The following is a 57671-nucleotide window of genomic DNA, read 5'->3' on the forward strand; positions in this document are numbered from 1 at the left end:
AGCGGTAGTTCAGTCGGTTAGAATACCGGCCTGTCACGCCGGGGGTCGCGGGTTCGAGTCCCGTCCGCTGCGCCATCTTCGCCTCAAGGCCCCTTGAACGCCTTGAAGCAACGAGAAAGCGACCTTCGGGTCGCTTTTTTCGTTTCTGGGCCATGGCGGCGACCAGATTTACACGATCCTGACAGACTCTTCACCGATCAACGGTTTCAGTGCTTGCCTGCAGTGATGCACAATAGGCCTCTTTTGACTTACCCGGAATTCGCAATGACCAGATCATCCGTCTTTGGTGCGCTCGGGCTGGCCCTGGTGCTGGCGGGCGTGACCGGTTGCTCTTCGAAGAAAGCCGCCATCTACGAGCACGAGAACTTCGACGACTCGGGGACTTACTCGCGCAGCTTCCCGGTGACCGATGCCGGTTCCTGCGAAGCGGCGCGCCGTGCGTTGCTCAGCCAGGGCTACATCATCACCAGCAGTGGCGCCAACCAGGTGATGGGCAACAAGAGCTTCCAGCAGAACAGCGAAAACCACCTGCAGATCAGCTTCAATGTGACCTGTGCGCCGGACGTCAACGACGACAAGCGTTCGACCATGTTCGCCAACGCCCTGCAGGACCGTTACAGCCTGAAGAAGTCCAACAGCTCGGCCAGCCTGGGGGTTGGCGTGCTCGGCTCGGTATCCATGCCGATCGGCTCCAGCGACGACTCGATGGTCAAGGTCGCCAGCGAGACGGTGACGGCGGCGCAGTTCTACGATCGCTACTTCGCCCTGGTGGAGAGTTTCCTGCCCAAGCCGAAGAAGGTCGCCAAGGCCAAGGTCGAAGCGCCTGTGGCCAAGCCCGAAAAGCCAGCGCCTGACCTGGGCTTGCCGGAGCAGGCCTCGGTAGCAGCGCCGGCCGTCGCAGCGCCAGCGGCTGCACCCTTGGTTGATGCCACTCCCGCACCTGCGGCGGCTGCGCCCGCCAGCGAGGCTGTGGCCAAACCGGTGGTCGATGACAGCCAGGGCTCGCAACCGGTAGCACCGCCAGCGGAAGCCGCACCGATTCAGGTGCAGCAGGACGCGCAGCCTGCACCGGCGTCGCTTTAATTCGCTGTTACAGACGAGCGGCGATAAGTTCCTGAACACCTGCTACGTTTACTTCTCATGAGCTTGTCATCATTCCTTCACCCGGCCCGTTTAGGTTGAAGGCATGACCAAAGAAGACAGATGAGAAGAGGACGTAGGGCGATGGATGACTATCAGGAAGAGCTGCTCGAGTTTCAGGCTTACGAACTGGATCCGCCAGAACCGGCAGACGACGCCACAGAGCTTTAACCTGCCCGCCGCTGGCTGCGGCGAAACTCCCCCGGCGTAACGCCCGTCCAGCGCTTGAATGCGCGCTGGAAGGCCTCTGCCGATGCAAACCCCAACAGATAGGCGATCTCGCCAAAAGCCAGCTCCGTATCGCGGATATAGGCTTCGGCGAGGTCGCGTCGTGTGTCGTTGAGCAAGTCGCGAAAGCGTGTGCCTTCTTCGGCCAGTTTGCGCCGCAGCGTCCAGGTGGGCAGTTGCAGGTGCAATGCCACTTCTTCCAGGTCAGGCTCACGGCCGCCATTGAGCAGCGGGCCGAGCAGGTGGGTGATGCGCTCGCCCAGGCTGCGCACCCGGGTGCGTTGGAGCATTTGTGCTTCACACAACTGCAGAAGGTGGCTGAAGGTGCTCGGGCAGTGCTGTGGGTTGGTGTGCTCGAGCGTGCTGCGGCTCAGCCGCACGCGGTTGGCGCTGGCGCCGAACTGCACCGCTGCGCTGCAAAGGGGCTGGTACCTGGCGGCGTAGCCGGGTGCATCGAATTCGACTTCCAGGCGCTCGGCCTGCACAGGGGTGCCAGCCAGGGCGGCCAGCTGCGCCAGCCAACCGGCCAGCAGCGAATCGACCACAAAGCGGTTGTAGTCGTTGTAGGGGCTGATCGAGTAGAACGTCAGCCACGCGCCCTGGGCGTCTTCGTGAAAGCTGGAATGGCCGCGGTAATTGGCGGCGTACAGTGGCTCGAAGCGCAACAGCGTACGTGCCGCCTCGCCCAGGGTAGGGGCCTGGGCTGCCGTGACGCCGGCCAGCCCGGCCTGGGCCAGGCGGCTGAGGCGGCCCATGCGCAGGCCCAGCGCTGGCTCGCCACACAGTGCGATGGCCGCATGCCCAAGGTGCATGTAGCGCGGGATCGACAGGCGTGCGCCAGCTTCGGCCAGGCGTGCGGCATCGAGCCCGTATTGCTGCAACAGCGAAGCCGGATCATGACCTTGTTCGCGCAGGGCCTCTGCCAGGGGCTGGACGAAACCGACCGAAAGGTCGCCCAGGCGCACGCGGGGGCGGCTCATGTGCCTACAGCCACAGGTTCAGCAGGCGCGCGCCATGGCTCGGTGGGCCTGACAGCAACTCACCTGCCTGATGGGCAAAGCCCTGGCCATCGCTGCCTTGTTCCCAGAATTGCCCGCGCATGAACACGCTCATGCTGCTGACGCTGCCACTTGCGGCCTGGGTGAGGCGTTGCCAGGCGTCCTGTTCGCTGACCTCGCCGCGTTGCAGGGGCAGTTCGGCAGCGGCGTCCTGGTGGCGATTGCCGCGCCAGGGGGTATCCCAACTGTCTTTGCCGCTGAGAAATACCGGGTTGGCAATCAATTGCACCTGTTGCTGCTGCAACTGACGCTGGTTCTCGGGGTACCAGCTGTCGCTGCCGATCAGCACGCCAAGGCGCCCGGCGGGGGTCTGCAACACTTGCAGCGGGAAATGCCGGCCGTGGTGGATGTAGCGCCGTGTTTCGCTGTCGGGGTATTGCTGGTGTTGCGGTTGGCCAAGCGGTGAGCCGTCTGCGGCGAATACCAGGCTGCTGTTGAACAGTGGCCCGTGCCCAATGCGCAGTACACCTTGTTCAACATAAGGGGCGGGCAGCACGATCGAGCCTGCCACCAGGGTCACGCCGAACTCCTTGGCCAGGCCGCCGAACAGTTGCTGGTAATCGCTGGCCATCTGCCGGGCTTTCATGCGCAGGTGGGCATCGGCGCGCCGATCATCGCCATTGGCGCTCAACACAGCCAGGCCATAGCGCAGTGGGTTGCTCAGCTCCAGCCACTGCTCGGCGTCGCGGTTGCGGGTCGCCTGGTACAGTTCGTTCTTCTCGCCACGTGCCCATAGCCAGGTGCCGATGTGTTCCGGCAGGACCACGACCGTGCGCGGGCCGATCAGGCCTTGGGCACGTGCCTGTTCCAGGTAGGCTGAAAGCTTGCGGTGCAGGCGTTGCAGGTTCTGGTAGTCACTGGGGAATAGCAGCGGCTCGATACCAAGCAGGTTGCCATGTTCGCCAGGCACGCCATGATTGAGCGCCAGCTCGATGCGCAGGTCGGACAGGTAATGGCCTTCCGGGCGCTGCTGGGTCCAGAAACCGTAGCCACAGAGTGCGGCGGCCATCACCAGCGCCAGGGTGCTTGCCAGGAGTTTTCGCATCAAACTTCAGCTTTCACCTAAAAATGAGCCCGCCATGCAGAAATCAAGGAGGTAGTGCGCCCTGATTCATCAGCTTTGGCGTCGTTGTTGCGGATCATAGCAAAGCTGTTGGACACTTAGGCGCATTCTCTGCTGCTCAAGCGGGCAGGTGTCACGGTCGGCACATCAGGCGCTGGCGCTCGTAGTTGACCGCCTTGTCCCGTTCCGGCAAGTCGTAGGTGGCTGCGCACTGGTGCTCGCCCCACTTGATGCTCAGGCTGCCCTGGTCCTGCTCCAGCAGCACCAAGGCTTTACCGCTCGGGTCGGAAATCGCCAGCTGGCGGCCTTCGGCGTTCTCCACCGATGCTCCGAACGGTATCAACTGGCCGCGCTCGTCGAACAGCTCGAACTGTACCCGACGCCCGCTCTTGGCGGTGTAGCGGGCAAGCACCACGGCGCCTCGGCGAGGCACCAGCTGCTGGGTGGCGTTGTCGATCTCGATGTCGCCGCCCAGGTCGCGCGTGTCCAGGCTGATCCAGTTGACCCGATAGGGTTGGGCACTGGGGATCACCGCATAGCCGTTGCGCCCGGTTTCCACGCCGCTGTAGTTGCTGATCTTCGCCCCTTTTACACCTGGTACTTCGGCCAGGGCGAAGGTTTCGCCGAGCGTCTGGCCAAGGTTGATACCGCCCGGGTGGGCCACCACTGCGCCTGCCACGTTGAGGTTCTGCGAATCGTAGCCGCGCCCCTGGCTATACCCCAGGCTGATGTCGGCGACCGAGGTGCGGGTGTTCAGGTTGGCCGAGGCCGAGCTGCCGCTGGTTCGGCTGTGACCGCCCTGGATCGAGTAGAAGGTATCGCTGGTCTGCGACAGGTAGCCGTTGATGCCGGCCTGGGTAGTGTCGTTGCCCTTTTGCGTACTGCTGGTGACGAACGCCCGTGGTGCGCGGGCGCGGCTGCCGAGCGGGAACGATAGCGACAAGTTGAACTGGGTATCCTGCCCCGAAGGGCCTGAGGTTGCCAGTTCCTTGGTGCGGCTGACGTCAAGGTTGTAGGAGATATCGCCCCAGTTGTTGCTGTAGCCGGCCGACAGGCTCTGCGAACCGCCGCGGTTCCAGTAGCGCTGGTCGCTGGCTGTCAGATACAGGCTACCGAGTGCGCGGTCGCGGCCCAGGCTCTGGTTGATGGTCAGGTCGGTGCGGGTCTTGGAGTTGCCGCTGCGTTTGATCGCGTCGCTACTCATGTCCTCGATATGCTGAGTGAGGGTGCGGAAGCCCTCGGTGGAGTAGCGGTAGGCGGCCAGGGTGAAGTTGGTGTCGGTGCCGGTGAAGGTCTTGGCGTATAGCGCCCGCAAGCTGTTGCCCTGGGTGGTCTGGCCCTGGGCCTTGCTCGAGGAATGGGTAACGTCGAGCGAAAAGGCGCCCACCAGCGTGTTCAGGCCGCTGCCGACAGCCAGTGCCTTGTAGTCGTCGGTGGCTTGCAGGCCAACGACGCCGGTCACGGTGTTGGTCAGGCCGTAGGCCAGCGTCGAGCTGAGCATCTGCGGGGTGGCCAGGCCTTCGCTGTTGCTGTTGTAGCGCCCCGCGGACAGGCTGTACTTGACCTGGCCGCCACGGACCATCAGCGGCAGGCTGGAGAACGCCTGCACGCTGACCCGCCGACGACCGTCGGCCTCGATGATGGTGATTTCCAGGTCGCCGTTGGAGCCGCTGGGGTAGATGTCGCTGATCTCGAACGGGCCGGGCGGTACGTTGGCGGTGTACAGCAGGTAGCTGTTCTGGCGGATCTCGACCCTGGCGCTGGTCTGGGCCACGCCCCGCACCACCGGTGCGTAGCCGCGCTCGCTGTCGGCGCGCATGCCTTCGTCCGAAGCCAGCTTCAGGCCCCGGTAGCGCACGCTGTCGAACAGATCGCTGTCGCTGAAGATGTCGCCGGCGCTGAACTGGCCCTTGAGCGCGGTCACGTCGTGCTGCAGGTAGCTGCGGTTGCTCTTGAAGCTGTCCGGGCGCCCGGTGCCGCTGCTGAAGTTCGACTCGTTGCGCAAGCGCCAGCTGCCCAGGTTGAGGCCGTTGCGCAGGCTCAGGTTGTTGTTGATGCGGGTATCGGCATCACTGGCGCTGCGGCTGGTGTTGTATTGATAGTTGACGAACGCCGCAGGTAACCCCGCGTCCCACAGCTGCGGGTCGACGTAGCCGCGCAGGCCACGCTTCATGGCAACTTGCGGGATGCTCGCGGACAGGCGCAGATGTCCCGAGTCATAGCTCAGGCTGGCCTGGTCGATCAGCGTGGGCAGGTCGTGGCAGGCCTGTTCGGTCTCCAGGCGCCCCTGTGCCTTGAGCTTGTCCATGTCGATGCCCAACTGCTCGAGCAGTTCCAGGGTCAGGCATGGCTCCACGCGCCCGGTGTGGGGATTGCGGTTGAAATCGATGTCGCGCCGGCCCACCAGTACCTCGTTGCTGTACAGGTCTACCCGATAGTTGCCCGGCAGCACACTGCTGGTCGACAGCAGTAACTGCAGGTCGACCGCCGATTGCGCACCTTGCAGGAAGGTGGTGTTGAAACCCAGCAGATGGGGATCGTCCTGCGCCGTCGCGAGGCTGGGCAGCACGCTGCACAGCACCAGTGACAGGGCGTTGAGCTTCCAGGCCGGACGAGGCGTGCCGCCATTGAGCGCGCGCGCGCCTGCATCGGCACCGTCTACGGAGCGGGGAGCGATGGACAGAGACATACGAGGAACCTATTTCATGTCCCGGCACGGGCTGGGCGCGGGGAGGCCGCACGCGAGCGGGGCGCGCGCGAGGTGGGGGCTAGGCGTTCACAAACTGATAGCGGGTTCGGCAGGCTTGGCGCTACCGGGTTGGGCAGGGTGCAACAGCACGGAATAGCCATGCTGGGCGCCATAGTCGTTGATGCTCTTGAAGGTGAGCGTCAGCGGCCCGTCCACCTGGGAAAGTGCCGCGCTGAACGTCTTTTGTTCGCCGGGGGCGATCATGCTCGAGTCGGCGCTGAACACGGCCTGTTTGCCGCGTTTGACTTCGATGTCGGCCATCGACACGTGATACAGGCTGGGGTTGTTCACGGTCAGCGTTGCCTTGCCGGCGTGCTGGGTCACTTGCCAGACCAATTGCTCCGGTGCCAGCAAGGCATTGCCGGGCAAGTTGGCCGGGCGGAAGAAAATCTTGATGCGTTGACGCACCGCCAACTGCAAAGTATTGGCCTGGGTACTGGCTTGCGGGATTTCCTGAACATTCAGCCAAACCACCGATTCGCGGTCGGATGGCAAGCGCTGGCCTTCATAGAGGATGCGCAGCAGTTGTTCCTGCTTGGGCATTACCCTGGCCAAGGGGGGGGTAATGGCAAACGGCGCCTGCGCGCTGTCGCCGGCATCCACCCAGGACTGCACCAGAACTTCCTGGTTGCCATTGCGCACGGTGACATTGGCTTCCTTGTGAGCACCGTCGAACACGACGCGCGTAGCGCTCAGGGAGATGCTGGCGGTTGCCTGGGCAGCGACGAGCATGCCCAGCAACCCGAAAACGGGATACAGAGAACGACGCAACATGGTGGGGTTACCTTGTGGGACGAAGAAGTGGCGAGGCTGTTCAGCCTCGCGCAGGGAGCAGCGGCGAATCGATTACTCGTACTGCAGGATGAACGGCAGGGTGGCGTCACCACGACCGGCGGTGGCGGTGCCGGCGGCGCCGGTGGTCACGTAGGCTGCGGAGAAGCTCAGGGTGGCGTCGCCGCCTGCGGCGCCGGTGCCATGTACGTCGCTCTGGATCTTGGCGGTGGCGGCCGAGCTCAGGTCGATCAGGTTGCCATTGGGGTCGAGCAGGGCGATGCCGACGTTGGCAGCGGTGCCGGTGCCTTTGGTCAGCGCCAGGACCTTCTTGCCGGTGACCAGGCCCGAACCGCCGCTGTTGGCGTCGAAGACCATCGCCACCTTGGTGCCGACGTTGCAGTTGACGTTGAGGTTGAAGTCCTTGCCGGTCACGCGGCCTGCGCCCGGGTTTTCGGCGGTACCCATGTCCTTGATCGAGACGGTGCCCATGTCCACGGCGATTACCCGGTCGGCGTTGGCGCCGTCGACCGAACAGGCGTCATTGTTGATCACGCCGGTGAAGGAGATCTTGCCGCTGCCACCTTTGACGGGCCCGGAAGGATCGGCAGCCAGTACGCCGGCTGATGCGGTAATCAGCGAGAGGGTGAGTGCGGCCAGGGAGAATTTATTCATATTGATGTCCACATGAGAGTGAGTAAGTGCTGCAACTAAATGCACGCTCACAATAAGTCAGGTGGTTTCCCTGGCCCATCAGACGAATCTTAATGCTTGGTCCAACACATTTAGTTAATTGAAGATATGACTCGCCAGGCAATAGGCCAATAATTCCTGATCGCTGTTTACTTCAAGTTTGCGCATTGCGGAAACTTTCTGTGCGCTGATGGTTTTAGTACTTCGGTGTTGGCTGCGAGCAATTTCACTGACACTCTGGCCGGCCACGAACAGGCGCAGTATTTCGAATTCCTTGGGTGACAGGTTTTCTACCCGTTGGTCGATGGCGGTATTGCAGGCCACCACCGAATGCCTTGCCGGTTCCGGCGCCCGGTAGGTGCTGTTGCGAGCCACGGCGTTCAGGGCCTTTTCGATTTCACCGTGCAGCTGGCTCTTCTGGATGACGCCGTCCACGCCCAGCTCCTGCAGCCGCGTGAAGATCAGCGGGTTGGAAATCATGGTCAGCACGAGAATGCGAACAGCGGGATAGTGGCGCTTGAGATACTCGATCAGTTTCAGGCCGTCACCGTAGGGGGAGTCTGCCGGCATGTTGTAGTCGGAGATGACCATGTCCACGGGTTGGCGTTCGAGCAGCTCGATCAGCCCTTGCGAGCAGACGGCTTCGCCGACCACGCAAAAGCGCGGGTCGCGTTCGACCAGTTCGCGGACGCCGAGCAGTACGATGGGGTGATCGTCGGCGATGATGACCTTGAGTTTTTCCATAAATGACGACCCGTTAGCCGGTGCGGATGGGAGGGATGTTTCCATGCGGTTATCAGCGCTGAAGTTGCTGTTATGCAAGGGTGTCGAGCATGGCCGACAGCCTGTCCAGCACCTCCCGTATCTTATCCACTAAGGTGGCGTCGAGCGGTGAGTTGGCCAGCGCGTGCTCAAGTGCGCAGCACTGCTCGGACAAGGCTCTGGCCTGCACCGCGCCCAGCGCGCCGGCGACGCTGTGCAAGCGCTCGCCAAGGCGCCGATGGTCGCGTTGTTCGAGGGTCAGGCGCAACTGCTGCATGTCCTCGTGCATCGTGCTGATGAACAGCGCGCGCATGCTGGCGGGCACTTGCACGTTGTCTCGGGTGGCAGGCAGTGGCGAGGTGCCGTGGATGTCCGCTGGCGCCTGGCCAGGCCCCTCGGCCAGTGCCGGCCGGCACAGACGTAGCAGATGGCTGCGCAAGGCCTGCAGGCTCAACGGTTTGACCATCCAGGCGTTCATACCCACCTCGAGGCAGCGCTGGCCCTCTTCGCGCAGTGCATTGGCGGTGACACCGATGATCGGCAGCCGGGCGTCGTGCTGGCGCAGGGTTCGGGCCAGTTCGTAGCCATTCATCAACGGCATGTTCACGTCGGTCAGGACCAGGTCGAACAGGCCTGGCTGCCAGCGTTGCATGGCCTGTTCGCCGTTGGCCGCGACGACCGTGGTGCAGCCCAGCGCCTCGAGTTGTTCCTGCAGGATCGCCTGGTTGATCGGATTGTCCTCGGCCACCAGCACATGCAGGCGCAGGGCGGCACGTTGCTGCTGCGCGCAATGGTGACTATCGGGCACGCCGCCGTGGCGCACCAGGGCGATGACCTGGGCGATGGCGCGCACGTCATGCAGGTCTACCCGCCAGCAGCCGTCGATGAATGCGCCGGGCGCCGGGCCATCGCTGCAGGCGCAGATCCGCTGGCCGTGCCAGGTGGCAGCGTCCGGGAAATCGAGCAGGTCTACCAGCAGGGCCTGGGGGTTGTCCTGCTCCAGGGGTGGAACCGTCAGGGTTGCGGCGATGCCCAGGCGCTGCAGCCAGTCGACACCATGCTGGGCAAGTTCCGGTATCGGCGCACGCACGTACACCGGCGTCGGGTCGCGCTCTACACTCGGGCTGTCGCTCAGTCCCCCCTCGGCCAGCGGCAGGCTGACGGTCAGCGAGAAGCTGCTGCCAAGGCCCGGCTCGCTGACCACCTTTATCCGGCCGCCCATCATTTCGGCCAGCCAGCCGCAGATCGGCAGGCCCAGGCCTGCGCCGCTCTCGCTGGAGGCGTCGGCGACCTGGTAGAACAATTCGAACAGCCTGGCCTGCTGCGCCTGGGAGATGCCGATGCCGGTATCGGCCACCTGGAACTGCAGGCTGACCTGGTTGGCGTCGATCGTCAGCACCCGGGTGCGCAGCACTACCCGGCCGGTATCAGTGAACTTGATGGCGTTGCTCAGCAGGTTGTTGAGGATCTGGCGGATGCGTATCGGGTCGCCCACCACCTGGGCCGGCAGGCGGGCATCGTGGCAGGCATACAGCAACAGGCCCTTGCCCTCGGCGAAGGCGCGATAGGTGCGCACGGTGTCCTCGAGCAGGTCCAGCGGGCAGAACGTTACCGGCTCGAGCGCCATCTGCCCGGACTCGATCTTGGTCACGTCGAGCACATCGCTGATCAGCTGGAAGAGGGTTGCCGAGGAGCGCTGGATGGTGTGCAGGTAGCCTTGCTGGCGGGCATCCAGCGGCGTCAGGCCGAGCAGCTCGAGGGTGCCAAGCACGCCGTACAGCGGGGTGCGGATCTCGTGGCTCATGGTCGCCAGGAACAGGGTCTTGGCGGTGTTGGCGGCATCGGCGGCGCGGCGGGCCTCGTCTAGCGCCTGGGCGTCCTCGACGTGGCGGGTAACGTCGTTGAATGCATAAAGGCGCACGTCTTCGCCGTGGTAGCGGGTCGACACGAAACCAACCTGCAGGTGGCGGCCGGCGACCTGCAGGGAATGTTCGCCGCTGTTGGCGTCGCCCACAGCCGAGGCGAGGGTGTCGACCAGTTCGCGCGTACCCTGCCATTGCTGCGCCCGCTGGTTCTCCAGCAGCACTTCGTGGTCGCCGCTACGCACCACGCACAGCCCGGTTGGGGCGGTGTCGATGACCACCCGGCTGAAAGCTTCGCTTTCGGCGATGGTTTCGTGGGCGGCGCGTGCCGGCAGGATGACCTGGCGCTGATACCAGCGGATGGCCACGCGGCCCAGCCCGATGAGCACCAGGAAGGTGACGGCAATGCTGGTCAGCGACCAGAACGCGTAGCGAAAGAAGTGCCGGTAGGTCACGGTGTAGACCGCGCTCCAGCCGCCGTTGGCCTGTTCGTGGAGGCGGAACACCAGGCCCTCGGCTGTGATGTTGAGGCCCTCGTGCACGCCCTCCAGAGAGGCAGGCGTGCCGATAAGCACCTCGCCGGACGGGGCGATGAGGTTGAAATGGTCATACACCGTCCAGTCCATGATGCGTTCAAAATCGTCGATCTGCGCCAGGTCCACCAGCGACGCCACTTGCGTGCGCTGGCTGTCGGCCTTGGCCGGGTGCAGGATGACATTGGCGTAGGCCAGCACACGCGGCGGGGAGGCCTGGTCCGGCTGTTCGACATAGCTGCGCCAGATGATCTGGCCTCCCGGGCGCCAGTCCTCGGCGCGCGGCTGGCGTGCCATCACCTGGCGGATGACATCGATGAACGGTTCTTCCTCGGGCTTGCCGCGCCCGCGTCCTGCAGCGGGCACCGTGATGTCGTAACGGGCATCCGGCGAGAACAGGAACACCTGCGGCGAGCGGTAGGGCGAGGCTGACCAGAACATGCTGTAGAAACTGGCCAGGTTCGCTCCCTGGGTGTAGACCTCCGACACCTCGCGTTCAGCGAAATTGCGCCGGTCGAGCTTGAGGCTGAACGGCATGGAGAACGGGAAAACCTCGCCCTTGTAAATGTCCGGCCCTTCTTCGGGCAGCGGTGTCAGCACAGGTTCGAGCGTGCGGGGGAAGTCGAGCAGCTGTCCCTGGGCACTGCGTTGTACGAGGGCCTGGAGGAAGGTTTCCTGCTCCTGGACATTTTCCATCAGGCGGGCAAAGTGGATGCTGACCGTATCGCTGTGTTCATCGACCAGGCGCTCGATCGACCACAAGCTGAAGCCGGCCAGCAGCAGTGCCAGGCCCAGCAACACGGTCATGCCTTTGTTCAGGCGCAAAGAGCTGCGGGCCAGGTTTTCCAGCAGGGCGTTGTACTGTTTCATGCAAGGATCCGCAAGGCCGTGGGGGCATCGATACCCAAATGTAGATTACCTTGGATGCCCTGCCGGCGCCGTGAGTTACAGCGAGTCAGTAGGCCGACGGCGGGCCGTCGCTGTGCAGCAGGCGTTGGAACTGTTCCGCCGACACGGCATGGGAAATCAGAAAGCCCTGCACCTGGTTGCAATCGACCTTGCGCAGCAGTTCGAGCTCCTGTGGCGTCTCGACCCCCTCAGCCACCACGGTGAGGCCGAGCTTGCGGCCCAGGGCGACGATGCTGGCCAGGGCCGAGGCCAGGCTCTCGCTTTCATCGCAACGCTGCACCAGCGCCCGGTCGATCTTGAGTTCGGTGAAGGGCGTCGAGACCAGGCTCATGTAGGAGCTGTAGCCTTTGCCGAAGTCGTCCTGGGACAGGCCGAAACCTTTCATGCGCAGGCGGCAGGCGCCCGCGTAGAAGTTGCTCAGCTGTTCGGGAATGGAGCATTCCATCAACTCGAAGCAGAGTTTGCCGGGCACCCCCTGGTGGTGCAGGACGAATTCCAGCAGACGGTCGGCCAGGTCATGGCTGTTCAGCAGGTGGGTCGGCAGGTTGATCGAGACCGGGATGTCATAGCCCCGCTCACGCCAGCGCGCCTGGGCATCCATGGCTTGCTTGAGCATCACCCACAGCAGCCGTTCCTCCAGGCCAAAGGCATTGAGCGCGGGCAGGAAGGTGCCTGGCAGCAGCACGCCTTGCTCCGGATGCATCCAGCGCACCAGCGCCTCGGCTGCGACGATGCGGCCATTGTGCAGGGACTTCTTGGGTTGGAACCAAGCCTGGAAGGCCCGGTTGTTCAAGGCATCGACCAAGGTCTGGCGATCGAACTCGGGCGTGGCCGCCGCTGCCTGTGCCGGCGCCTGATGGTGCAACTGCAGTTGGTCGATCAGGCTGCGTAGCGCACTGGGCTCGACAGGCTTGGAGATCAGCCCGAGCACGTCCACGCCAAGGTTCTTGGCTACCAGGCTGGCCGCCATCAGCATGCGCCGCGAGGCCGCGCTCATAATCGCCAGGCCTGGCTTGTGGCGCAGCCCGGCGAGGTGCTGGATGAACTGCACACCGTCCATGCCGGGCATCAGCAGGTCGGTCAGAACCAGGTCGAAGTCACGCTGGCGCAGGCGCTCCAAGGCCTCCTGGCCATCCCGGGCCGCTTCCAGGTTGAAGCTGCCGAGTTCGCTGAACAGGTGTTGCAGGTACATATGCTGGAACGGGTGGTCTTCGACGATCAGGATGTTAAAGGGCTTCAAGACGGCTACCTCGATACGGGGCCAGGCAGTTGAACAGGGCTTGCAGGTTGAAGGGTTTGATCAGGCAGCGATCCATGCCAGCGGCCAGGCACAGTTCTTCCTCGCCGCGCAGGGCGTTGGCGGTGGCGCCGACGATGGGGCGGGTACAGCCCAGACGGCGCAGGGCCCGGGTCAGCTCGTAACCGTTCATGCCGGGCATGTTGACGTCGGTCAGCAGCAGGTCGAAATGCCCGTGCTGCCAGGCTTGCAGGGCCTGCTCGCCGTCGTTGGTCAAGGTCACGCTGCAGCCGAGCTTTTCGAGCTGGTCACGCAGGATCAACTGGTTGATGACGTTGTCCTCGGCCACCAGCACCTGCAGCCCCAGTGGTTCGCTCAAGGGTGCCGGCACGGCCTGGTCCCTGGGGCGACGCAGGCCCTGGGCCTGGCCGACGGCCTGGTGCAAGGCAGCCAGGTCGTTGAGGTTGACCTGCCAGTGGCCGGCCTCGTGCCGCGCCTCCCAGCAGTCCTGGGCGCAGGCCAGGATGCGCGGGCCGGGCCATTCGGCGACCAGCCAGCGCTCGACATTGCCGGGATGCAGTTCGACCAGCAGTTCGCCAGCCAGGGCGCTGCCCGGTGGTGGCACGCCGACCTGGGCGCGTGCGCCCCAGCGGCACAGCCAGCCACTGATGGCTTCGGCCAATTCGAGTACCGGCGATACCACGTGAATGCGCTCGGCCAGCAGGTTGAACGGGGTGCTGGCGCGGCCTGACGCCTCTTCCAGCGGCAGGCTCAAGCTGAAGCTGCTGCCCAGGCCCAGCTCGCTGACCAGGCGCAGATGGCCGTTCATCAGTTGCGTCAGGCGCTGGCAGATCGGCAGCCCGAGCCCGGTGCCGGGGATGGTCTGGGTATAACCTTCGGTCTGGTAGAAGGCGTCGAAGATGAACGCCTGGTCCTGTTCGGCGATACCCTTGCCAGTGTCCGAGACCTGCCACAACAGGCAGGACCTTTCGCCGTCGCGGTTGAGCAGCCTGGCTCGCAGCACCACACGGCCGCAGTCGGTGAACTTAACCGCATTGCTCAAAAGATTGTTGAGGATCTGGCGGATCCGGTTGACGTCGCCGATCAGGTGTTCCGGCAGACCCGGGTCCAGGCAGCTGTAGAGCTGCAGGCCCTTGCTCGTGGCAGCCGCGCTGTAGCTCTGGATCACTTCGCGGACCAGGTCCGGGGCACTGAACTCGCTGAGCTCGAGGGCCAGTTGGCCGGCCTCGATCTTCGACACGTCAAGCACGTCGCAGATCAACTGCAGCAAGGTCGACGATGAACCTTCGATGGCCCTCAGGTAATCGCGTTGCTGGGCGTCGAGGGTGGTACGCGAGAGCAGCTCCAGGGTGCCCAGCACGCCATACAACGGCGTGCGGATTTCGTGACTCATGGTTGCCAGGAACTGCGTCTTCGCTTCGTTGGCTGTGTCGGCCGCGCGCCGGGCGTCCTCCAGCGCGGCCTCGATCTGCTTGCGTGCGCTGATGTCGCTGAACGCACAAAGCAGCACCTGTTCGCCCTTGTAGCGGCTTGGCGAGCTGCTCAGGTACAGGTGGCGTCCATCGGCGCTCTCGAAATAGTCGCTGCACTGACCTTCGGGCTGCCCGAAGGCTTGCTCGATCCATTGTGCGCTGCGCACCCCGCGTGTCGGCTCCTGGCCCAGCCACTGCTGGGCCAGGTGGTTCTCCAGCATCACCTGGCCATCGCTGCGGCGCAGCACACACAGGGCGACGGGCGCGGTTTCAATGACGTCACGGCTGAACATCTCGCTTTCCACCAGTGCGCGGATGCGTTCGATGGTGGGGGTGAAGAAGCGCCGGTCGAAACGCTGGATCAACACCCGTATCAAGGTGATGCTGAGCACGCAGAACAGCACGCCCCCCAGCAGTTGCTGCCACAGACCGGCCAGGATGGCGAACAGGTCGATCGCATAGACCAGTTGCCAGTCCGAGGACATCAAGGGCTTGCTGATGACCAGGTACTCAGGCAGCAACCCCTGCCCAGCGAAGCCGAAGAAGTCCTTGCCAACGGGGTGGCGCAGCGAGCGGTTCAGCGTCGGCCCCGGGCTGTTGGTGAACACCAGCATGCCGTCGGCGTTGAACATCATGAACTCCCCGGCGCTGGCATCCTTGAGCACCGGCGCCACTGCCTGGCTGTCGATTTCCAGGCCCAGCCAGCCAGAATCCGGGTCGCGCTCGTCCAGCCGCTGGAAGATGAACAGGCGTGAGCGGTGCAGGTCGTGGTCGGCCAGCCACAACTCCTGGGGAGCTGTGGAGCGTTGCCGAGCGGCACGCAGCTGCTCCAGCAGGGCAGGTGAAGGCAATGCGGCCTGGGCATCAGCGTTGTACAGCCAGCGCATCGGGGCCTGAGCCGCGGTGTCGACATACAGCAGGTTGACCTGCCGAGCCTTGAGGTAGGCACACATGCGCTGGGTCAGCCACAGGCTCCAGCGTTTGTGCGGCTGGCTGCCCAGTTGCAGGTGCACTTCCTCGCCCGGTGCCAGCGGCAGCCAGTTGGCGCCCGCAGCCGTGTGGCGCACGGTCGCGAGGCTCAGGCTCTCCAGCAGAGCCTCGCGATTGGTGAAGAAGGTATGGGCCTCGGCAATCGCGCTGCTCATGGCGCCGTGGCGCCGGGCGATGTCGGTATTGAAGGTGAAGGACAGGAAATTGTAAGCCGCGCCGAGAATGCCGGCCGACAGTACGATCGCCAACAGCCGAAGCAGACGGCGCGCTGCCTCGGGGTTGGAGAGGAGGGGGTTAATCTGTTGCAGGTAGGCTTTGAGTCGCATGCCGCGAATGTAGACAGACCGCTGGCAACTGGACATCAGACGATCCTTAAAGGCCGTCAGACCGCCGGCTTACTTGTAATACAGGTCCACCAGCGCCATGGCTTCGAACGAACCGGGGATAGGCGCCGAGCGCCAGATCAGGTCAGCGCGGAACGTGTTGCGGACCACCCCCGGTACGGTCAGATCGGCCAGCTTGAACCAGCTGTCGAAGGGCACCGGTTGGTTGCTGTCCTGATGGGTCAGGGCAATGCCGACTGAGCTGTTGTTGTTGGGCACCAGCAGCTTGTCGATGACACTGGCACTGCCGGCGACCGGAGTGAATCGAGCATTGACGGTGTAGGGCGTGTCGCAGGACCGGACCAGGTCAAGGCTGAAATCGGCCGAGCTGGCGACCTGGCCGACCTGTGCCGAGCTGGCCAGGGCGCGGCGGAAATTGACCACCGAAGGCAAGATGGTCAGTTCAGGAGAGCAAGGCACGAAACGTATGTTGTTCATGCCGGTGACCACATAGTTGAGGTTGCTGTTGGGCTTGGGGTTGAGGCCGCCCTTGCCGTCCAGCTGGAACACCCGATATTCGCCGAGCGTGCTGGCTTGTCCATCGGTTGGCGTTGCGCCGTACTTTTCGATGAACACGGTGAAGTTCAGGGTGAAGCGGGCCTTGTCCCAGCCCGCACAGTTCGCCCAGCTGCAACCATGCAGCGAGTTGTAGCCCGTGGTGACGGCGCCAGAACTCTGGGTAATGGTCTGCGAGCCGTAGCGAATCCCGACCCGTATGCCCTTGCCGATAGTGGCCTTGGCCGGGTTTACGTAGAAATAGACGTCTTCCCTGATACCGGTTTCGTAGTCGTCGGCGCAGATGACTGGAAGCGAGTGTGGCGCCGACTCCCAGATGATCGTGCCGTCGGGCGCGTCGGCCGGTACCGCCAGTGCGGTGCCCAGTGCCTCCTTGAATACCGCCGCCTTGGAGGGGTCCAGCTTGCAGGACAGGGCGTAACTGGTGGCGGGGCAGCTGGCGACGATGAATAAAAGGCCCAGCAGGTGTTTGCGGATCAGGGTCATGGGGTAGCTATCCTGTAGCGGTGTGTTCACGGCAGGGCGATGCGGTGGGGCCTCTGCAGGCCGATATCGGTGAGTTCGCTGAAACTCAGGTGGCTCTGCACGGGCAAGGGTGAAGGTGCTTCGAGGGTGAGCGATTGCCCCGGGCGCAGGAGGAGATAGTCCGTTAGCAGTAGCGACTGCCCAGGGGTGACGAGCCGCAGGTCCACCAGCGAGACATGGAAGGCACTCGGGTTACGCACTTCGATGCTGCCGGGCTGAGACGTTCGCCATTGCAGGCCCTCAGCTGCTGCACTGGCCGAGCCTGGCAGGCCGGCTGGGCGGTAGAACAGCTTCAGGCGCTGGCGGATGGCGAACTGCAGGGTCTCGGCCTGTTCGGGTTTGCGCGGGATCTCGAGAATGTTCAGCCAGAACAGTGATTCCCTGTCCTCGGGCAGGCCTTGGCCGGCATACAGCACACGCAACATCTGCTGGCCGTTGGGGGGTATCAAGGCTAACGGCTGGACAACCGCGAAGGGTGTATCGCGGCCCTCTTCGGGGCTGCTGACCCAGCTTTGCATGACCGTGTCGAGGTCGCTGCGATTGACCACGGTGATGCTCGCCTCCTTGGCCGAGCCCCGGTAGATCAGGCGTGTGCCTTCGATCTTGAGCTGGGCCCAGGCGGTGGAGGCCAGGCTCAGCAAGACGAATGCCGCAATGGCGGGGCGCAACAGGGTATGAAGCAGGCGCGACATGGTCGGGGACGGGCTCCGGTGCGGCTGGCTGGGACAATCCGGCCATCCTAGGCAACTGGCCCGGCGCCGGCTTTGAGACGTTTCTTAAAGTGCCGCATGGTTTAATTTTCCTGCTTTGTGAACTGCCTCACGCGCGCCGCCAGGCCGGCCACTACTCATCCGATAGGCTCAACGGTAGTTATCGGGGAGTAGACATCATGAGCGGCAAGCGATTGGCAGTGAGTGTTGCAATTTGCCTGGCACTGGTTGGCCAGGCCCAGGCAGGCGGCGTCGTCGCCTCGGGTGAGCTGCGGTTCAACGGCAGCATCGTCGAACCGTCCTGCACGACCACCGTGGCCAGTGCCGGTTGGCGCATGGATGACTGTCCTGCGCTGGCGCGTGACAGTGTCATTGGCATCCAAGGGGTGGGCGAGCAGGCGCTGCCTGCGCAGGCGGTACACATTGACCGGGCGCACAGCGGGGACCAGACCTACAGGCTGGTCGATGAGCACGGCAAGCCGCTGACCCGCGGCCAATACGTGGTGGTCGTGACTTCACCTTGAGCAAGCCGGGCAGGCAGTTTCAGGCGTGGACGGTGAGATGCTGTGCACCAGGATCATCATCTTGTCAGTTTCGATCATTGAGCCCGTTCAAACGGCTGTTTAATGTCGCAGGCAGACAAACGACGGGACCCGCCGGCCGGTGAGGTACCCGCATCTGTGATCACGCCACCTGGGGACCTTTCCATGGCCGCCGACCGCTACCCGCATTTGCTGGCCCCGCTCGATCTGGGCTTCACCACCTTGCGCAACCGCACCCTGATGGGCTCGATGCACACCGGCCTAGAGGAGCGCCCGGGCGGTTTTGAGCGCATGGCGGCGTATTTTGCCGAGCGCGCCCGTGGTGGCGTCGGCCTGATGGTCACGGGCGGTATTGCGCCGAACGATGAAGGCGGCGTGTATTCCGGCGCCGCCAAGCTCAGTACCGAGCAAGAGGCTGACAAGCACCGCATCGTTACCCAAGCCGTGCATGAAGCCGGGGGCAAGATCTGCCTGCAGATCCTGCATGCCGGGCGCTACGCCTACAGCCCACGGCAGGTAGCGCCCAGCGCGATCCAGGCACCGATCAACCCGTTCAAGCCCAAGGAGCTGGATGAAGCGGGCATCGAGAAGCAGATCGCCGACTTCGTCAATTGCGCCGTGCTGGCCCAGCGTGCGGGCTACGATGGCGTCGAGATCATGGGTTCCGAAGGCTACTTCATCAACCAGTTCCTCGCCGCCCACACCAACCACCGCAGCGACCGCTGGGGTGGCAGCTACGAAAACCGCATGCGCCTGGCGGTGCAGATCGTCACCCGCGTGCGCGATGCGGTAGGGCCGAACTTCATCATCATCTTCCGCCTGTCGATGCTCGACCTGGTCGAGGGCGGCAGCACCTGGGACGAAATCGAGCTGCTGGCCAAGGCCATCGAGCGGGCCGGCGCGACGCTGATCAACACCGGTATCGGCTGGCACGAGGCGCGCATCCCGACCATCGCCACCAAGGTGCCGCGGGCAGCGTTCAGCAAGGTCACCGCCAAGCTGCGCGGCGCTGTGAGCATTCCGCTGATCACTACCAACCGCATCAATACCCCGGAAGTGGCCGAAGCCGTGCTGGCCGAGGGCGATGCCGACATGGTTTCCATGGCCCGGCCGTTCCTCGCCGATGCCGACTTCGTCAACAAGGCGGCCGCAGGGCGCGCCGACGAGATCAACACCTGCATCGGCTGCAATCAGGCCTGCCTGGACCACACCTTCGGTGGCAAGCTGACCAGTTGCCTGGTCAACCCGCGCGCCTGCCACGAAACCGAGCTCAACTACTTGCCGGTGCGTGCCGTCAAGCGCATTGCCGTGGTCGGTGCCGGTCCTGCAGGCCTGGCAGCGGCCACCGTGGCGGCCGAGCGTGGCCATGAAGTGACGTTGTTCGATGCCGCCAGCGCGATTGGCGGGCAGTTCAACGTCGCCAAGCGGGTGCCGGGCAAGGAGGAATTCCACGAGACCTTGCGCTACTTCCGCAACAAGGTGAAAAGCACCGGCGTCGATCTGCGCCTGAATACCCGGGTCGATGTGCAAGCGCTGGTAGGCGGTGGCTACGACGAAATCATCCTGGCCACCGGTATCGCGCCGCGTACCCCGGCCATCCCGGGTGTCGAGCATGCCAAGGTGCTCAGCTACCTTGACGTACTGCTCGAACGCAAACCGGTGGGCAAGTCGGTCGCGGTCATTGGTGCGGGCGGCATCGGTTTCGACGTTTCCGAGTACCTGGTGCATCAGGGAGTGGCCAGCAGCCAGGACCGCGAGGCGTTCTGGAAAGAGTGGGGGATCGATACCCAGCTGGAGGCGCGCGGCGGGGTTGCCGGGATCAAGGCCGAGCCACATGCGCCGGCGCGCCAGGTGTACCTGTTGCAGCGCAAGAAATCCAAGGTCGGCGACGGGCTGGGCAAGACCACCGGCTGGATTCACCGTACCGGGCTGAAGAACAAGCAGGTGCAGATGCTCAACAACGTCGAGTACCTGCAGATCGACGATGCTGGCCTGCACATTCGCGTGGGTGAGGGCGAGCCGCAGGTGCTGGCAGTAGACAACGTGGTGATCTGCGCCGGGCAGGAGCCACTGCGCGAGCTGCATGAAGGGCTGGTGGCGGCGGGGCAGTCGGTGCACCTGATCGGCGGTGCCGATGTGGCGGCCGAGCTGGATGCCAAGCGGGCGATCAACCAAGGGTCGCGCTTGGCCGCTGAACTCTGAGATCGCCGGGGGTGCTTTGCACCCCTTTCGCCGGCAAGCGCGGCTCCCACAGGTATTGCGCTAGCCGTGAGACTTGCGCGGTCACCCTGTGGGAGCCGCGCTTGCCGGCGATGGGCCGCAAGGCGGCCCCGGGGATTTCTCGGTTAAACTCGGGCGATGCCCAACTCATTCCTGAACCTCCCCGACGCCCCATTGCAACCCTTCAACCTGCCCTGGCTGGAAATGGCCCAAGTCAGGGCCGCCATCCTGCGCCTGGACCTGATCGACCCACTGATCAGCGGCAACAAGTGGTTCAAGCTCCGTCACCACTTGCAGCATGCCCATGCCACAGGCGCCCCCGGCCTGATCAGCCTGGGCGGCAACCATTCCAACCACCTCCACGCCCTGGCTGCCGCTGGCAAACGTTTCGGCTTCGCCACCGCCGGCCTGCTGCGCGGCCACCCGCAGGCCACCCCCACGGTGCGCGACCTGCAGGCGATGGGCATGGAAGTGCACTGGCTGGGCTACGGCGGCTATCGGGTACGCCACGAACCGGGCTTCTGGGCGCCCTGGCAGGCCCGTTATCCGGGCTGGCACTGCATTCCCGAGGGCGGTGGCGGGGTGGCGGGTGCCGAAGGTTGTGCGCTGATCGTCGAGCAGGCCCGTTGGCAACTGGCAGCGCTGGGATGGTCGGGCTACGACGCCTGGTGGCTGGCTGCAGGTACCGGCACGACATTGGCCGGCCTGGTAGTTGCCGAGGCGGGGCAACACGCGGTGCATGGTGCCCTGGCGGTGCCCTTGGATCACGGCGTGCCAGAGACAGTCGCTGCACTGACTGGCTCACAGGGTTACCAGCTGCACCGCGCTTGCCGAGGTGGCTTTGGGAAATTTGACGATGAGTTGCTGGCCTTCATCGCCGAGTGCGAGCGGCACAGTGGAGTGCCGCTGGAAGCCCTGTATACCGGCAAGGCCTTGCTGGCCTTGCGCGATCAGGTCGAGGCCGGACTGTTCGCGCCCGGTACCCGCCTGATTTTCGTGCACACCGGTGGCCTGCAGGGCCGGCGCGGTTACTTGTAGGGCAGCATGCGCAGCAGCGTGTTATCGCGCTGCACGTAGTGGTGGTACAGTCCGGCCAGTGCATGCAGGCCGATCAGCCAGTAACCCCAGCTTGCCACCCGCTCATGCCAGCCCTTGATGAACTTGGCCTGGTCCGGGTCCGGGCCGATCAGGTGCGGCAGTTCCAGGCCGAAGAAGGGCACGGGTTTGTCGGCGGCACTGAGGATCAGCCAGCCGGCCACGGGCAGGCCGATCATCAGCAGGTACAGCGCCAGGTGCATCAGGTGCGCAAGGCCGGTCTGCCAGGCCGGTGGCTTGGGCACGATCGGCGGGGTCGGGCGAACCAGGCGCACGGCCAGGCGCAGCCAGACCAGCACGAACACACTCAGCCCGAGCATGAAGTGCAGGTCTTTCATCAGGTTGCGTTCGGCGCTGTCCTTGGGGAACAGGCCGCGAAATTCGATACAGGCGTACACGGCGGCCAGCAGCACCAGCATCAGCCAATGCAGGGCGATGGACAGGCGTGCGTAATGGGGCGCGGGGGTGGATGAAACCATGATCGGTCCTCGTCATCAGGTCGGAATGGCGCTCTAGCGGGCGCTCGTATAGCACTTTACTGGCTATTTGAAACAAATCTTTGCGCTGGATCTGTGAAAATTCTGTTGTCTGGCAAATTGGGCCAACTGTCTGCCACCAGAAACACACGCTCGACCTCCTGCCAGGCACCCTGGCCATCCGGTTCCAGCCTGACCAGCAACTGCGCCGGGGCGTGCGCGTCCAGGCCCGCCAGCCAGGCCTCGAACTGCACCACGCTCCAGCAAGCCTCGGGCTCTGCCCGCGCCGGTGCCAGCCACGCATGGCGCGGCAGCGGTTGCCAGCGTTCGTCTGCTGCCACGGCCCAGTTCTGCCGGCGTATCCAGCGCCCGCGCAAATGCCGCGGGTTGGCACCGGCAGGCGGTTCGGTGTGCCCCGGCCACGGATAGAACAGATAGCCGCCCAGCCACAGGTGCGCTTGCACCTGGTCGACCCCTACAGCGGCCAGTGCTTCGCGACTCTGCGCGTCCGCCGACATGGGCAGCTGGTGCCCGGCCAGGTGTGCCAGCTTGCTGCCAAGCCGATCGTGGCAGCCAGGCCCGAGCCAGTGCGCCGGGTCGCGTCCTTCGCCCTCGGTCGGCCCCAGGTACAGTTTGATGGCCAGCTCCAGATGGTGGGTGCCTTCGCCATCACGCAGCAGAATGTCCAGTTCGCCCAAGGTCCGCCCAGCCGCTCGAATCGCCAGGTTGTACGCCAGCAGTTCGACCCCGGGTGCTTGCTGCAGGGCGAACTGCCACAGACCTTCGTAGTACAACCCCAGGCGCCGGCTGGTGATCTTCGCCAACCAGTCGCGCAAGGGCAGGTCATCGGCATCCAGTGCGCGTAACCAGTCGTGCAGGCGTTGCGGATCGCCCGCCCAGGCACTTCCTGCCAGCGGATGGCGCTGGGGGCAGGGCGGGGCGCTCAGCAGCGCGGGCGACAGCAGGGTCCAGGCCAGGTCGCGCACGGCAGGGCGGCGCAAGCGGCGGGGCAGCTCATGGAGCTCGGCGAAAGGCGTCATGCTGCGAGCATAGCCGGTTTGCCGCTACCCGGTCGTTTCGCCCATAATCGCGACATCGTCACCCCGCCGCAGAGCCTCGCAGGAGCCCCATGGAGCAATTTCGCAATATCGGTATCATCGGCCGCCTTGGCAGCTCGCAGGTGCTCGACACCATTCGCCGACTGAAAAAATTCCTCCTCGAGCGCCACCTGCACGTGATCCTCGAGGACACCATCGCCGAAGTGCTGCCCGGCCACGGCCTGCAAACCTCCACGCGCAAGCTGCTCGGCGAGGTCTGCGACCTGGTCATCGTGGTCGGTGGTGACGGCAGCCTGCTCGGCGCCGCCCGCGCCCTGGCCCGGCACAATGTACCGGTGCTGGGTATCAACCGGGGCAACCTGGGCTTCCTCACCGACATCCGCCCGGACGAGCTGGAGCAGAAAGTCGCCGAGGTGCTCGACGGCCACTACCTGGTGGAAAACCGTTTCCTGCTGCAGGCCGAAGTGCGCCGCCATCACGAGGCCATCGGCCAGGGCGACGCGCTCAACGACGTGGTCCTGCACCCGGGCAAGTCGACGCGGATGATCGAGTTCGAGATCTACATCGACGGCCAGTTCGTCTGCAGCCAGAAGGCCGACGGCCTGATCGTCGCCACCCCGACCGGCTCCACCGCCTATGCGCTGTCGGCCGGCGGCCCGATCATGCATCCCAAGCTCGACGCCATCGTCATCGTGCCGATGTACCCGCACACCCTGTCGGGGCGGCCGATCGTGGTCGACGGCAACAGCGAGCTGAAGATCGTGGTGTCCAAGGACCTGCAGATTTACCCGCAGGTGTCCTGCGACGGCCAGAACCACTTCACCTGCGCCCCAGGCGACACCATCACGGTGAGCAAGAAGCCGCAGAAGCTGCGCCTGATCCACCCGCTCGACCACAACTACTATGAGGTGTGTCGCACCAAACTCGGCTGGGGCAGCCGCCTGGGAGGCAGGGACGACTGATGCTCGATCCGGCGCGCAGTTTCGACATCATCGGCGACGTGCACGGCTGTGCACTGACCCTCGAACGCCTGCTCGACGCCCTCGGCTACAAACGTGTCGGCGGCGTCTGGCGTCACCCGCGGCGTCAGGCCCTGTTCCTTGGCGACATTGTCGACCGTGGCCCGCGCATCCGCGAGGCGCTGCACATCGTGCACGACATGGTCGAGGCCGGCCAGGCGTTCTGCATCATGGGCAACCACGAGTACAACGCCCTGGGCTGGGTCACCCCGGCACTGCCCGGTAGCGGCAAGGCGTTCGTGCGCGAACACACCCCGCGCCACGCCCGGCTGATCGACGAAACCCTGACCCAGTTCGCCCACCACCCCGGCGACTGGCACGACTTCGTGCAGTGGTTCTACGAGCTGCCACTGTTCATCGACGCCGGGCGCTTCCGCCTGGTGCATGCCTGCTGGGACCCACGGCTGATCGAACCGCTGCGCCAGCAGTACCCGGGCGGGCGTATCGACGAGCACTTCATCCAGGCGTCGGCGGTACCCGGCAGCTTTGCCGCCACCGTGTGCAACCGCCTGCTGCGCGGTACCGACATGCGCCTGCCGGACGGCCTGACCCTGACCGGCGGCGACGGCCTGACCCGTGCCTTCTTCCGCACCAAGTTCTGGGAAGAAGACCCGCAGACCTACGGCGACATCGTCTTCCAGCCTGATGCGCTGCCCGACGACGTTGCCCGCACGCCACTGAGCCACACCGAAAAAAATGCCCTGCTGCGTTACGCCGAGGACGAACCCATGCTGTTCGTCGGCCACTACTGGCGCAGCGGCCGCCCGGCGCCGATCCGCGCCAACCTCGCATGCCTGGACTACAGCGCGGTGCTGTACGGCAAGCTGGCGGCCTACCGGCTGGATGATGAAACCCGCATCGACCCGCACAAGTTCGTCTGGGTCGACGTCGAACGCCCGCAGGCCAACCAATGAAAATCATCGAAGTGATGCGCCTGCCGCTGTCGGTCGACCTCAGCGGCTTCGTCCACCTGCTGCAGCGCCTGCAGGTACCACACCGGGTCAGCGAGGAGGGCGAGGAGCAAGTGCTCTGGGCCCCCGACAGCCTGGTTGCCGACGTGCGCGAACTGTACCAGCGCTTCCCCGACGGCAATGCCGATGTAGCCGCGGATTCATCCGCGATGGCCCCCACACAGCCCTCCCTGGCCGACCAGGCCAAAGCCTGCAAGGTCACCGCCACTGTCCTCGTCCTCTGCCTGATCGTCGCCGGCCTCACCCGCCTGGGCGACAACCTCAACGCCATCAGCTGGTTCACTTTCCTCGACTTCCGCGTCCAGGGTGAGTACCTGCATTTCACCCCCCTGGCCCAGGGCCTCGCCGACGGCCAGTGGTGGCGCCTGGTCTCGCCCATGCTGCTGCACTTCGGCGTGCTGCACCTGGCCATGAACGGCCTGTGGTACTGGGAGCTGGGCAAGCGCATCGAACTGCGCCAGGGCCCCTGGCTGCTGCTGGGCCTGACCCTGCTGTTCAGCCTGGTGTCCAACCTGGCCCAGCACTACACCAGTGGCCCGAGCCTGTTCGGCGGCCTGTCCGGCGTGCTGTACGGTTTGCTCGGCCACGTCTGGCTGTACCAGTGGCTGGCGCCCAACCCTCACTTCAACCTGCCCAAGGGCGTGCTGGTGATGATGCTGATCTGGCTGGTGATCTGCCTGACCGGCGTGGTCGGCCAGCTCGGCTTCGGCCAGATCGCCAATGCCGCCCACGTCGGCGGGCTGCTCATCGGATGCCTGACCGGGCTCTTGGGCGGGGCGCTGGCCCGGCGTAAACTGTCGGCTTGAATCAGGAGACACTATGTCCACTTTCGCGCAAATGATCGAAAACATTACCCCGGAAATCTACCAGAGCCTGAAGCTGGCCGTGGAAATCGGCAAATGGTCGGACGGGCGCAAGCTCACCGCCGAGCAGAAGGAGCTGTCGCTGCAGGCGGTGATCGCCTGGGAGATGAAGAACCTGCCCGAAGAACAGCGCACCGGTTACATGGGCCCGCAGGAATGCGCGTCGAAGTCCGCACCCATCGCCAACATTCTGTTCAAGTCGGACTCGGTACATTGATCGAACTCGCTCGTGGCTCTTTGAGCAAGATGGCAGTCAGCCTGCAGGCACCGGTGGTGCAATACAGCTTCCGCCTGGATGACACCCAGGTGCCGGTCAACCCGCTGATCGGCCAGCGCCTGCGCCTGGAGTACCTCGGCGCCATTCACTGCAGCCATTGCGGCAAGCGCACCAAAACCAGCTTCAGCCAGGGTTACTGCTACCCGTGCATGACCAAGCTGGCCCAGTGCGACGTGTGCATCATGGCCCCGGAAAAATGCCACTACGACGCTGGCACCTGCCGCGAACCGTCGTGGGGCGAACAGTTCTGCATGACCGACCACGTGGTGTACCTGGCCAACTCGTCGGGGATCAAGGTCGGCATCACCCGTGCCACCCAGCTGCCCACCCGCTGGCTCGACCAGGGTGCCAGCCAGGCCCTGCCGATCATGCGCGTGGCCACCCGCCAGCAATCGGGCCTGGTCGAAGACATCCTGCGCAGCCAGGTGCCGGACCGCACCAACTGGCGCACGCTGCTCAAGGGCGACGCCGAGGTGCTCGACCTGCCGGCCATCCGCGAACAGATCTTCGAGGCCTGCACCGACGGCCTGAGTGAACTGCAGGGGCGCTTTGGGCTACAGGCGATCCAGCCTCTGTCCGACGCTGAAGTGGTAGAAATCCGCTATCCGGTCGAGGCCTACCCGAAGAAAATCGTCAGCTTCAACCTGGACAAGGACCCCGTGGCCGAAGGCACGCTGCTGGGCATCAAGGGCCAGTACCTGATCTTCGACACCGGTGTGATCAATATTCGCAAGTACACGGCCTACCAGTTGGCCGTGCTCCAGTAAAAAGGACCTGCACATGCGTACCGAACAACCGCAAGTGATCTACCTCAAGGATTACCAGGCGCCCGAGTACCTGATCGACGAGACGCACCTGACCTTCGAGCTGTTCGAGGACCACACCCTGGTCCACGCGCAACTGGTCATGCGCCGCAACCCGGCACGCGGTGCCGGCTTGCCGCCGCTGGAGCTGGACGGCCAGCAGCTGGAGCTGCTGCGCGCTTCGCTGGACGACCAGGAACTGCAGCCGGGCGACTACCAGCTCGACGCCGACAGCCTGATCGTGCAACCCAAGGCTGAACGCTTCACCCTCGACACCAGTGTGAAGATCCACCCGGAGAGCAACACCGCGCTGGAAGGCCTGTACAAGTCCGGCAAGATGTTCTGCACCCAGTGCGAGGCCGAGGGCTTCCGCAAGATCACCTACTACCTCGACCGCCCGGACGTGATGAGCACGTTCACCACCACGGTGATTGCCGAACAGCATCGCTACCCGGTGCTGCTCAGCAACGGCAACCCGATCGGCAGCGGGCCGGCAGAAGATGGCCGGCACTGGGCGACCTGGGAAGACCCGTTCATGAAGCCGGCCTACCTGTTCGCGCTGGTGGCCGGTGACCTGTGGTGCGTCGAAGACAGTTTTACCCGCCAGTCCGGCCGCGACGTGACCCTGCGCATCTATGTCGAGCCCGAGAACATCGACAAGTGCGACCACGCCATGGTCAGCCTGAAGAAGTCGATGCGCTGGGATGAGGAAGTCTATGGTCGCGAGTACGACCTGGACATCTTCATGATCGTCGCGGTCAACGACTTCAACATGGGCGCCATGGAAAACAAGGGCCTGAACATCTTCAATTCGAGCTGCGTGCTGGCCCGCGCCGAGACCGCCACCGATGCCGCCCACCAGCGCGTCGAGGGTGTGGTCGCCCACGAGTACTTCCATAACTGGTCGGGCAACCGGGTGACCTGCCGCGACTGGTTCCAGCTGTCGCTGAAAGAAGGTTTTACGGTGTTCCGCGATGCCGAGTTCAGCGCCGACATGAACTCGCGCACGGTCAAGCGCATCGAGGACGTCGCCTACCTGCGCACCCACCAGTTCGCCGAAGATGCCGGCCCCATGGCCCACCCGGTGCGCCCGGACAGCTTCATCGAGATCTCCAACTTCTACACCCTGACCGTGTACGAGAAGGGTGCCGAAGTGGTGCGCATGGTGCGCACCCTGCTGGGCGCCGAGGGCTTCCGCAAGGGCAGCGACCTGTACTTCGAGCGCCACGATGGCCAGGCCGTGACCACCGATGACTTCATCAAGGCCATGGAAGACGCCAACGGCGTCGACCTCACCCAGTTCAAGCGCTGGTACAGCCAGGCCGGTACTCCGCGGCTGGACGTCAGCGAAGCCTATGACGCGGCCGCGCAGACCTACAGCCTGACCTTCCGCCAGAGCTGCCCGCAGACCCCGGACAAGGCCCAGAAGCTGCCGTTCGTGATCCCGGTCGAACTGGGCCTGCTCGATGCCGAGGGCAACGACCTGCCGCTGCAACTGGCCGGCGAAGGCTCGGCTGCCGGGACTTCCCGCGTGCTGTCGGTGACCGAAGCCGAGCAGACCTTCACCTTCCAGGGCATCGCGGCCAAGCCGCTGCCGTCGCTGCTGCGCGGTTTCAGCGCGCCGGTCAAGCTGAGCTTCCCGTACGACCGCGATCAGCTGATGTTCCTCATGCAGCACGACAGCGACGGCTTCAACCGCTGGGAAGCGGGCCAGCAGCTGTCGGTGCAGGTGCTGCAGGAGCTGATCGGCCAGCATCAGCGTGGCGAAGCGCTGAAGCTCGACCAGCGTCTCATCAGTGCGCTCGGTACCGTGCTGGGCAACGAGGCACTGGACCCCGCCATGGTCGCCGAAATGCTCTCGCTGCCAGGTGAGGCCTACCTGACCGAAATCAGCCAGGTGGCCGACGTCGATGCCATCCACGCCGCCCGCGAGTTCGCCCGCCAGCAGATCGCCGCGCAGTTGTTCGACGCCCTGTGGGCGCGCTACCAGGCCAACCGCGAAGTGTCGCGCAGCACCGCCTATGTGGCCGCTGCCGAACACTTCGCCCGCCGCAGCCTGCAGAACATTGCCCTGTCGTACCTGATGCAGAGCGGCAAGCCGCAGGTGCTGGAGGCGACCCTGGAGCAGTTCGAGCACTGTGACAACATGACCGAGCGCCTGACCGCGCTGGCCGTGCTGGTCAACTCGCCGTTCGAGGCTGAGCGCGCCAAGGCGCTGGAGAGCTTTGCCGAGCACTTCAAGGACAACCCGCTGGTCATGGACCAGTGGTTCAGCGTGCAGGCCGCCAGCACGCTGCCGGGCGGGCTGGCGCGGGTCAAGGCGCTGATGCAGCACCCGGCGTTCACCCTGAAGAACCCGAACAAGGTGCGGGCGCTGGTCGGTGCCTTTGCCGGGCAGAACCTGGTCAACTTCCATGCTGCCGATGGTTCGGGCTATCGCTTCCTGGCGGACCTGGTGATCGAGCTGAATGCGCTGAACCCGCAGATCGCTTCGCGTCAACTGGCACCGCTGACCCGCTGGCGCAAGTATGACGATGCGCGCCAGGTGCTGATGAAGGGCGAGCTGGAGCGGATTCTCGCTTCTGGTGAGCTGTCCAGCGATGTGTATGAAGTGGTGAGCAAGAGCCTGGCGTAAGCCTGGTAGACCTGGGGCCGCAAAGCGGCCCCGGTTTTTTGGCGGTTAACAAAACATAACGTCCCGTTCGTTGTAATCGCGCAACCTTCCCCGATACGATCCCCTCAAGCCTCTAACACAGGCTTTTCACAGCACAGACCCACCAAGAAGAACACAACAGGGGATGGTCATGAAGCAGCGGGTGATGACGCAGGCCAGGCGTGGTGCCTGGCCATTGGCGGCCGGCGCGATGCTGGCGCTGGCACTGGGGATGTGGGCCGACAGCGCGCAGGCCGCTGCTGCCGATGAATACTCGACCGAATCAGCCAAGGCCAGCCAGAGCCTGCTGATCGGCGCCGCCCATGCCGGCAAGCGCCTGGTGGTGGTCGGTGATCGCGGCCACATTCTGTTCTCCGACGACCAGGGCAGCACCTGGACCCAGGCCCGGGTGCCCACCCGGCAACTGCTCACCGCCGTGTTCTTCCTCGACGACAAGCGTGGCTGGGCAGTCGGTCACGATGCGCAGATCCTCGCCAGCAGCGACGGTGGCGCCACCTGGAGCAAGCAGTTCGAAGACCTTTCCCGTGAAGCGCCGCTGCTGGATGTCACCTTCCTCGACGCCCAGCACGGCTTTGCCGTGGGTGCCTACGGCGCGCTGCTGGAAACCCGCGATGGCGGCCAGCACTGGCAGGACATTGCCGAACGCCTGGACAACCCCGACCAGCTGCACCTCAACGGTATTAGCCGGGTGCGCGATGCCGGGCTGTTCATCGTCGGCGAGCAGGGCGGCATGTACCGCTCCAGCGACGACGGCCAGACCTGGAGCAAGGTTCAGGGCCCATACGAGGGGTCGTTGTTCGGTGTGATCGCTACCGCCAAGCCGAATACGCTGTTGGCGTACGGCCTGCGCGGCAACCTGTTCCGCTCGACCGACTTCGGTGACAGCTGGCAACCGATCGCGCTCAAGGCCGCCCGTGGCGAGCTCGAATTCGGCCTGGCAGGCGCTACGCTTGTCGAGGATGGCAGCCTGGTGCTGGTCGGCAATGGCGGCAGCGTGCTGCGCAGCACCGATGATGGCCAGACCTTCAGTGTCTACAACCGCAGCGACCGCATCGCCCTGGCCGGTGTCAGTGGCCTGGCCAATGGCGGTTTGCTACTGGTAGGGCAGGGTGGTGTGCACCTGGCCAACGCCGAAGGTGCAGAGCCGGCGGCCAAGGAGGTGCGTCCATGACCAGCAGGGAGAGCATCACCATGCACCCACACCATCAGGACAAGGCCACGCTGCTCGAACGCCTGATCTTCAACAACCGTCCGGTGGTCATCGCCCTGTGCCTGCTGGTCAGCATCTTCCTGTTCTGGCAGGCCACGCAGATCCGCCCCTCGACCAGCTTCGAGAAGATGATCCCGCTGCAGCACCCGTTCATCGAACAGATGATGGAGCACCGCAACGACCTGGCCAACCTCGGCAACACCGTGCGCATCTCGGTCGAGGCGGTCAATGGCGATATCTTCGACAAGGACTACATGGAAACGCTGCGGCAGATCCACGACGAGGTGTTCTACATCCCCGGGGTCGATCGCGCCGGCCTCAAGTCGCTGTGGAGCCCCAGCGTGCGCTGGAGCGAGGTCACCGAGGAGGGCTTCTCTGGTGGCGAGGTGATCCCCAATACCTACAACGGCTCCCAGGACAGCCTCGACACCCTGCGCGACAACGTGCTCAAGTCTGGCCAGGTCGGGCGCCTGGTGGGCAACAACTTCAAGTCCAGCATCGTCGACGTGCCGCTGCTGGAAAGCTTCCCTGACCCGCAAGACCCCGGCAAGCAGGTCAAACTGGATTACCAGCAGTTCTCGCACCAGCTGGAAGAGAAGATTCGCGACAAGTTCCAGGCACAGAACCCCAACGTGAAGATCCACATCATCGGCTTCGCCAAGAAGGTCGGCGACCTGATCGACGGCCTGGTGATGGTGGCGATGTTCTTCGGCGTGGCCCTGGTGATCACCTGGATCCTGTTGTACTGGTTCACCTGGTGCATCCGCAGCACCATCGCCGTGCTCATCACCACCCTGGTGGCGGTGGTCTGGCAGCTGGGCCTGATGCATGCGGTGGGCTTCGGCCTGGACCCGTATTCGATGCTGGTACCCTTCCTGATCTTCGCCATCGGCATTTCCCACGGCGTGCAGAAGATCAACGGCATCGCCTTGCAGTCCAGTGACGCCGACAATGCCCTGACCGCCGCCCGGCGCACCTTCCGCCAGCTGTTCCTGCCGGGGATGATCGCCATCCTCGCCGATGCCGTGGGCTTCATCACCTTGCTGATCATCGACATCGGCGTGATCCGCGAGCTGGCCATCGGCGCGTCCATCGGCGTGGCGGTGATCGTGTTCACCAACCTGATCCTGCTGCCGGTGGCGATTTCCTACGTCGGCATCAGCAAAAAGGCCATCGAGCGCAGCAAGAAAGACGCGACCCGCGAGCACCCGTTCTGGCGCCTGCTGTCGAACTTCGCCAGCGCCAAGGTGGCCCCGGTATCCATCACCCTGGCGCTGATCGCCTTCGCCGGCGGCCTGTGGTACAGCCAAAACCTGAAGATCGGCGACCTTGACCAGGGCGCGCCGGAGCTACGCCCCGACTCGCGCTACAACCAGGACAACAACTTCATCATCAGCAACTACTCGACCAGTTCCGATGTGCTGGTAATCATGGTCAAGACGCCGGCGGAAAGCTGCTCGATCCATTCGACCATGGCGCCGATCGACGAGCTGATGTGGACCATGCAGAACACCCCTGGTGTGCAGTCGGCGATCTCCCTGGTGACCGTGTCCAAGCAGGTGATCAAGGGCATGAACGAGGGCAGCCTGAAGTGGGAGACCCTGTCGCGCAACCCGGACATCCTCAACAACTCCATCGCCCGCGCTGACGGCCTGTACAACGCCGACTGCTCGCTGGCGCCCGTGCTGGTGTTCCTCAACGACCACAAGGCCGAGACCCTGGAACGTGTCACCGCTGTGGCCAAGGCGTTTGCCGACAGCCACGACAAGGAGGGCCTGCAGTTCCTGCTGGCGGCAGGCAACGCCGGGATCGAGGCGGCCACCAACGAGGTGATCAAGTCGGCCGAGCTGACCATCCTGATCCTGGTCTACCTGTGCGTGGCGGTGATGTGCATGATCACCTTCCGCTCGTTCGCCGCGACCCTGTGCATTGTCCTGCCGTTGGTGCTGACCTCGGTGCTGGGCAATGCGCTGATGGCGTTCATGGGCATCGGTGTCAAGGTGGCCACCTTGCCGGTGGTGGCCTTGGGCGTGGGCATTGGCGTGGACTACGGCATCTACATCTACAGCCGCCTGGAAAGCTTCCTGCGGGCCGGCCTGCCGTTGCAGGAGGCTTACTACCAGACCCTGCGTTCGACCGGCAAGGCGGTGCTGTTCACCGGCCTGTGCCTGGCGATCGGCGTGTGCACCTGGATCTTCTCGGCGATCAAGTTCCAGGCCGACATGGGGCTGATGCTGACCTTCATGCTGCTGTGGAACATGTTCGGTGCGCTGTGGCTGCTGCCGGCGCTGGCGCGGTTCCTGATCAAGCCGGAGAAGATGGTGGGCAAGGCGGGCGGTTCGATCTTCGCCCATTGATGTATCCCCGAGGGCCGCAACGCGGCCCTCGGGTTATACTGCCCGCTCATTTTTGATCGGTATCCCCATGTCCCCCCTCGCCACCGCCCTCGCATCCTGCGACATGCTCCTGATCGACGGCCTGCACGCCTTCGACTTCACCTGCGACGAGTCCGGCCTGACCATCGAGTGTATGGATGGCCGCCAGCGTCGCCGCTGGTCCTTCACCCCTGAGCAGATCGCTGCCGCCGTCGGTGCCAATGATCAATGGCAACTCAACGATGTCCAGGGCGAGCATCGTCTAGTCTGTATGAGTGCCTTTCGCGCCCCGGATGAAGACGACGATGAACCGGATCTGGACGAGCCTGCTGACCGCTAGCCTGATGAGCCTGACAATCACCGCCCACGCCGCCACGTTGCTGGTGGGCAGCTACACCGATGGCCAGAGCCAGGGCATCTACCGCTACACGTTCGACAGCAAGACGGGGCAGATCGACCCAACGCCGCAGCAGGTGGTCAAGAGCGTCAGCCCGTCGTGGCTGGTGCTGTCGGCCGACCAGCGTCAGTTGTTCGCAGTCAATGAAACCCGCAACGGCCATGTCAGCAGCTTCAGCGTCAGCGCCAAGGGCGAGATCAAGCCGCTGAACCAGGTGGCCAGCCGTGGCGACGAGCCGACCCACGCCAGCCTCAGCCGCGACCAGCGCTACCTGTTCGTCGCCAACTACGCCGTCGCGCCCGACCCGGGCGGCAGCCTGGTGGTGATCCCGGTGGCCAAGGACGGCAAGCTCAAGGACGTGGTGCAGCAGCTGCGGCACAAGCCCAGTGGCGTCAACCCCGAGCGCCAGGCCGGGGCCCACGTTCATTCGCTGGTGTTGTCACCGAATGGCCTGCACCTGTATGCCTGCGACCTGGGTGCCGACAAGGTATTCATCTATCGCTACGACGGCGCCAGTGTCGATCACCCGTTGAGCCCGGCGATCCCGGCTTCGGTGGACCTGCCGCCCGGAAGCGGGCCGCGTCATCTGCTGTTCGATGCCAAGGGCCAGCATGCCTACCTGACGCTGGAAATGAGCGGCGAAGTGGTGATGTTCGACGTCAAGGACGATGCTTTGCTGGAACGTCAGCGCCTGCCGCTGAGCGACCAGCAGGACGCCGCCGCCAAGGCCTCGGGTGGCCTGCACCTGTCGGCGGACGGGCGCTTCCTGTATGTCAGCAACCGCGGCACGGCTAACCAGATCGTGGTGTTCAGCGTGGGCAAGGCCGATGGCCAGCTGACCTTCCTGCAGCGCCGCTCGGTGGAAGGCGACCACCCGCGGGAGTTCGCCCTGGACCCGAGCGACAACTTCCTGCTGGTGGCCAACCAGAAGAGCAACCAGATCGTGGTCATGCGCCGCGACCCGCGCAGCGGCAAGCTGGGTGAGACGGTGCAGGCCTTCAGCCAGGATGCGCCTTCGGATCTCAAGTTCATCGAGTGAGGCTTGCTACAAGGACTATCGATACGGGTAATAATCCTTACCAGCGCAATGAATTTCTGCGGGCGACCTCAGCGGCGTAAGTTTGACCCAAGGCCCAAGCGGCTGAACGTCAAACCACTCCAGTCGAGGTCAGCCATCATGAACTTCAATCTCTTCCCCGTGATTGCCGCATCCGCCATCTCCGCGTCTGTCGTGCTGCCGGCCCATGCCCATGCCGACAGCAGCAAGACCACGGCCACCCACAGCTACACCGAGCAGTACCTGCGTCAGAGCGCCCATTTCCATGCGGCCTTGAGTGGCAAGCACAGCCACTGACCCAACCCACTTACAGGGTTCACTTGGCCATCACTGACTTGAACAGCTGCGACGCCAACCACCCCTCCAGCCAGCTCCGCACTCGCGGATAAGCCGCCTCGGCGAACCACAGCGGTTCGACCCCGGCAAACTGGCGCATCAGGGGCAACAGCGCGGCATCGGCAAGGCTCGGGTGATCGGCCAGCAAGTACGGCCTGCCTTCGAGCAACTGTTCAAGCGCCGCCAACCAGGCTTCGGCCTGCTGGCGATAGTGCTCGCGTGAGTACTCCGGGTAGCGCTCGGCGTACTTGTACAGGTTCACCTGCGCCTTGAACGTGCTGTCGTTGCGGGCAATCAGCGCCTCGGCGTGCTGCGCGGCGGCCGGGTCGGCTTGCAGGCGCCAGTCCTGTGGGTCGTTCTGTTCGAGCGCCCAACGCATGATGTCCAGGCTCTCTTCCAGTACACCGGTACCGGTATCCAGCACCGGCACCGTGCCTTTGGGCGACAAGGCCAGCAGCTCTGCCGGCTTGTTCTTCATCGCCACCTCGACGATCTCCACCGCACAGCCGGCATAGCGCAGCGCCAGGCGCGCACGCATCGCCCACGGGCAACGGCGGAACGAGTAGAGGATCACCCGCACACCTCCACGTCGCTCAGGCCATTGCCCTGGCGGCGCACCTGGATCTGCACCGGAATGCGCTCGTGCATTTCCTGCACATGGGAGATCACCGCGACCTTGCGGCCCTGCGCCTGCAGGCCGTCGAGGGCGTCCATGGCCAATTGCAACGACTCAGGGTCAAGGCTGCCGAAACCTTCATCAATGAACAGCGACTCGATGCGCAGGGTGCTTGAGGCCATCGATGCCAGGCCCAGGGCCAGTGCCAGCGAGACCAGGAAGGTTTCACCACCGGACAGCGAGTGCACCGAGCGCAGTTCGTCGCCCATTTCGGTGTCCAGCACCAGCAGGCCCAGGGCGCTGCCGCCGCGCTTGAGGCGGTAACGGCGCGCCAGCTGGCGCAGCTGGGCGTTGGCGTGGTGCAGCAGCAGGTCGAGGTTGTAGCCCTGGGCGATCTTGCGGAACACGTCGCCCGAGGCTGAGCCGATCAGCGCGTTCAGCCGCGCCCAGCGCTGCCATTGCTGGTGGGCCTGCTCGATTTCCCCGGCCAAGGCCTGGCTCGCCTGCTGGCGGCGCTGGTCGTCGGCCTGCTGTGCGCGCAGTTCGGCGCATTGCTGTTCATGGCCGGCCAGCCGCTCGCGCAGCGCGCCCAGCGCTTGCTCAAGGTCTTCGACCGACGCCTCGACGCTCATCTGCGCGGCGTGTTGCTGCAGGCGCTGTTCGCGTTCCTGGAGCCGCACACGGCTCTGCTCGATGGCTTTCTCGGCACCTTGCAGGCACTGGCGCAGCTCGGCCAGCTGGGCGTCGTCGATGGCCAGCAGGCGGTCCAGCCCGGCGTCGTCAAGCTCCGGATGCTCGGCGCGCCACTGGGCGATGTCACCCTGCAGCTGCTGGCACTCGCTTTCCAGCGCCTGCTGCTGCTGGATATTGGCCTTCAGTTCGCTGGCCAGTTGCACACCTTGGGTACGCAGATCCTGCAGGCGCTGGGCGGTGTCCGCGTCGACGGCGCGGGCCTGTTCCAGCTGGCTGTCCATGTGCAGTTGCCAGGCTTCAGCACTTGCCTGCTCGCCAAGCAGCTCGGCCAGTGCGGCCTGAGCCTGCTGCCGCTGCGTCTGGAGTGCCGCCAGCTGCTGCTGCGCCTGCGCCAAAGCGTGCACGCGGGCTTGCTGCTGGTCGCGCAGCTTGTCCAGTTGCACTTGGCGTGTTTGCTGTTCTTGCAGCTCATCCTTGCGCTGCTCCAACTGTTGCAGGCGCTGGGCAATTTGCTGGTCAAGCGCCAGGAAGGCGTTGGCCGGATCATCGCTCAAGGCATCGAGTACCTCGCCCGGGAGCACATCAGCCAGGTCCTTGAGGCTTTGTTCCAGCTGTTGTTCATCGCTGGCCAGGGCCTGGTGCTGCTGCTCGAGATGGCGCTGGGCCTGCTGCTGGGCTTGCTCTGCCGCCTGCAGCTGCTGGGTGAGGCGAGCGGCATCCTTCTGCAGGGCGAGCAGTGCACTCTGGCGCTTCTCGTCCTTGCCGATTTCTTCGTCCAGGCGCCGCAGCTGGCTGTCGAGCCAGGTGCTGCGGGCCTTGTCGTCCTGTGGAGCGAGGGCGGGCCAGAGGCTGTGCGCCTGCACCTGCGCCACCAGCGGCTGCAGCTGTTCGCCAAGCTGCTGCTGTTGCTGCTGATAGTCCTTGAGCTGGGCGTTGACCACGCCGAGCTGGGTGCGCAGTTCGACCAGCTTGCCGTTGAGGGTTTCGACCTGTTTCTGCGCGGCGTCCACTTCAGCCTGGTCATGGCGACCGAGGCTCTGTAGCAGGGCTTCGGGTTGATGGAACGGGTGCTCGGCGCTGCCGCAGACCGGGCAGGGCTCGCCATCGCGCAACTGACCGCGCAGTTCTTCGACGCTGGTATTGCGTGCCAGACGCTGGCGTTCCAGCAACTGACGGGTAAGGCTGAGTGCCTGCTCGGCGGCTTCCAGCTCGGCCTTGGCCGCAGTGCCTTCGCCGATCAGTTGCTGGCGTTGCTGCATGGCCTGCTGCTGACGCTCACGCAGGGCATCGAGCTGCTGGCGCAGTTCCAGTTCACGGCCATGCAGGCGCGACAGTTCCTCGACGGCGCGTTGCTGTTTGCGGTTGTCCTGCAGCATGTTGCCGAGCAGGTCGATCTGTTCGGCCAGGGCCTGGGGTTCGGCCTTGGCTTCGCGGAACAGCAGCTCGAAGTGGTCGCGCTGGGTCTGCAACTGAACATTGGCCTGGCTGGCCTGGGCCTGCAGGCCCGGCAGTTCCTCGCGGCCCTTGGCCAGGCGGCCACCGATCAGCATCACCTGCTTGAGTTGCGGCAGGTAGGCCTGCCAGGCATTGGCCAGGCCAGCCAGGTGCTGGCTGTCGGCCAGGGCCGTGTCGATCTGCGCCAGTTGCTGTTGGCTGCGCTGCTGGTTTTCTTCTGTCTGCTGCAGTTGCTGCTGGCCTTCGGCAACCTGCTGTGTGGCTTGCTCGCAGGCGCTGCGTTGCCCCGCCAGTTCCTGATCCAGACGCACCAGGTTGTCCTGGCCAGCGAAGGCCTGGCGCAGGCGCGGGGCATTTTCGCTGTGCAGGGTCTGGCTCTGCGCCAGGGCCTCACGAGACGCCAGCAGTGCCTGTTCCAGCGCTGCGGTACGCGTCTGCAACTCGGTTTGCTGGCGCTGCTGCTCGGCGATCTGCGCCGCCAGCGGTGCCAGTTGCGCGCCGAGCATCCGCTGGCGGTGGAACTGGTGGCGCTGCGGCGCCAGGCGCTCCAGGCGTTGCAGGTCGAGGCGCTGCTCGGCCAGCTGCTGCCAGTGCTGTTCGGCGGCTTGCAGGGTGGCGCCGGCTTCGGCGTGCTGGGCCTGCAGCTGGCGTTGCTCATTGAGCCAGTTGCGTTGCTGCTCCAGCTCGCGCTCGCCGGCCTGGTCGGCCTTGAACTGCTGCAACGCCTGCTCCAGGCGCTGGTCGAGTTCGGCGCGGGCTTCGGCGGCCATCGGCAGCAAGTGGCTGGCGCGCTCCTTCAGGGCATTGTGGATTTCGGCGGTTTCCCGAGCCTTGCTGAAGGCGCGCTGGCCGAGGCGGGTGTAGATGGCGGTGTTTGTGAGCTTTTCCAGCAGCTCGCTGCGCTCTTTGTCGTCAGCCTTGAGGAATGCGCCGAACTCGCTTTGCGCCAGCATCACCGCGCGGGTGAACTGTTCGAAATTCAGGCCCAGGCGGGCTTCGATCAGTTGCTTGTATTCGTTCTTGCCACTGCCCAGCACCTGTTCGCTGTCCAGGTCGTACAGGCTCTGGCGGCTGAGCTGCAGCTTGCCATTGGCCTTGTCGCGGGCGCGGTTGGCTTCCCAGCGGGCGCGGTAACGGTGGCCGTCGATGCCGACGAAGTCGACTTCGGCAAAGCCGCTGCCGGTGCCACGGCGCAGCAGGTTGCGCGGGTCCGAGGTGGGGATTTCGCCGTCGGCGTCCGGCACCTTGGCTTCGCGGCCGATGTCGTTCAGCCGCGGCACGGTGCCGAACAGGGCCAGGCACAGGGCATCGAGCAAGGTGCTCTTGCCGGCGCCGGTCGGCCCGGTGATGGCGAACAGGCCGGCGCTGGCCAGGGGCTCGGCGGTGAAGTCGATGTCGACCGGGCCGGCCAGGGATGCCAGGTTCTTCAGGCGGATGGCGAGAATCTTCATGGCTGTTCCTCTTCCAGCTGGACGTCCTGCAGCAGCAGGGCGAAATCGGCCAGGGCCTGCTCGTCGACGGGGTTGCCGTAGGCTTGCTCCCAGGCGCGGCTGAACAGGTCCTGTGGAGTCATTTGCGCCAGCTCGACGAATTGCAGGTCATCGTCTTCGCTGTTGTTGCGGCCGGCGTATTCGGCGCTGATACGGATCAACCGCACGGCCTTGCCTTCAAGCGCGGTTTCGATCTGCTGGCGCAGGTCGGGTTGCGGTTCGTCCAGCACTACCCGCACCTCCAGCCAGGGCTGGCGATTGGGGTCTTCGAGCAGGTCGATTACCGGCAGCTCGGCCAGTTGCGCAAGCAGTTCGCCCAATGGCGCGGGGCCGACCCGTTGCAAGGCCACCGCACGCGGTACCGGGCGCGGCTCGACGCTGACCAGTTGGCTGCCTTCCAGCTCGACCTCCAGCACCTGGTGCGGGTAGTTGATTTCGGCGAACGACAGCGGAATCGGCGAGCCGCTGTAGCGGATGCGGCTTTCGCGGTTGACCTTCTGCGGCTTGTGCAGGTGGCCGAGCGCCACGTAGCTGATCGACGTGTCGAACAGCTTGGCCGGCAGGGCCTCGGCGTTGCCGATGATCAGGCTGCGCTCGGAGTCTTCGGACACCGCGCCACCGGCCATGTGTGCATGGCTGATGGCGATCAGTGCCTGGTCCTTCTTGCGCTTCTTCTGCGCCGCGCCAATCAGTTGCTGGTGCACCTGGGTGATGCCTTGCAGGTAGTCGTCGCCCAGCTGCGGGCCGGTCACTTCGGCCGGGCGCAGGAAGGGCAGGGCCAGGCACCAGGCGGCAACCTTGCCACGGCCGTTGGTCAGCGGGATCAGCAGGCGCTCGGCATCCAGCTGGCCCTCGTCGAGCCAGTGCACCCGGCCCAGCGCGTGGGTGCGCAGGCGGCGCATCAGCGCGGCGGGCAGCTCGATGCGCGAGCCGGAGTCGTGGTTGCCGGCGATCATCACGATGTCCAGCTTCGGCTGTTGCTCGTGGGCCTGGACGATGAAGTCGTAGAGCCGTTCCTGGGCTTTGACCGGCGGGTTGACCGTGTCGAAGATGTCACCGGCGATCAGCAGCGCGTCCGGCTGGCGCAGGCGCAGCTGGCCGAGCAGCCAGTCGAGGAAGCAGGCGTGTTCGAAGTCGCGTTCCTGGCCGTGCAGGCTTTGGCCCAGGTGCCAGTCGGAGGTGTGAAACAGACGCATGGATGACCTGTTGGTGTCGAGTCAGCAAGCCGGGGGCTTGGCGTGAATGATGGGCTTTGCGGAGGCGGGTATGGTAACCCAAGCCTGGGTGACGCGGCAGTTGCTCCCGGCAGGTAAGTACGAGAGGTGGTTAATTTGTAACTCTGTGATTCGGCGGGCCCCTTTGAGAGCATTTTCACCCATAAGCGAGGGCAATTTCTTGTCAGGCACCCATCTGCCGCAAAGTAGCGCCGTTGCAGGGCTCGCGCCTGGGGGCTCGCACGCTGTGTAGGAAAATGGGAAATCGCCCGGTTTCGCGGTCCTACAAACGCATTTTTTCCTCAACAACCCGTTCATTGTGGCCCCCTCGATCATTGCCCTAACCTCCGAGCGCTTCGAGTTCGCAAGGAGATTGCAATGATCATGGACCTGGCTGAGCGCCTGTCGCCGCAGCATCGCCGACTGTTCAAGTTTCACCACCTGACTGACCCCGACCAGCCAATGCTGCTGGAAAGCTTCCGGGGCACAGAAAGCCTGTCGCAGCCTTTCACCTACGAACTGCTGCTGATCTGCGACGCACCGCAGCTGCCGCTGAAATCAATGCTCGGCCAGCAGGTTAGCATCGAGATCGAACTGGCCGATGCCGCGCCGCGTTTCATCAACGGCTACCTCACGCGCTTCGCCAGCCAGGGCAGCGATGGTGCCCTGGACCACTACATCGCAACCCTGAGCCCCTGGCTGACGATGCTCAGGCACCGCACCGACACGCGCATCTTCCAGAACTGCACGGTCGATGAGGTGCTCGCGCAAGTCTTCGCCCTGTACCCGGCCTACGCCACCTATGCCCTGCGCTTGAGCCAGCCGCAGAAGCGCCACACCTACATCACTCAATACCGCGAAAGTGACCTCAACTTCGTTCAGCGCCTGCTGGATGAAGCCGGGTTGTTCTACTGGTTCGAGCACTGCCTCGAAGGCCATACCCTGGTCATCGGCGACGACTCCACCGTGCTCGACGCACTCCCCGAGCAAGCGCAGATCCGCTTCCACAGTGCCTCGGTCACCGAAACCGCCGATTCGATCACCCAGTGGTGCGGCCACCGCCAACTGCAGGCCGGCAGCATGGCCGTGCAGACCTTCGACTACCGCCAGCCCCGCAACCGCCTGCCGGTGGCGATGCGCAGCCTCAACGAGCAAGGCGCCGTGCAGCGCTTCGAGGTCTACGACCCCGGCCAGTACACCCACAGCACCTATGACGAAGGCGAGGCGTTGTTGCGTCGGCGCGTGGAAGCGCTGGAGCTGGCCGGCAAGCAGTTCGATGGCGCCAGCAACTGCCGCGCCATGCGCCCCGGCTACAGCTTCGAACTGCTGCAGCACCCGGGGCACCAGCGCGGCCCGATAGAAGAACGCGAATTTCTGCTGATGGCCGTGACCTGCGAAGGCCACAACAACTACCTCAGCGGCCAGCAGGCCGGCTACTTCAACACCTTCACCTGCGTGCGCAAGAAGATCCCGTTCCGCCCGCAGCTGACCACGCCAAGGCCGACCATCGCCGGCCCGCAGACCGCCATCGTGGTCGGCCCGCCGGGTGAGGAAATCTTCACCGACGAACTGGGCCGGGTGAAGGTGCAGTTCCACTGGGACCGCCACGGCGGCTTCAACGACCAGAGTTCCTGCTGGGTGCGCGTGGCACAGGCCGGGGCTAGTGGCGGCTTCGGCAGCATCCAGATTCCGCGGGTGGAAGATGAAGTAGTGGTGGTGTTTCTCGATGGCAACCCGGACCGCCCGCTGATCATCGGCAGCCTCTACAACAGCAGCAATACCCCGCCGTGGGCACTTCCGGCGAACAAGACCCAGAGCGGGTTGTTGACGCGCTCGATCAAGGGTGATGGCCGCACTGCGAACTTCTTGCGTTTTGATGACAAGAACGGTGCTGAACACGTGAGCCTGCATGCCGAGCGCAACCTCGATACCGAAGTCGAGGCAGATGAAAAACGCAAGGTGGGTGGCAATCGCTCCATCGCGGTCGGAGGCAGGCACGAGGAAACCATACGGTTGGAAAGCAGTATTGCCGTGGAAGAAGGGTCGTACCTGGTAACCGTTGATCAAGGGGCGGTACGGATCAAGGCAGCCACGTCCATCACGCTTGAAGTGGGGAGCTGCATTTTGCAAATGGAGGCGGATGGCAAGGTCATCCTCTCTGGCGTGGAGCTGGACCTCGCCGGTAGCAGCATCATCAATCTGAACAAAAACTAATCAGGGACAAGGAACAGTCTTATGCATCGTCCGAATATTTACGACCGGCTTTCACAGCGTCGTGAGGAGCAAGAGCGACTAGAGCGTGAGCGGTTGGAACAAGAGGCATTGAAAGCAATACCGCCTCCGCGATTTTTTACCAATGAACTGAGTTTTGTGCGGCTAGAAGCATTGAAGGACAAGACGCACCACTTGCTGACATTGACTGATATTGGGCCGAGTCCGTTTTCGCTGGTGATAAGCCGGTCACAGGTTTCTCCGGACAAAGATCTGGAAGTACTTTCTCAGCATTTATTGAAGGAGCTGGAGAAATCACTTGCTCATATTCAGTGGATCGAGCCGGTGTCACCTGTCGAGGTAGCTGGCATGGAAGCTCGACGCGCCGAGTTGCGCTGGCGCCAGCAAGGTCAGCCGGTCCACCAACTTCAACTGATTTTTCTGCACAGGGACGAACACGGCTGCCCGCTGCTGATTCAGATCACGGCAACCAGCAATAACCCCAAGGGCATGACCGCCATCGAGCGTAGTGCCTTCGAGGAGATGATCGGCAGTCTGGAGTTACGTGACGCGGAAGTTGAGAAGGCAGCCGCCGTATGACCGGCGCGGCTGCGCGACAGGATGATCCGATAGAGCATTCCAGTGCATTGAGCGGGTTACTGGGCGGACTTGCCTTGGGTGCCGCAGCGGTACTGGTCGGGATTGCTGTGGTCGGAACCGGAGGGCTCGGCGGCCTGGCGATTGCAGCCATGATTGGCGCTGGGGCAGCAACAGGTGCAGGTATTGGGCAGCTGTTGGGGAGCCTTTCGCATGCTCAGCGCGAAACGGGATGGATTACTTCTGGCTCCGACAATGTGCGCATCAATGGCCGGCCTGCGGCCAGAGCGCATGTCGATCAAGCGGTGTGCACTGACCATTCAGGGGTGCGGCAAACGTTGGCCCAGGGCAGTCGGTCTGTCCACATCAACGGACAACCTGCGGTGAGGGTTGGGGATCGTACGGTATGTGATGGCAGGATCAGTGCTGGGTCATCAAACGTATTTATCGGGGGGGAAACCGAGACCACGGATGAGATCGAACCGGAAGTGCCCGGGTGGCTTGAAGCCACGGTGTTGGGGGTGGGGATTGCCAGTGCGGTGGCGTTGGTCGGGCCGGCAATGGCGCTCTGGGGGATGTTTGGGGGCGTGGTTGGTGGTGGTGCTGGGAGCTACTACGGTGAAAGCCTTTATGGTCAAGATTCAGATCAACAAAAGCTCATGGCGTTTGGTGGAGCAGTAATAGCCGGTGGGTTGGCATCACGTTATCGGTTCGACGAGAACGGAGGCTTAGGCGCCAATTTTGGCAACGTGAAAATCACTGCGCGTAGAGCTCAAGGATTTATTGGGATGCTCCGCGGTGAGCGCTACAGGTTGCCGGACGTAAAGAATGAAGGTTTTCTATATGTCAAACGCTCGACTGAAGAGCTCAAGTCTTTGCGCGCAGAATTCAATAACAGAGGCAGATCACAATTCCTCAAAGAGCTATCCAGCAATCCGGAGAAGATTGCCATTTTGAAGAAGGCTGGATTTAGTGAGGCTGAAATTTCCAGAATTCAAAGCGGCCAACTGCCTAGTAAGGAATGGGAGGTTCACCATGTGTGGCCTTTGGATGATGGAGGCACGAATGAATTTAGTAATCTGGCACTTATCAAAAGCGAGCCTTTTCACAAGGTGCTAACCAATGCGCAAAGGGCGTTAACAAGAGGAATGCTTCCTGGTGAGGGACGCTGGGTTGAGTGGCCAGTAGTAGAGACGAGGATTTACCCAAAATCCGGAGAGCAATATTGAAAATTGAAACCGAGAAAAAAATTTTGAGCTTAAACAGCGCTCTTGGTCCAGCTGAAATATTCGTAGGGGAGCCTGCCAAAAAGCATGATATCGACATGCTTGAGGCTGCTGTTAAGCGCGAGTTTTCAACTACTCTGCCACGGCAGTATATTGATTTCCTGTGTAAGTTCGATGGTGTGGCCTCGGGAGGGGTTTTTATATACTCAAGTCGCCCACACAGATACCCTGACAGCGATGGCTTCAGTCATGACTTCGTGGGGCTTAATCAAATCGTGAGGGAGGTTGATTTCATGAGCGGCTTTCTAGTTTTCGGAGAGAGTGACCAAGATGAATATGTCCTGGATTTGCTGAGCGAGAGGTATCAGGTGAGAGATAAACAGGCTTATGATAATGTTTTTGAGGAGTTTTATAGTTTTGATGAGCTTTTGGACTTTATGGTGGGTCTCATTGTGCAACGATCCTGAGCGCGTGGCGTAAAGCACGGTGGCGACTGAAGAAGTGGGTCATTTGGAAAGCCTGTTAATATGAAGCATCCCGAGGACTTATAGTGACTGTCATTGCAATTGCTGTTGAACACGGCGCTGTATCAGCTGCAATCCTTGTAAAGCTCCATCGTGCGCTAGGCATTCCATTGCAGAAACTGAAGTCAGATATCTCGTAAAGAAGGCCAGTTGTGGAGTTGGAAATATTTAACAGTAATTACTAAGAGCATGCAAAACTGATTCGTTCTGTGATTGCAATACTGAATGCAGAGAAGAATGATTCATCTTGTTACGAGATTCCCTATGGCAAGCAATATGTGTGCAGTGATCAGCTGCATCTATGGAAAATTGATTCTAGTATGGTGGAGAGCATATTGAGTGCAGCCGATAACGAGGTGAATCGCCAGCTTGACAATTAATAGCGCATTGGGGAGTGTGCTGATCCGGCCAAGTGGCCATACGTTTAACCTCATGTGTTCGTTTAGCGCCAGGCCTTTGAGAATACTGAATACCTACGATAGGATTAACTATGCATTTTTATGCTGAGCCAGAAGTGGCTGGAGGGCTCGGTGATTGGACCGTTCTGGATGCCTCTGTGCATCCTCCTATTGTCCGCTCTCTACAATATGAGTTTGACGACTGGCGTGGTGATCAGTTTCTCGAATCATTTCCTTGCTTTATTGTTACTGAGGTGATTGCGGCTGCAATAAAAGAGGCTGGTCTATCAGGGTGTAGCTTTGGTCATGTTGATGTGAAGAAGTCTGATGTATTTGAAGAGCTAAATCCCGGCGTGTGCTTCCGGAGTTTGTTTGGTTGAAAGTTGAAGGCGTAGCTGGAGTGTCTGATTTCGGACTGACTGAAGATCACCGCCTGGTTATTTCGGAAGTCGCAAACAAGCTTTTCAAAAGCTTTGGCTTGGAGAATACGGATTTTCGGGCGTTTGGCTAGTGGCTAAGTGTTTTATTGGGCGACTATAAAGGCAGGAGCTGGCCGAGGAGTTTGACCAAGTCCAAGGTGTCGGCCTTGGTGTCGTATTTATTGTTGTTTTGTGGGTGAAGCTTGAAAAGCTATCTTTCTCTTGCGTTCGGTATGTCGGCATTTGTCTCCGGTGCGTCTGAAGACGAGTTGAAATCGTTTGCTCGGCGCTGTAAGGAGTTATTGTTCTCTGTTCCTCCGTCCGAGTATTTGGATTTTTTACGTATCTGCAACGGCGGAGCGGAAAACGGTGTGTTTGTGTACTCAACTCGTCGCGTTCAGTTTGAGGACTGCGCTGGCCAGACGAATGATTTTGTTGAGGTGAATCTGAATTGGCGTGACTTGGAGTGGATGACGGACTATCTGGTGTTCGGGGATAGTGACATGGATGTGTTTGTGCTGGAAATCTCATCTGGAAAGTACCAGGTCAGGGATCGCCAAGCCTTTCACAATGTATACGCTGAATTCCCTTCGTTCGATGGGATGATGTGCCATGTTATCGAGGCCATGCTACACGGTGGTGGCATTTGACATGTTTTTCTCTGGTCGCGAGCACTGGAGACTTCAACCGTTTCGTGATGTGGGTCTCACTCTGTCCGGGTTTCAGAGCTTGTCCCCAAGCCAACCCTGAACTACCCTCCGCCCCGGCCATACTCATGGCCATTCATCACCCACGGACGATCATGACGGAGCTCCCCATGGAAGGCATCCCGCAAACCCAATCCACCTCTAGCAACCTCAAGCCAAAATGGCAGGAGCGTTTCGCTTTCTTCGATCAGCACGGCAGCCCGAGCAGCGCCACCTACAAGGCCGCCCTGAAGGCTGCGCCTTTCCGAAAAAGGCTGCTGATCGGAATGAACCTCATCGCCTTCCTCTTCGGCCCGATCTACTTGTTCGTGCTGGGCCTGTGGAAAAAGAACTTGTCCCTGCTGGGCATCATCGTGGCCATCACCGTGGTGATCGAGATTTTCCAGAATGTCACTGGCATCGTCATGCCGCGGGCGCTGGATACCGGGCTCAACGTGATGTTCAACGTGATGTACGGTGTTCTCACCAATTATGCCTATTACCTGAAGCAGACCACGGGCAAGCAAGGCTGGAACCCGTTTGAGGGCATGCGCCTCATTTGATGCCTTTGTAGTACGCCTGAAACAAGGTTGCGTCAGGGCTGCCAGATGCCTGGCTGGGGATTTTCGGCGCCTGTGAGATCGAGCGCCGCGCGGGCGGCGCTCGATCTCACAGGCGCCGAAAATCCCCAGCCAGGCATCTGGCAGCCACACCCCTCACTTCGGATAAAGCGGCGGCAAGCTCCCACTCTCCCCAGCAGGCAACAACACCTGCTCCGCCGGCGGAATCGTGCCGATCGCCCGCCACAGATCTTCACCCTGCCAATACTGGCCACTCTCGCTATACAAAGCCCCATTCAACCCATCCAGCGCATCCGACAACGGCACAAACCGCGCCGCCATCTCGGCCAGGGTCTCCGGCTGCTGCCGCGCCCAGGCATCGAGCGCCTGTCGCGTAGCCTGTGGGTCGTTGGCCTGGCAGGCGCGCTTGAGGTCATCCAGCAAAGTCCGCGGGCTCGGCCCATTCTGCGCAGCACGCAGCACCGCCGGCTGCGAGCGGGCACGCCACCACAGGGCGAAGCCGAGCACCGTGGTCAGGGCGAACAGCAGGGTGGCGAGCTGCCAGGGCCACAGCAGGTGGCTGGCACCGCTGCTGTCGCCAACCGGGGTGTCGGCGCTCAGCGCGGGGTTGTCCTGCACGTCCAGCATACGCGCCGGCAGGCTGCTCTGTTCCAGGTGGTCTTCGCGGGTATTCCACCAGGTAACTTCCACTGCTGGCAGGGCCAGCTTGCCGCTGTGGGTCGGCACCAGCGCTTCACGCTCTTCGCGGTTGGCGGTCATGCCGCGTTCGCTGATCTCGTTGCGCAGCACTGGCTGGTCCGGGTAGCGGCGCAGGCCGACGATCTCGGTGGCGGGCAGCTGTGGCAGCTGGGTGCTCGACAGGCCTTCGGCGCGTAGTGTGATGTTTCGGGTCAGCGAGTCGCCGATCTGTGGCTGCTGGCTGGCCGGGTCGGGGTTCCAGTGTTCTTCCAGGCTCAGGTCACGTGCCGGCAGCCACGGCACATTGGCCGGCCAGGCGGCGGGGATGGGGCGCACGGCCAGGCGCAGCGGTAGTGAACTGACCTGCACCTGGCGGCCAACCCGGGCAGCGCCGGCAGGTTGCTGAGCGTTGTCGGCGGCGGTGGCGGTGAAGGTCAGCGGTGGAATGTCCAGGTCGCCGCTCTGCTGCGGATACACCGCGTAGCGGGTTTCGATCACCCCGTGGCGCACGCCGTTGATTTCCTTCTCGTAGGTGCGCGACTCACCCAGCGGCTCGACCTTGGCGTTTTCCAGCTGCAGCGGGCTCAGGCTGCTGTCGTCGTACAGCGACACCGAATGGTAGATGCGCAGGGTCAGCACGGCCTGGGCCTGGACGTATACCTCGTGGCTGTCCAGGGTGGCTTCGACGAAGACTTGCGAGGCGACTTCCGGGCGGCTGGCGTCGGCCTGCAGCACTTGCAGGTCGATGGCCTGGCTGTGCGACTGGCCCAGTTGCAGCTCGGGGATACGCAGGCTGCCGCTGTGCCGGGGCAGCAGGGTGATGATCCAGCGGGTGCTGGCGCGGGTTTCGCCATCAAGGGTGTGCAGGCTGTTCAACTGGCGGGTGCCGCGCACTTCGAAGTCGCTGTCCAGGGCGCGCAGGTCGGGCTTGCCGAACTGGGTCACGTCCTGGCTTTCGAGGGTCAGTTCGAGGGTTTCGCCGGCTTCCAGGCGCGTGCGGTCGACGCTGGCCTGCAGCGTGGGTAGGGCCTGGGCCATGACGGCCCACAACAGGCAGAGAAGAAAGACGCCGAAGCGACTCATCGTGTTTTTTCCTGATGCAATTGCTGTTCATACCAGAATTTGCGGCGCAACAACTCCGCCGGGTTGTCGGGGATCTCTCGCAGCCATTGTTCCAGGGCCTGGCGCTGTTCGGCATCGAGGCTGGTCGATACCGGGCGCTGCGGCGGCTGGGTGATGCTGTCGTCATCGCCGCCCTGGGTGCCAGGCGCCGCCTGGCTGTTGTTGCTGCCTTCACCGGGTTGTTGCGCGCTGGCCTGTTCTTCACTGCCGGGCGTGCCTTGGGCAGGGCTGCTGGCCGAGCTGCTGTTGCCTTCGGTTTCGTTGCCTGGGGTGCCTTGGGTGTCGTTGTTGGCCGGTTGTTCTTCGGCCTGGGCTTCGCGTTGCTGCAGCAGTTGCTGCACCAGCGCCTGGTTGGCCAGTGCCGGCTGCAGGTCGGGCTGGCGCTCCAGGGCCTGTTCGTAGGCATCCAGGGCGGCTTCCAGTTCGCCGCTGCGGGCCAGGGCATTGCCTCGATTGTAGTGGGCTGCGGCGCTGTCGCCCTGGGCAAAGGCCTCGGCGGCGCCGGCATAGTCGCCGGCCTGGTACAGCGCCATGCCGCGCCATTGCGGGTCCTGAAAGTGCCGGGCGGCGTCTGCCGGGCGTTGCTTGCGCAGCAGCATCTGGCCCTGTTGATCGGGGCGCAGCCACAGGTCGTTGAGTTCGAATGCCTGGCTCGGCTGTGGCAGGGCCAGCAGCAGTGGCAGGCAGAACAGCCAACCGCGGCGCCCGGCACAGGCGGCCAGCAGCAACAGCGGCAGTAACAGCCAGTAACCCTGGTCGGCCCAGCTGTCCAGTTGCAGGGTCTGGCCGGCATCGCGCAGGTGGCGCGGGTTGTCGAACAGGCCCAGGCCGCGCAGGTCGAGGTCGTCGATGCGGGCATGGCGGTAGCGCCCGCCGGTGCCACTGATGAAGGCCTTGAGGCTGGCACTGTCGAGCCGCGGCAGGAGGATGCCACCCTGGTCATCCTTGAGGTATTCGCCATTGGCCTGGCGCACTGGCGCGCCGTCGCCGGTGCCGATGCCGAGCATCAGCAGGCTCGGGCCCTGGCGGCCGAGGGCCTGGGAGATGCCCTGGCGCTCCGGCGCGCTCAGCGCCGAGCCGACCAGCAGCAGGCGACCCTGGCCGAGGCCGCTCTGGGCCAGCAGGGCCAGGCCTTTTTGCACGGCCAGGTCGGCGCGCTGGCCAGGTTGGGGCATGATCGACGGGTCGATGGCTTCCAGCAGGTTGCGCGTGGTACCCAGGTCATCCGACAGCGGCACCAGAGTGTGCGCACTGCCGGCGTAGACGATCAGCGCGGTCTGGCTGTCATTGCGGTGTTCGAGCAAGTCGAGGATCTTGCGCCGGGCCTGCTCCAGGCGGTTGGGCGCAACGTCTTCGGCAAGCATCTGTGGGGTCAGTTCGAGCAGGATTACCAGCGGGTCGGCCGGGCGCTGGCGGGTTTCTTCCAGGCGCTGCCAGCTCGGCCCGAGCAGGGCCAGCACCACCAGCAACCAGGCCAGGCCCAGGGCCACCCAGGGCAGTTTGCTGTTGCTGCCGCTGCCGCCGCCGAGCAGCACCGGGTGGAAGGCTGGTGGCAGGATCATCTGCCAGCGCCCGGCGCGCTTGCGCCGGTGCCACAGCTTGAACAGCAGCCAGCCGAGCAGGGGCACCACCAGCAGCCAAAGCGGGCGCAGCCATTGTGGCCAGAGATCGATCATCGCCGTTTCCTCAGGCGCAGGCGTTTCAGGCGCTGGCGCCATTCCGGATGGGGCTGCAGGAAACGCGGCTTGCGCAGCACCTTGTGCAGCAGGTTGTCGGGCCATTGCACCGCCACCACCAGCAACACGCTGAGCAGCAGGGCCAAGGCCAGCGGCCAGGCATACAGGGCTTTGGCCGTGCGCGCCTGGGTCGGTTGCTGGGCAACCGGTTCAAGCTGATCGAGGGTATCGCCGATGGCGTTCAGCTCGGCGCCGTCATGGGCGCGGAAGTAGGCGCCGTGGGTGATGTCGGCAATTTCCTTGAGCGACGCTTCATCGAGGTCCAGGCTCGGGTTCAGGCCGAGCAGGCCGGGTGTGCCGCTGGCCTCGGGGTTGGCGCCGATGCCGATGGTGTAGATGCGCACGCCTTCCTGGGCGGCCAGGCGGGCGGCGGTCAGCGGGTGAATCTGCCCGCCGTTGTTGGCGCCGTCGGTGACCAGCACCAATACCCGGCTTTGTGCCGGGCGCTGGCGCAGGCGCTTGACCGCCAGGCCGATGGCGTCACCGATGGCGGTGTTCTTGCCAGCGATGCCGATCTGCGCCTCGTCGAGAAAGGTGCGCACGGTGCGCCGGTCGAAGGTCAGCGGCGCTTGCAGGTAGGCCTGGCTGCCGAACAGGATCAGGCCGACACGGTCGCCTTGGCGGTCCTGCAGGAAGTCGCCGAGCAGTGCTTTTACCAGGTCCAGGCGGCTGATGTCTTCGTCTTTCCATTGCATGTCGGGGAAGTCCATCGAGCCCGAGACATCCACCGCCACCAGCAGGTCGCGGCCACTGGAGGCCACCGGTACCGGTTCGCCAAGCCACTGCGGGCGGGCGGCGGCCAGCAGCAGCAACAGCCAGATCACTACATACGGCGCCTGCTGGCGCAGGGTCGGTAGGTTCAGCCGTGCGCGGCGCCCGGCCAGGCCTTCGAGTTCGTCGAGGAAGCCGACCTTGAGCACCGGCTCGCCGCTGTCGGCAGCGGGCAGCAGCAGGCGCGCCAGCCACGGCAGCGGCAGCAGTGTGAAGATCCACGGCCAGGCCAGTTCAAACATGTTTGCGAATCCAGGTTTCGACCGCCTGGCTGAGCCCGACGATGGCCTTGTCGTCAAGTTTGCACTCGGGCTTGTAGGCGCCTTCGACCAGCACCATCCAGCGGGTCAGGCCGGCGGCCGGGCAGCGGTTGTCGAGAAAGGCCAGCCACTGGCGGCCGTTCAAGGTATGGCTGTTGGCGCCGGGGTAGTGGTTGCGGCACAGGCGCTTGAGCAGGGCGTTGATCTGCTGCAGCCAGGCACCGGCCGGTGCGCCGTCGTAGGGGCGCGGCAGGCGGGCGAGTTCGGCCAGGGCTTCCAGGCGCACCGGGTCGAGCGGCAGCTCGGCGCGCACCACCGGGCGCTTGCCCGGGCGCCAGCGGCGCAACCGCCACAGGCCCCAGGCCAGCAGCGGCAGCAGCGCGAGCAGCAGCCACCAGCCCGGTGCTGGCGGCCACAGGCCGATCGCCGGCGGTGCGATCAGCGGTTGTAGCTGGTCCAGCGGGTTCATTGGCCACTCCCGGGGCGCTGGGCGTTCAGGTATTCGCGCAGTTGTTCGATCATCTCGCTCTGGGTGCTCAGCGGCATAAGCACTACGCGCAGCTTCTGCGCCATCAGCTCCCAACGCTCGATGCGCGCTTCGGCCTGTTGACGGTAGGCCTGGCGCAGGTTGGCGTCCAGGGTGTCGAGCTCCAGCTGCGCACCGCGCTGGGCGAAACGCAGCAGGCCGGCGGCGGGCAGGGCGTGGTCGAGCGGGTCGGACACCGGCATCAGCAGCAGGTCGCAATGGCGCGAGAGCATCGCCAGGTGCTGCTCGGCCTGGGCGCTGAGCGAGCGTTCGTCGCAGATGACGATGGCCAGGCTGCCGGGGCGCAGCACTTCACGGGCGCGGCGCAGGGCCAGGCCAAGGTTGTCGGCCTGCGGCGCAGCTTCGGTGTGCAGGGCCTGGTTGACCTTGGCCAGGCGGTTGAGCAGCTGCAGCAGGCTCTGCTTGCTGCGCCGTGGCTTGATCTCATGGTGCTCGTTGTCGCCGAATACCAGCCCGCCGATACGGTCGTTGTGGCCCAGCGCGGCCCAACCGAACAGCGCGGCAGCCTCGGCTGCGAGCACCGACTTGAACATCAGCCCCGAGCCGAAGAACAGGCGCTGGCTTTGCTCGACGAGGATGAAGATCGGCCGTTCGCGCTCTTCGTGGAACAGCTTGGTGTGCGGCTCCTGGGTGCGCGCGGTAACGCGCCAGTCGATGTTGCGCACATCGTCACCGGCCTGGTACACGCGCACCTGGTCGAAGTCCACGCCGCGCCCGCGCAGCTTGGAATGGTGCAGGCCGACCAGCGGGCTGCGCTGGCCAGGGCGGGAAAACAGCTGGATCTCGCGCACGCGGTGGCGCATGTCGATCAATTCGGTGAGGCCGATGCGGATGCCGGGTTCGGCCTGCTGCGTGGTGGGCATGGGTCAGGCGACGGCCACGACGTCGAGAATGCGCTGGACCACGCGGTCCTGGTCGATCCCCGCGGCTTCGGCTTCGAACGACAGGATGATGCGGTGGCGCAGCACATCGAACAGCACCGCCTGGATGTCTTCCGGGCTGACGAAGTCGCGCCCGGCCAGCCAGGCATGGGCACGGGCGCAGCGGTCAAGGGCGATCGAGCCGCGCGGGCTGGCACCATAGGCGATCCAGTCGGCCAGCTCGGCATCGAACTTGGCCGGGGTGCGGGTGGCCATCACCAGCTGCACCAGGTATTCCTCCACGGCGTCGGCCATGTACAGGCCAAGGATCTCCTTGCGCGCGGCAAAGATCGCCTGCTGGCTGACCCGGCGCTCGGGCTTCACTTCACCGCCCAGTGCTTCGCCACGGGCCTGGGCGAGAATGCGGCGTTCGACGGCGGCATCGGGGAAACCGATCTTCACGTGCATCAGGAAGCGGTCGAGCTGGGCTTCGGGCAGCGGGTAGGTGCCTTCCTGCTCGATCGGGTTCTGCGTGGCCATCACCAGGAACAGCGGCGACAGGTCGTAGGTACTGCGGCCCACGCTGACCTGGCGCTCGGCCATGGCTTCGAGCAGCGCCGACTGCACCTTGGCCGGGGCGCGGTTGATTTCGTCGGCCAGCACCAGGTTGTGGAAGATCGGCCCCTGCTGGAACACGAAGCTGCCGGTTTCCGGGCGATAGATCTCGGTGCCGGTGATGTCGGCCGGGAGCAGGTCGGGGGTGAACTGGATGCGGTGGAACTGCGCCTCGATGCCTTCGGCCAGCTCTTTGATGGCCTTGGTCTTGGCCAGGCCGGGCGCACCTTCGACCAGCATGTGGCCGTCGGCCAGCAACACGATCAACAGCCGCTCGACCAGCTTCTCCTGGCCTAGGATCTGGGAGGAAAGAAAGGTGCGTAGCGCGATCAGCGCTTCACGGTGTTCCATCGGCGGCGGTTCCTGGGATTGCGCCAGGTCGCGGGCGACCTGGCAGGGGCTGATACTTTAATCTATCCAGGGGGGCGCCGACCAATGAAGGCCGGGATTTTTATCGCTGCCACGGTCGCTGCAGGGCGCGCCCGCACGCTTTTCGGCTCAGTTCTTCGAGGTGGAGTGCCTGCGCCCCTGGTCGCACAGGGCAAACACCACCACCAGCACCCCGGCAATCGCCAGGATCAGCGCCACGCCATCGGTGGAATGGGTAGCCGACCCGGCCACCAGCGCCAAGCCGCCCAGCGGCGCCAAGCCACCGGCTACTGCGGTGCCGATCTCACGGCCGGTACCAAAGCCCGACGAGCGCGTCTGGGTCGGGAATTGGCGGCTTAAGAACGAACCCTGCGGGGCGAACATCATCGGCGCGAGGATGCCGGTGCCGATCGCGATGGCGATGTAGATCTGGGTGGGCTCACCGGTGCTCAACAGCTGCAGGAACGGGTAGGCGAACAAGGCCGACAGGACCCCGCCGAGCATCAGCACGGTCTTGCTGCTCCAGCGGTCGCACAGCCAGCCGAAGAACGGCACGGCGAAGATCGCCACCAGGCTGGCGATGGTCACCGACAGCGAGGTGACATGCGCTTGCACGCCCTTGAACTGGGTCAGGTAGGCCAGCGAGAAGGTCTTGAATATGTAGCTCAGCGCGTTGTAGCCGATGGCCACGAAGAACACCACGGCCAGGCCTTTGAGGTCGTTCCTGAACAGCAGCTTCAGCGGCGACACCTGCGGCTTGCTGCTGTCGGCCTTGTCGAGTTCCTTGAAGTCCGGCGTCTCGGGGATGCTCTTGCGCACCCACAGGCCGACCGCCACCAGGGCGATGCTGGCAATGAACGGGATGCGCCAGCCGCCGGCGAGGAGGAAGTCGTTGCCGTTCATGGTCAGCATGTACACAGTCAGCGACGACAGCAGCAGCCCCAGGTTGAGCCCCAGCGCCGGCCATGCGCCCTGGCTGCCGCGCTTGCCTTCGCTGGCATGCTCGTAGGAGGTCACCGCCGCGCCGGACAGCTCGGCCCCTGCGCCCAGGCCCTGGATGATGCGGATCACCACCAGCAGGATCGGTGCCCAGATGCCGATGCTGGCATAGCTTGGAATCAGCCCGATCAGCGCCGTGCACACGCCCATCATGCAGAAGGTGATCACCAGCACATGCTTGCGCCCGAAACGGTCGCCCAGGTAGCCGAACAGGATGCCGCCGAAGGGGCGGGCGATGAAGCCGATGGCGAAGGTGGAGAAGGCCAGCAGCGAGGCCACCGCCGGGTTGCTGGCATCGAAGAAGATCTTCGAGAACACGATCGCGGCCATGGTCGCGTAGAGGTAGAAGTCGTACCACTCCAGCATCGAGCCGAAGATGGTTGCCGCCGCCACCTTGCGCAGGCGCTTGCGTTGCTGTTGCGGGGTCTCGTGCGCGGCCGGGGCCGCCTCATGTACCGACATGGGGGGTTCCTTATTGTATTTGTAGTTGCGTCTTTTTGGGTTAAGGGTGAAGCAGATTTCAGCGGGCCTTGAGGATCTTCTCGGCGATCATCTGGCCGATCGGAATGGCCGAAGTGGCAGCCGGCGACGGGGCATTGCAGACATGCACCATGCGCGGGGTCTCGGCGAACAGGAAGTCATGCACCAGGGCCCCGTCGCGCATCACCGCCTGGGCGCGAATGCCCGCCTCGTAGGGCAGCAGGTCTGCCACTTGCAGCGATGGGCAGTACTTGCGGCACTGTTCCAGGTAACCGCGCTTGAACAGCGAGTTCTTCATCTCGGTGGTGCCGGAGCCGAGGTTGTTCCAAATGGTTTTCCAGAAGCCCGGGAAGCTGGCGTACTCGGCCACGTCGCGCCAGTTGGCCGAAAACTTGCGGTAGTTCTCACGGCCGAAGCCGAGCACGGCATTTGGGCCGACAGTGACGCTGCCGTCGATCATGCGTGTCAGGTGCACGCCGAGGAACGGCAGTTCCGGGTCGGGAATCGGGTAGATCAGGTGGTTGACGATCTGGTTCTTGCTGGCCGGCAGGCGGTAGTACTCGCCGCGGAAGGGGATGATCTGATGGTCGATCTTCACCCCGGCCAGGCGCGCCAGGCGGTCGGACTGCAGGCCGGCGCAGGCCACCAGCTGGCGCGCGCACCAGGTGTGGCTGTCGGTGCCGATGGCGACATGGTCAGCGTGCTCCTGGATAGCGCGCACGCGGGTCGACAAGTGCACCTCGCCGCCGGCCTGGCGGATCACCTTGGCCATGGCGTTGCACACCTGGGTGTAGTCGACGATGCCGGTGGCATCGAGGAACAGCGCGCCCTTGCCGACGATGTTCGGCTCACGTTCAGCCAGCGCGGCGGCATCCAGGCGCTCGACCTTCAGGCCGTTCTGCTGCGAGCGCTCGTACAGCGCCTGCATGCGTTGCACTTCCAGGTCGTTGGAGGCCACCAGCAGCTTGCCGCAGACCTCGAAGGCGATGCCATGCTCAGTGCAGAAGTCCTTGGTCGCCTGGGCGCCGCGCTTGCACAGGTCGGCCTTGAGGCTGCCCGGTGCGTAGTAGATGCCCGCATGGATCACGCCGCTGTTGTGGCCGGTCTGGTGGCGGCCGAGGCTGGCTTCCTTCTCCAGGATCAGCAGGGATGCGCCCGGGCGCTGTTCGAGCAGGGCCATCGCGGTGGCGAGGCCGACGATGCCGCCGCCGATGATGCAGTAGTCGTAGGTCATGCAAGAGTACCTTGGTGTTCTTGTCGGTGGGTCTGCTTATCAGGTTGTCAGACTAAGTAGTGCGCAAAAAAGGCCCGCGTCAGGGCGCGTTGGTTTCTCCGGGGTCAGTCGAGGGCGGGGAGGTCGATCTTCAGGCGCTTGGCCGAGGCGCGCAGGTGCGCTTCGGCGCAAGCTGCGGCCGCCTGGCGGTCGCCATCGGCGATGGCCTGGTACAGCGCCTGGTGCTCGCGGTTGGCATCGGCCGAACCGCCCACCGAGTGGGCGGCGGAGTTTTCCCAGGCGGTGCGCCGTGCGCTGGCCAGCTGGCCGCCGAGGAAGTCGTGGAAGGCCACGAAGTAATCGTTCTTGCTGGCTTCGGCAATCGCCCGGTGGAAGGCCACGTCGGCGGCCGAGGCGGTGGCGAAGTCGCTGCGCTTGTCGAGCATTTCCTGCAGGGCCTTGGCCATGTGCGCCAGGTCCTGCTCGTCGCGCCGGCGGGCGGCGATGGCGGCGGCCTGGGTTTCGATCCACAGGCGCATCTCGAACATCTGCACCAGGTCCGGCTTGCGGCCATTGCTGCCGGGGAAGCGGAACACGGTGCCGGCTGGGGTTTGCGAGATGTAGGAACCGAGCCCGCGACGAGCGATCAGCACGCCATCGGCCTTGAGCTGCGCCACGGCTTCGCGCACCACCGAGCGGCTGACGTTCAGCTGTTCGGCCAGTTGCTGTTCGGTGGGCAGGCGCGATTCGGCGGTCAAACGGCCGGAATCGATCTCGGCGCGGATGGCGCTGACAACCCGGTCTACCAGGGTATCGGGGCGCTGGAGCTCTAGCATGGAAGCGGTTGCCTAGTGATCAGGTTGTCAGACAATGCCTGTGGTAGGGCAGAGGTGTCAATGGATTATCTGCTTTGCAG

Annotated in this window: 47 protein-coding genes; 22 read left to right on the forward strand and 25 right to left on the reverse strand. The window is 64.0% G+C overall.

The features are described from left to right. The first annotated feature begins 264 nt into the window (after nt 1–264). The gene (locus F6X59_RS07975; protein ID WP_152955765.1) at nt 265–1083 is read left to right on the forward strand and encodes a DUF2242 domain-containing protein; all 819 of its coding nucleotides are present in this window, start codon (nt 265–267) and stop codon (nt 1081–1083) included. 224 nt (nt 1084–1307) lie between these two features. Here F6X59_RS07975 and F6X59_RS07980 read toward each other — a convergent pair whose 3' ends face one another. The 11 genes from F6X59_RS07980 to F6X59_RS08030 form a co-directional block, all read right to left on the reverse strand. After that, nucleotides 1308–2348 (reverse strand): AraC family transcriptional regulator, encoded by a 1041-nt coding sequence (locus tag F6X59_RS07980; protein ID WP_152955766.1) that lies wholly within the window; start codon nt 2346–2348, stop codon nt 1308–1310. Nucleotides 2349–2352: 4 nt separating this feature from the next. Next, entirely contained in the window at nt 2353–3471 is a 1119-nt protein-coding gene (locus F6X59_RS07985) for a nitrilase-related carbon-nitrogen hydrolase (protein ID WP_152955767.1), read from the reverse strand. Nucleotides 3472–3622: 151 nt separating this feature from the next. Further along, nucleotides 3623–6178, reverse strand: coding sequence for a fimbria/pilus outer membrane usher protein (locus tag F6X59_RS07990; protein ID WP_152955768.1), 2556 nt, complete (start codon nt 6176–6178; stop codon nt 3623–3625). Between the two features lie 87 nt (nt 6179–6265). Beyond that, complete coding sequence (locus tag F6X59_RS07995; protein WP_152955769.1) at nt 6266–7012, reverse strand: molecular chaperone; 747 nt, start codon at nt 7010–7012, stop codon at nt 6266–6268. Between the two features lie 72 nt (nt 7013–7084). Then, the gene (locus F6X59_RS08000) at nt 7085–7684 is read right to left on the reverse strand and encodes a fimbrial protein (protein WP_152955770.1); all 600 of its coding nucleotides are present in this window, start codon (nt 7682–7684) and stop codon (nt 7085–7087) included. 114 nt (nt 7685–7798) lie between these two features. Next, on the reverse strand, nt 7799–8446 hold the full coding sequence (locus F6X59_RS08005; RefSeq protein WP_152955830.1) for a response regulator: 648 nt from the start codon (nt 8444–8446) through the stop codon (nt 7799–7801). A gap of 70 nt (nt 8447–8516) precedes the next feature. Further along, nucleotides 8517–11729, reverse strand: coding sequence for a hybrid sensor histidine kinase/response regulator (locus F6X59_RS08010; RefSeq protein WP_152955771.1), 3213 nt, complete (start codon nt 11727–11729; stop codon nt 8517–8519). A gap of 85 nt (nt 11730–11814) precedes the next feature. After that, nucleotides 11815–13008: an EAL domain-containing protein gene (locus tag F6X59_RS08015; RefSeq protein WP_152955772.1), complete on the reverse strand. Its 1194-nt coding sequence runs from the start codon at nt 13006–13008 to the stop codon at nt 11815–11817. Next, nucleotides 12995–15814: an ATP-binding protein gene (locus F6X59_RS08020; protein ID WP_152955831.1), complete on the reverse strand. Its 2820-nt coding sequence runs from the start codon at nt 15812–15814 to the stop codon at nt 12995–12997. The genes F6X59_RS08015 and F6X59_RS08020 overlap by 14 nt, the downstream gene beginning before the upstream one ends. A 69-nt stretch (nt 15815–15883) precedes the next feature. Next, a complete protein-coding gene (locus tag F6X59_RS08025; protein ID WP_152955773.1) occupies nt 15884–16873 on the reverse strand; it encodes a fimbrial protein in 990 nt (329 codons plus the stop codon). 26 nt (nt 16874–16899) lie between these two features. Next, on the reverse strand, nt 16900–17604 hold the full coding sequence (locus F6X59_RS08030) for a molecular chaperone (protein ID WP_152955774.1): 705 nt from the start codon (nt 17602–17604) through the stop codon (nt 16900–16902). A gap of 197 nt (nt 17605–17801) precedes the next feature. Between F6X59_RS08030 and F6X59_RS08035 the strand changes: the two genes are divergently transcribed. The 3 genes from F6X59_RS08035 to F6X59_RS08045 all read left to right on the forward strand — a co-directional run bounded on the left by F6X59_RS08035 (nt 17802) and on the right by F6X59_RS08045 (nt 21422). Further along, nucleotides 17802–18146, forward strand: coding sequence for a hypothetical protein (locus F6X59_RS08035; RefSeq protein ID WP_152955775.1), 345 nt, complete (start codon nt 17802–17804; stop codon nt 18144–18146). A gap of 183 nt (nt 18147–18329) precedes the next feature. Then, a complete protein-coding gene (locus tag F6X59_RS08040; protein WP_152955776.1) occupies nt 18330–20366 on the forward strand; it encodes an NADPH-dependent 2,4-dienoyl-CoA reductase in 2037 nt (678 codons plus the stop codon). 156 nt (nt 20367–20522) lie between these two features. Beyond that, the gene (locus F6X59_RS08045) at nt 20523–21422 is read left to right on the forward strand and encodes a 1-aminocyclopropane-1-carboxylate deaminase/D-cysteine desulfhydrase (protein WP_152955777.1); all 900 of its coding nucleotides are present in this window, start codon (nt 20523–20525) and stop codon (nt 21420–21422) included. Here the strand turns inward: F6X59_RS08045 and cybB are convergent. Together cybB and F6X59_RS08055 are read right to left on the reverse strand one after the other, a co-directional pair. Continuing rightward, complete coding sequence (cybB, locus tag F6X59_RS08050; protein WP_152955778.1) at nt 21413–21958, reverse strand: cytochrome b561; 546 nt, start codon at nt 21956–21958, stop codon at nt 21413–21415. The two genes, F6X59_RS08045 and cybB, sit on opposite strands and share 10 nt — an antisense overlap. A 56-nt stretch (nt 21959–22014) precedes the next feature. Continuing rightward, nucleotides 22015–22995, reverse strand: coding sequence for a DUF1853 family protein (locus F6X59_RS08055; RefSeq protein WP_152955779.1), 981 nt, complete (start codon nt 22993–22995; stop codon nt 22015–22017). An 89-nt stretch (nt 22996–23084) separates the two neighbouring features. Between F6X59_RS08055 and F6X59_RS08060 the strand changes: the two genes are divergently transcribed. The 11 genes from F6X59_RS08060 to F6X59_RS28370 all read left to right on the forward strand — a co-directional run bounded on the left by F6X59_RS08060 (nt 23085) and on the right by F6X59_RS28370 (nt 34956). Next, nucleotides 23085–23975 carry an NAD(+) kinase gene (locus F6X59_RS08060; protein ID WP_027919132.1) on the forward strand — a complete coding sequence of 297 codons (891 nt, stop codon included), beginning with the start codon at nt 23085–23087 and terminating at the stop codon, nt 23973–23975. Continuing rightward, nucleotides 23975–24946 carry a metallophosphoesterase gene (locus tag F6X59_RS08065; protein ID WP_152955780.1) on the forward strand — a complete coding sequence of 324 codons (972 nt, stop codon included), beginning with the start codon at nt 23975–23977 and terminating at the stop codon, nt 24944–24946. The genes F6X59_RS08060 and F6X59_RS08065 overlap by 1 nt, the downstream gene beginning before the upstream one ends. Further along, nucleotides 24943–25809, forward strand: coding sequence for a rhomboid family intramembrane serine protease (locus F6X59_RS08070; RefSeq protein WP_152955781.1), 867 nt, complete (start codon nt 24943–24945; stop codon nt 25807–25809). The genes F6X59_RS08065 and F6X59_RS08070 overlap by 4 nt, the downstream gene beginning before the upstream one ends. Before the next feature lie 13 nt (nt 25810–25822). Then, a complete protein-coding gene (locus F6X59_RS08075) occupies nt 25823–26083 on the forward strand; it encodes a YeaC family protein (RefSeq protein WP_054885767.1) in 261 nt (86 codons plus the stop codon). After that, nucleotides 26080–26910 (forward strand): DUF2797 domain-containing protein, encoded by an 831-nt coding sequence (locus F6X59_RS08080; RefSeq protein WP_152955782.1) that lies wholly within the window; start codon nt 26080–26082, stop codon nt 26908–26910. Before F6X59_RS08075 ends, F6X59_RS08080 begins: the two co-directional genes overlap by 4 nt. 13 nt (nt 26911–26923) lie before the next feature. Then, nucleotides 26924–29581, forward strand: coding sequence for an aminopeptidase N (pepN, locus tag F6X59_RS08085; protein ID WP_152955783.1), 2658 nt, complete (start codon nt 26924–26926; stop codon nt 29579–29581). Nucleotides 29582–29765: 184 nt separating this feature from the next. Further along, the gene (locus tag F6X59_RS08090) at nt 29766–30791 is read left to right on the forward strand and encodes a WD40/YVTN/BNR-like repeat-containing protein (protein WP_372240331.1); all 1026 of its coding nucleotides are present in this window, start codon (nt 29766–29768) and stop codon (nt 30789–30791) included. A 20-nt stretch (nt 30792–30811) separates the two neighbouring features. Beyond that, the gene (locus F6X59_RS08095; RefSeq protein ID WP_152955832.1) at nt 30812–33187 is read left to right on the forward strand and encodes an RND family transporter; all 2376 of its coding nucleotides are present in this window, start codon (nt 30812–30814) and stop codon (nt 33185–33187) included. Nucleotides 33188–33254: 67 nt separating this feature from the next. Continuing rightward, the gene (locus F6X59_RS08100) at nt 33255–33545 is read left to right on the forward strand and encodes a DUF5629 family protein (protein WP_152955785.1); all 291 of its coding nucleotides are present in this window, start codon (nt 33255–33257) and stop codon (nt 33543–33545) included. Then, on the forward strand, nt 33511–34641 hold the full coding sequence (locus tag F6X59_RS08105; RefSeq protein ID WP_178120051.1) for a lactonase family protein: 1131 nt from the start codon (nt 33511–33513) through the stop codon (nt 34639–34641). The genes F6X59_RS08100 and F6X59_RS08105 overlap by 35 nt, the downstream gene beginning before the upstream one ends. A 138-nt stretch (nt 34642–34779) precedes the next feature. Beyond that, entirely contained in the window at nt 34780–34956 is a 177-nt protein-coding gene (locus tag F6X59_RS28370; protein ID WP_178120052.1) for a hypothetical protein, read from the forward strand. A gap of 19 nt (nt 34957–34975) precedes the next feature. Here the strand turns inward: F6X59_RS28370 and F6X59_RS08110 are convergent, their stop codons facing one another. The 3 genes from F6X59_RS08110 to F6X59_RS08120 are packed head-to-tail and all read right to left on the reverse strand — an operon-like array spanning nt 34976 to nt 40445. Next, a complete protein-coding gene (locus F6X59_RS08110; protein ID WP_372240329.1) occupies nt 34976–35569 on the reverse strand; it encodes a glutathione S-transferase in 594 nt (197 codons plus the stop codon). Beyond that, entirely contained in the window at nt 35566–39210 is a 3645-nt protein-coding gene (locus F6X59_RS08115) for an AAA family ATPase (RefSeq protein WP_152955787.1), read from the reverse strand. Before F6X59_RS08115 ends, F6X59_RS08110 begins: the two co-directional genes overlap by 4 nt. After that, the gene (locus tag F6X59_RS08120) at nt 39207–40445 is read right to left on the reverse strand and encodes an exonuclease SbcCD subunit D C-terminal domain-containing protein (RefSeq protein ID WP_152955788.1); all 1239 of its coding nucleotides are present in this window, start codon (nt 40443–40445) and stop codon (nt 39207–39209) included. Before F6X59_RS08120 ends, F6X59_RS08115 begins: the two co-directional genes overlap by 4 nt. A 396-nt stretch (nt 40446–40841) precedes the next feature. Here F6X59_RS08120 and tssI point away from each other — a divergent pair, with 396 nt between their 5' ends. The 7 genes from tssI to F6X59_RS08155 all read left to right on the forward strand — a co-directional run bounded on the left by tssI (nt 40842) and on the right by F6X59_RS08155 (nt 47087). Further along, complete coding sequence (gene tssI / locus F6X59_RS08125) at nt 40842–42677, forward strand: type VI secretion system tip protein TssI/VgrG (protein ID WP_152955789.1); 1836 nt, start codon at nt 40842–40844, stop codon at nt 42675–42677. Nucleotides 42678–42698: 21 nt separating this feature from the next. Next, nucleotides 42699–43274 (forward strand): DcrB-related protein, encoded by a 576-nt coding sequence (locus F6X59_RS08130; RefSeq protein ID WP_152955790.1) that lies wholly within the window; start codon nt 42699–42701, stop codon nt 43272–43274. Continuing rightward, nucleotides 43271–44500 carry a PAAR domain-containing protein gene (locus tag F6X59_RS08135; protein ID WP_152955791.1) on the forward strand — a complete coding sequence of 410 codons (1230 nt, stop codon included), beginning with the start codon at nt 43271–43273 and terminating at the stop codon, nt 44498–44500. Before F6X59_RS08130 ends, F6X59_RS08135 begins: the two co-directional genes overlap by 4 nt. Next, nucleotides 44497–44964 carry a YrhA family protein gene (locus F6X59_RS08140; RefSeq protein ID WP_152955792.1) on the forward strand — a complete coding sequence of 156 codons (468 nt, stop codon included), beginning with the start codon at nt 44497–44499 and terminating at the stop codon, nt 44962–44964. The genes F6X59_RS08135 and F6X59_RS08140 overlap by 4 nt, the downstream gene beginning before the upstream one ends. A gap of 547 nt (nt 44965–45511) precedes the next feature. Then, entirely contained in the window at nt 45512–45799 is a 288-nt protein-coding gene (locus F6X59_RS08145) for a hypothetical protein (RefSeq protein WP_218572243.1), read from the forward strand. 242 nt (nt 45800–46041) lie between these two features. Then, the gene (locus tag F6X59_RS08150; RefSeq protein WP_256669143.1) at nt 46042–46488 is read left to right on the forward strand and encodes a YrhA family protein; all 447 of its coding nucleotides are present in this window, start codon (nt 46042–46044) and stop codon (nt 46486–46488) included. A 167-nt stretch (nt 46489–46655) separates the two neighbouring features. After that, complete coding sequence (locus F6X59_RS08155; RefSeq protein WP_152955793.1) at nt 46656–47087, forward strand: DUF2628 domain-containing protein; 432 nt, start codon at nt 46656–46658, stop codon at nt 47085–47087. A 153-nt stretch (nt 47088–47240) separates the two neighbouring features. Here F6X59_RS08155 and F6X59_RS08160 read toward each other — a convergent pair whose 3' ends face one another. From F6X59_RS08160 to F6X59_RS08200, 9 genes are all read right to left on the reverse strand, one after another. Then, on the reverse strand, nt 47241–48866 hold the full coding sequence (locus F6X59_RS08160) for a BatD family protein (RefSeq protein ID WP_152955794.1): 1626 nt from the start codon (nt 48864–48866) through the stop codon (nt 47241–47243). Then, complete coding sequence (locus F6X59_RS08165; protein ID WP_152955795.1) at nt 48863–50581, reverse strand: tetratricopeptide repeat protein; 1719 nt, start codon at nt 50579–50581, stop codon at nt 48863–48865. The genes F6X59_RS08160 and F6X59_RS08165 overlap by 4 nt, the downstream gene beginning before the upstream one ends. Then, a complete protein-coding gene (locus F6X59_RS08170) occupies nt 50578–51654 on the reverse strand; it encodes a VWA domain-containing protein (protein ID WP_152955796.1) in 1077 nt (358 codons plus the stop codon). Before F6X59_RS08170 ends, F6X59_RS08165 begins: the two co-directional genes overlap by 4 nt. Further along, entirely contained in the window at nt 51647–52141 is a 495-nt protein-coding gene (locus tag F6X59_RS08175; RefSeq protein WP_152955797.1) for a DUF4381 domain-containing protein, read from the reverse strand. Before F6X59_RS08175 ends, F6X59_RS08170 begins: the two co-directional genes overlap by 8 nt. After that, nucleotides 52138–53082, reverse strand: coding sequence for a DUF58 domain-containing protein (locus F6X59_RS08180; RefSeq protein ID WP_152955798.1), 945 nt, complete (start codon nt 53080–53082; stop codon nt 52138–52140). Before F6X59_RS08180 ends, F6X59_RS08175 begins: the two co-directional genes overlap by 4 nt. 3 nt (nt 53083–53085) lie before the next feature. Continuing rightward, nucleotides 53086–54045: a MoxR family ATPase gene (locus F6X59_RS08185; RefSeq protein ID WP_027919334.1), complete on the reverse strand. Its 960-nt coding sequence runs from the start codon at nt 54043–54045 to the stop codon at nt 53086–53088. A gap of 147 nt (nt 54046–54192) precedes the next feature. Then, on the reverse strand, nt 54193–55524 hold the full coding sequence (locus F6X59_RS08190; protein WP_152955799.1) for an MFS transporter: 1332 nt from the start codon (nt 55522–55524) through the stop codon (nt 54193–54195). A gap of 58 nt (nt 55525–55582) precedes the next feature. Continuing rightward, complete coding sequence (gene lhgO, locus F6X59_RS08195) at nt 55583–56776, reverse strand: L-2-hydroxyglutarate oxidase (protein WP_152955800.1); 1194 nt, start codon at nt 56774–56776, stop codon at nt 55583–55585. 104 nt (nt 56777–56880) lie between these two features. After that, nucleotides 56881–57591 carry a FadR/GntR family transcriptional regulator gene (locus F6X59_RS08200; protein ID WP_152955801.1) on the reverse strand — a complete coding sequence of 237 codons (711 nt, stop codon included), beginning with the start codon at nt 57589–57591 and terminating at the stop codon, nt 56881–56883. Nucleotides 57592–57671 lie beyond the last annotated feature (80 nt).

Source organism: Pseudomonas sp. MN1F (assembly GCF_009391885.1).
In the GTDB taxonomy this organism is placed as follows: Bacteria; Pseudomonadota; Gammaproteobacteria; order Pseudomonadales; family Pseudomonadaceae; genus Aquipseudomonas.

Excerpts from the sequence above, each read along its gene's own strand:
- F6X59_RS07975 (WP_152955765.1), top strand. The coding sequence starts at position 265 with ATGACCAGATCATCCGTCTTTGGTGCGCTCGGGCTGGCCCTGGTGCTG.
- F6X59_RS07980 (WP_152955766.1), bottom strand. The coding sequence starts at position 2,348 with ATGAGCCGCCCCCGCGTGCGCCTGGGCGACCTTTCGGTCGGTTTCGTC.
- F6X59_RS07985 (WP_152955767.1), bottom strand. The coding sequence starts at position 3,471 with ATGCGAAAACTCCTGGCAAGCACCCTGGCGCTGGTGATGGCCGCCGCA.
- F6X59_RS07990 (WP_152955768.1), bottom strand. The coding sequence starts at position 6,178 with ATGTCTCTGTCCATCGCTCCCCGCTCCGTAGACGGTGCCGATGCAGGC.
- F6X59_RS07995 (WP_152955769.1), bottom strand. The coding sequence starts at position 7,012 with ATGTTGCGTCGTTCTCTGTATCCCGTTTTCGGGTTGCTGGGCATGCTC.
- F6X59_RS08000 (WP_152955770.1), bottom strand. The coding sequence starts at position 7,684 with ATGAATAAATTCTCCCTGGCCGCACTCACCCTCTCGCTGATTACCGCA.
- F6X59_RS08005 (WP_152955830.1), bottom strand. The coding sequence starts at position 8,446 with ATGGAAAAACTCAAGGTCATCATCGCCGACGATCACCCCATCGTACTG.
- F6X59_RS08010 (WP_152955771.1), bottom strand. The coding sequence starts at position 11,729 with ATGAAACAGTACAACGCCCTGCTGGAAAACCTGGCCCGCAGCTCTTTG.
- F6X59_RS08020 (WP_152955831.1), bottom strand. The coding sequence starts at position 15,814 with ATGCGACTCAAAGCCTACCTGCAACAGATTAACCCCCTCCTCTCCAAC.
- F6X59_RS08025 (WP_152955773.1), bottom strand. The coding sequence starts at position 16,873 with ATGACCCTGATCCGCAAACACCTGCTGGGCCTTTTATTCATCGTCGCC.
- F6X59_RS08030 (WP_152955774.1), bottom strand. The coding sequence starts at position 17,604 with ATGTCGCGCCTGCTTCATACCCTGTTGCGCCCCGCCATTGCGGCATTC.
- F6X59_RS08035 (WP_152955775.1), top strand. The coding sequence starts at position 17,802 with ATGAGCGGCAAGCGATTGGCAGTGAGTGTTGCAATTTGCCTGGCACTG.
- F6X59_RS08040 (WP_152955776.1), top strand. The coding sequence starts at position 18,330 with ATGGCCGCCGACCGCTACCCGCATTTGCTGGCCCCGCTCGATCTGGGC.
- F6X59_RS08045 (WP_152955777.1), top strand. The coding sequence starts at position 20,523 with ATGCCCAACTCATTCCTGAACCTCCCCGACGCCCCATTGCAACCCTTC.
- cybB (WP_152955778.1), bottom strand. The coding sequence starts at position 21,958 with ATGGTTTCATCCACCCCCGCGCCCCATTACGCACGCCTGTCCATCGCC.
- F6X59_RS08055 (WP_152955779.1), bottom strand. The coding sequence starts at position 22,995 with ATGACGCCTTTCGCCGAGCTCCATGAGCTGCCCCGCCGCTTGCGCCGC.
- F6X59_RS08060 (WP_027919132.1), top strand. The coding sequence starts at position 23,085 with ATGGAGCAATTTCGCAATATCGGTATCATCGGCCGCCTTGGCAGCTCG.
- F6X59_RS08065 (WP_152955780.1), top strand. The coding sequence starts at position 23,975 with ATGCTCGATCCGGCGCGCAGTTTCGACATCATCGGCGACGTGCACGGC.
- F6X59_RS08070 (WP_152955781.1), top strand. The coding sequence starts at position 24,943 with ATGAAAATCATCGAAGTGATGCGCCTGCCGCTGTCGGTCGACCTCAGC.
- F6X59_RS08075 (WP_054885767.1), top strand. The coding sequence starts at position 25,823 with ATGTCCACTTTCGCGCAAATGATCGAAAACATTACCCCGGAAATCTAC.
- pepN (WP_152955783.1), top strand. The coding sequence starts at position 26,924 with ATGCGTACCGAACAACCGCAAGTGATCTACCTCAAGGATTACCAGGCG.
- F6X59_RS08090 (WP_372240331.1), top strand. The coding sequence starts at position 29,766 with ATGACGCAGGCCAGGCGTGGTGCCTGGCCATTGGCGGCCGGCGCGATG.
- F6X59_RS08095 (WP_152955832.1), top strand. The coding sequence starts at position 30,812 with ATGCACCCACACCATCAGGACAAGGCCACGCTGCTCGAACGCCTGATC.
- F6X59_RS08100 (WP_152955785.1), top strand. The coding sequence starts at position 33,255 with ATGTCCCCCCTCGCCACCGCCCTCGCATCCTGCGACATGCTCCTGATC.
- F6X59_RS08105 (WP_178120051.1), top strand. The coding sequence starts at position 33,511 with ATGAACCGGATCTGGACGAGCCTGCTGACCGCTAGCCTGATGAGCCTG.
- F6X59_RS28370 (WP_178120052.1), top strand. The coding sequence starts at position 34,780 with ATGAACTTCAATCTCTTCCCCGTGATTGCCGCATCCGCCATCTCCGCG.
- F6X59_RS08115 (WP_152955787.1), bottom strand. The coding sequence starts at position 39,210 with ATGAAGATTCTCGCCATCCGCCTGAAGAACCTGGCATCCCTGGCCGGC.
- F6X59_RS08120 (WP_152955788.1), bottom strand. The coding sequence starts at position 40,445 with ATGCGTCTGTTTCACACCTCCGACTGGCACCTGGGCCAAAGCCTGCAC.
- tssI (WP_152955789.1), top strand. The coding sequence starts at position 40,842 with ATGATCATGGACCTGGCTGAGCGCCTGTCGCCGCAGCATCGCCGACTG.
- F6X59_RS08130 (WP_152955790.1), top strand. The coding sequence starts at position 42,699 with ATGCATCGTCCGAATATTTACGACCGGCTTTCACAGCGTCGTGAGGAG.
- F6X59_RS08135 (WP_152955791.1), top strand. The coding sequence starts at position 43,271 with ATGACCGGCGCGGCTGCGCGACAGGATGATCCGATAGAGCATTCCAGT.
- F6X59_RS08145 (WP_218572243.1), top strand. The coding sequence starts at position 45,512 with ATGCATTTTTATGCTGAGCCAGAAGTGGCTGGAGGGCTCGGTGATTGG.
- F6X59_RS08155 (WP_152955793.1), top strand. The coding sequence starts at position 46,656 with ATGGAAGGCATCCCGCAAACCCAATCCACCTCTAGCAACCTCAAGCCA.
- F6X59_RS08160 (WP_152955794.1), bottom strand. The coding sequence starts at position 48,866 with ATGAGTCGCTTCGGCGTCTTTCTTCTCTGCCTGTTGTGGGCCGTCATG.
- F6X59_RS08165 (WP_152955795.1), bottom strand. The coding sequence starts at position 50,581 with ATGATCGATCTCTGGCCACAATGGCTGCGCCCGCTTTGGCTGCTGGTG.
- F6X59_RS08170 (WP_152955796.1), bottom strand. The coding sequence starts at position 51,654 with ATGTTTGAACTGGCCTGGCCGTGGATCTTCACACTGCTGCCGCTGCCG.
- F6X59_RS08175 (WP_152955797.1), bottom strand. The coding sequence starts at position 52,141 with ATGAACCCGCTGGACCAGCTACAACCGCTGATCGCACCGCCGGCGATC.
- F6X59_RS08180 (WP_152955798.1), bottom strand. The coding sequence starts at position 53,082 with ATGCCCACCACGCAGCAGGCCGAACCCGGCATCCGCATCGGCCTCACC.
- F6X59_RS08185 (WP_027919334.1), bottom strand. The coding sequence starts at position 54,045 with ATGGAACACCGTGAAGCGCTGATCGCGCTACGCACCTTTCTTTCCTCC.
- F6X59_RS08190 (WP_152955799.1), bottom strand. The coding sequence starts at position 55,524 with ATGTCGGTACATGAGGCGGCCCCGGCCGCGCACGAGACCCCGCAACAG.
- lhgO (WP_152955800.1), bottom strand. The coding sequence starts at position 56,776 with ATGACCTACGACTACTGCATCATCGGCGGCGGCATCGTCGGCCTCGCC.
- F6X59_RS08200 (WP_152955801.1), bottom strand. The coding sequence starts at position 57,591 with ATGCTAGAGCTCCAGCGCCCCGATACCCTGGTAGACCGGGTTGTCAGC.